The sequence below is a fragment of the Paraglaciecola arctica genome (assembly GCF_018861065.1).
Classification (GTDB): Bacteria; Pseudomonadota; Gammaproteobacteria; order Enterobacterales; family Alteromonadaceae; genus Paraglaciecola; species Paraglaciecola arctica_B.
Window position 1 is genome coordinate 9,614 of record NZ_JAHKQO010000034.1, and the last position, 57,671, is coordinate 67,284.

42 protein-coding genes (1 of these 42 cut by a window edge) are annotated in these 57,671 nt (G+C 39.9%); 19 read left to right on the forward strand and 23 right to left on the reverse strand.

The genetic code is table 11. The features are described from left to right. The first annotated feature begins 80 nt into the window (after positions 1 to 80). Positions 81 to 1,682 carry an AMP-binding protein gene (locus KO534_RS12885; RefSeq protein ID WP_215930075.1) on the forward strand — a complete coding sequence of 534 codons (1,602 nt, stop codon included), beginning with the start codon at positions 81 to 83 and terminating at the stop codon, positions 1,680 to 1,682. Positions 1,683 to 1,914: 232 nt separating this feature from the next. Here KO534_RS12885 and KO534_RS12890 read toward each other — a convergent pair whose 3' ends face one another. Further along, on the reverse strand, positions 1,915 to 2,436 hold the full coding sequence (locus KO534_RS12890; RefSeq protein ID WP_252732134.1) for a gamma carbonic anhydrase family protein: 522 nt from the start codon (positions 2,434 to 2,436) through the stop codon (positions 1,915 to 1,917). A gap of 109 nt (positions 2,437 to 2,545) precedes the next feature. Between KO534_RS12890 and KO534_RS12895 the strand changes: the two genes are divergently transcribed. Further along, complete coding sequence (locus KO534_RS12895) at positions 2,546 to 3,181, forward strand: TetR/AcrR family transcriptional regulator (protein ID WP_215930077.1); 636 nt, start codon at positions 2,546 to 2,548, stop codon at positions 3,179 to 3,181. A gap of 187 nt (positions 3,182 to 3,368) precedes the next feature. On the opposite strand, the gene KO534_RS12900 is transcribed toward KO534_RS12895, so the two are convergent. Next, entirely contained in the window at positions 3,369 to 3,950 is a 582-nt protein-coding gene (locus KO534_RS12900) for a TetR/AcrR family transcriptional regulator (protein WP_215930078.1), read from the reverse strand. Positions 3,951 to 4,562: 612 nt separating this feature from the next. On the opposite strand from KO534_RS12900, the gene KO534_RS12905 reads away from it, so the two are divergent. Further along, entirely contained in the window at positions 4,563 to 6,824 is a 2,262-nt protein-coding gene (locus tag KO534_RS12905) for a TonB-dependent receptor (RefSeq protein WP_215930079.1), read from the forward strand. Between the two features lie 573 nt (positions 6,825 to 7,397). Here the strand turns inward: KO534_RS12905 and KO534_RS12910 are convergent. The 8 genes from KO534_RS12910 to KO534_RS12945 form a co-directional block, all read right to left on the reverse strand. Next, a complete protein-coding gene (locus tag KO534_RS12910) occupies positions 7,398 to 9,134 on the reverse strand; it encodes a sodium:solute symporter family protein (RefSeq protein ID WP_215930080.1) in 1,737 nt (578 codons plus the stop codon). Next, on the reverse strand, positions 9,134 to 9,388 hold the full coding sequence (locus KO534_RS12915) for a DUF4212 domain-containing protein (RefSeq protein ID WP_215930081.1): 255 nt from the start codon (positions 9,386 to 9,388) through the stop codon (positions 9,134 to 9,136). The genes KO534_RS12910 and KO534_RS12915 overlap by 1 nt, the downstream gene beginning before the upstream one ends. A 323-nt stretch (positions 9,389 to 9,711) precedes the next feature. Further along, on the reverse strand, positions 9,712 to 11,397 hold the full coding sequence (locus tag KO534_RS12920; RefSeq protein ID WP_215930082.1) for a GMC oxidoreductase: 1,686 nt from the start codon (positions 11,395 to 11,397) through the stop codon (positions 9,712 to 9,714). A 48-nt stretch (positions 11,398 to 11,445) separates the two neighbouring features. Next, entirely contained in the window at positions 11,446 to 12,036 is a 591-nt protein-coding gene (locus tag KO534_RS12925; RefSeq protein ID WP_215930083.1) for a gluconate 2-dehydrogenase subunit 3 family protein, read from the reverse strand. A gap of 26 nt (positions 12,037 to 12,062) precedes the next feature. Then, positions 12,063 to 12,971, reverse strand: coding sequence for a sugar phosphate isomerase/epimerase family protein (locus KO534_RS12930; protein ID WP_215930084.1), 909 nt, complete (start codon positions 12,969 to 12,971; stop codon positions 12,063 to 12,065). A gap of 190 nt (positions 12,972 to 13,161) precedes the next feature. Beyond that, complete coding sequence (locus KO534_RS12935) at positions 13,162 to 15,618, reverse strand: CehA/McbA family metallohydrolase (RefSeq protein ID WP_215930085.1); 2,457 nt, start codon at positions 15,616 to 15,618, stop codon at positions 13,162 to 13,164. Between the two features lie 25 nt (positions 15,619 to 15,643). Next, positions 15,644 to 17,284: a CehA/McbA family metallohydrolase gene (locus KO534_RS12940; protein ID WP_215930086.1), complete on the reverse strand. Its 1,641-nt coding sequence runs from the start codon at positions 17,282 to 17,284 to the stop codon at positions 15,644 to 15,646. A 27-nt stretch (positions 17,285 to 17,311) separates the two neighbouring features. Continuing rightward, positions 17,312 to 19,336, reverse strand: coding sequence for an NADPH-dependent 2,4-dienoyl-CoA reductase (locus KO534_RS12945; protein ID WP_215930087.1), 2,025 nt, complete (start codon positions 19,334 to 19,336; stop codon positions 17,312 to 17,314). A gap of 226 nt (positions 19,337 to 19,562) precedes the next feature. On the opposite strand from KO534_RS12945, the gene KO534_RS12950 reads away from it, so the two are divergent. The 15 genes from KO534_RS12950 to KO534_RS13020 all read left to right on the forward strand — a co-directional run bounded on the left by KO534_RS12950 (position 19,563) and on the right by KO534_RS13020 (position 38,965). Further along, entirely contained in the window at positions 19,563 to 20,807 is a 1,245-nt protein-coding gene (locus KO534_RS12950; protein WP_215930088.1) for an alpha/beta hydrolase family protein, read from the forward strand. Positions 20,808 to 21,163: 356 nt separating this feature from the next. Further along, entirely contained in the window at positions 21,164 to 22,528 is a 1,365-nt protein-coding gene (locus KO534_RS12955) for an SLC13 family permease (protein ID WP_215930089.1), read from the forward strand. A gap of 76 nt (positions 22,529 to 22,604) precedes the next feature. Next, entirely contained in the window at positions 22,605 to 23,384 is a 780-nt protein-coding gene (locus KO534_RS12960; RefSeq protein WP_215930090.1) for an SDR family NAD(P)-dependent oxidoreductase, read from the forward strand. A 14-nt stretch (positions 23,385 to 23,398) separates the two neighbouring features. Next, a complete protein-coding gene (locus tag KO534_RS12965; protein WP_215930091.1) occupies positions 23,399 to 24,295 on the forward strand; it encodes a 3-keto-5-aminohexanoate cleavage protein in 897 nt (298 codons plus the stop codon). Positions 24,296 to 24,357: 62 nt separating this feature from the next. Beyond that, positions 24,358 to 26,430 (forward strand): hydantoinase/oxoprolinase family protein, encoded by a 2,073-nt coding sequence (locus tag KO534_RS12970; protein WP_215930092.1) that lies wholly within the window; start codon positions 24,358 to 24,360, stop codon positions 26,428 to 26,430. A 10-nt stretch (positions 26,431 to 26,440) separates the two neighbouring features. Next, positions 26,441 to 28,231 carry a hydantoinase B/oxoprolinase family protein gene (locus tag KO534_RS12975; RefSeq protein WP_215930093.1) on the forward strand — a complete coding sequence of 597 codons (1,791 nt, stop codon included), beginning with the start codon at positions 26,441 to 26,443 and terminating at the stop codon, positions 28,229 to 28,231. Between the two features lie 35 nt (positions 28,232 to 28,266). Continuing rightward, a complete protein-coding gene (locus KO534_RS12980) occupies positions 28,267 to 29,043 on the forward strand; it encodes an SDR family oxidoreductase (RefSeq protein ID WP_215930094.1) in 777 nt (258 codons plus the stop codon). 85 nt (positions 29,044 to 29,128) lie between these two features. Further along, a complete protein-coding gene (locus KO534_RS12985) occupies positions 29,129 to 30,919 on the forward strand; it encodes an acyl-CoA dehydrogenase C-terminal domain-containing protein (protein ID WP_215930095.1) in 1,791 nt (596 codons plus the stop codon). Between the two features lie 249 nt (positions 30,920 to 31,168). Next, a complete protein-coding gene (locus tag KO534_RS12990) occupies positions 31,169 to 32,158 on the forward strand; it encodes a hypothetical protein (protein WP_215930096.1) in 990 nt (329 codons plus the stop codon). A gap of 229 nt (positions 32,159 to 32,387) precedes the next feature. Continuing rightward, a complete protein-coding gene (locus tag KO534_RS12995; protein ID WP_215930097.1) occupies positions 32,388 to 32,975 on the forward strand; it encodes a Tll0287-like domain-containing protein in 588 nt (195 codons plus the stop codon). A 574-nt stretch (positions 32,976 to 33,549) separates the two neighbouring features. After that, complete coding sequence (locus tag KO534_RS13000; protein WP_215930098.1) at positions 33,550 to 34,194, forward strand: peptidoglycan-binding protein; 645 nt, start codon at positions 33,550 to 33,552, stop codon at positions 34,192 to 34,194. After that, positions 34,191 to 34,772, forward strand: a complete 582-nt coding sequence (locus KO534_RS13005) for a peptidoglycan-binding domain-containing protein (protein WP_215930099.1) — start codon at positions 34,191 to 34,193, stop codon at positions 34,770 to 34,772. Before KO534_RS13000 ends, KO534_RS13005 begins: the two co-directional genes overlap by 4 nt. A 2-nt stretch (positions 34,773 to 34,774) precedes the next feature. Continuing rightward, positions 34,775 to 35,956 (forward strand): hypothetical protein, encoded by a 1,182-nt coding sequence (locus tag KO534_RS13010; protein ID WP_215930100.1) that lies wholly within the window; start codon positions 34,775 to 34,777, stop codon positions 35,954 to 35,956. A 30-nt stretch (positions 35,957 to 35,986) separates the two neighbouring features. Beyond that, on the forward strand, positions 35,987 to 36,853 hold the full coding sequence (locus KO534_RS13015) for a HEAT repeat domain-containing protein (protein ID WP_215930101.1): 867 nt from the start codon (positions 35,987 to 35,989) through the stop codon (positions 36,851 to 36,853). Positions 36,854 to 38,140: 1,287 nt separating this feature from the next. After that, complete coding sequence (locus tag KO534_RS13020) at positions 38,141 to 38,965, forward strand: hypothetical protein (RefSeq protein ID WP_215930102.1); 825 nt, start codon at positions 38,141 to 38,143, stop codon at positions 38,963 to 38,965. 5 nt (positions 38,966 to 38,970) lie between these two features. Here KO534_RS13020 and KO534_RS23730 read toward each other — a convergent pair whose 3' ends face one another. The 3 genes from KO534_RS23730 to KO534_RS13035 form a co-directional block, all read right to left on the reverse strand. After that, on the reverse strand, positions 38,971 to 39,483 hold the full coding sequence (locus tag KO534_RS23730) for an IS30 family transposase (RefSeq protein ID WP_215930149.1): 513 nt from the start codon (positions 39,481 to 39,483) through the stop codon (positions 38,971 to 38,973). A 10-nt stretch (positions 39,484 to 39,493) separates the two neighbouring features. Beyond that, a complete protein-coding gene (locus tag KO534_RS23735) occupies positions 39,494 to 39,949 on the reverse strand; it encodes a helix-turn-helix domain-containing protein (protein ID WP_215930103.1) in 456 nt (151 codons plus the stop codon). A gap of 162 nt (positions 39,950 to 40,111) precedes the next feature. Next, on the reverse strand, positions 40,112 to 40,720 hold the full coding sequence (locus KO534_RS13035; protein ID WP_215930104.1) for a hypothetical protein: 609 nt from the start codon (positions 40,718 to 40,720) through the stop codon (positions 40,112 to 40,114). A gap of 581 nt (positions 40,721 to 41,301) precedes the next feature. Between KO534_RS13035 and KO534_RS13040 the strand changes: the two genes are divergently transcribed. Next, complete coding sequence (locus KO534_RS13040) at positions 41,302 to 42,654, forward strand: tyrosine-type recombinase/integrase (protein WP_215930105.1); 1,353 nt, start codon at positions 41,302 to 41,304, stop codon at positions 42,652 to 42,654. A 33-nt stretch (positions 42,655 to 42,687) separates the two neighbouring features. Here KO534_RS13040 and KO534_RS13045 read toward each other — a convergent pair whose 3' ends face one another. The 10 genes from KO534_RS13045 to mobF form a co-directional block, all read right to left on the reverse strand. Then, positions 42,688 to 43,284, reverse strand: coding sequence for a methyltransferase domain-containing protein (locus KO534_RS13045; RefSeq protein ID WP_215930106.1), 597 nt, complete (start codon positions 43,282 to 43,284; stop codon positions 42,688 to 42,690). Beyond that, positions 43,277 to 44,134, reverse strand: coding sequence for a hypothetical protein (locus KO534_RS13050; RefSeq protein ID WP_215930107.1), 858 nt, complete (start codon positions 44,132 to 44,134; stop codon positions 43,277 to 43,279). The genes KO534_RS13045 and KO534_RS13050 overlap by 8 nt, the downstream gene beginning before the upstream one ends. Beyond that, a complete protein-coding gene (locus KO534_RS13055; protein ID WP_215930108.1) occupies positions 44,135 to 44,989 on the reverse strand; it encodes a hypothetical protein in 855 nt (284 codons plus the stop codon). It lies immediately after the preceding gene. Beyond that, on the reverse strand, positions 44,982 to 46,169 hold the full coding sequence (locus KO534_RS13060; RefSeq protein WP_215930109.1) for a phosphomethylpyrimidine synthase ThiC: 1,188 nt from the start codon (positions 46,167 to 46,169) through the stop codon (positions 44,982 to 44,984). The genes KO534_RS13055 and KO534_RS13060 overlap by 8 nt, the downstream gene beginning before the upstream one ends. A gap of 30 nt (positions 46,170 to 46,199) precedes the next feature. Further along, positions 46,200 to 49,916, reverse strand: a complete 3,717-nt coding sequence (locus tag KO534_RS13065) for a DEAD/DEAH box helicase family protein (RefSeq protein ID WP_215930110.1) — start codon at positions 49,914 to 49,916, stop codon at positions 46,200 to 46,202. 11 nt (positions 49,917 to 49,927) lie between these two features. Further along, positions 49,928 to 52,975: a DNA methyltransferase gene (locus KO534_RS13070; protein WP_215930111.1), complete on the reverse strand. Its 3,048-nt coding sequence runs from the start codon at positions 52,973 to 52,975 to the stop codon at positions 49,928 to 49,930. Between the two features lie 33 nt (positions 52,976 to 53,008). Beyond that, entirely contained in the window at positions 53,009 to 55,864 is a 2,856-nt protein-coding gene (locus KO534_RS13075) for an SNF2-related protein (protein ID WP_215930112.1), read from the reverse strand. Further along, on the reverse strand, positions 55,861 to 56,043 hold the full coding sequence (locus KO534_RS13080; protein ID WP_215930113.1) for a helix-turn-helix domain-containing protein: 183 nt from the start codon (positions 56,041 to 56,043) through the stop codon (positions 55,861 to 55,863). The genes KO534_RS13075 and KO534_RS13080 overlap by 4 nt, the downstream gene beginning before the upstream one ends. Positions 56,044 to 56,142: 99 nt before the next feature. After that, on the reverse strand, positions 56,143 to 56,652 hold the full coding sequence (locus KO534_RS13085; RefSeq protein ID WP_215930114.1) for an antirestriction protein ArdA: 510 nt from the start codon (positions 56,650 to 56,652) through the stop codon (positions 56,143 to 56,145). A 196-nt stretch (positions 56,653 to 56,848) separates the two neighbouring features. Continuing rightward, positions 56,849 to 57,671, reverse strand: the 3' portion of a protein-coding gene (gene mobF / locus KO534_RS13090; protein WP_215930115.1) for a MobF family relaxase. 1,751 nt of this gene lie beyond the right edge of the window; only the last 823 of its 2,574 coding nucleotides appear in the window; its start codon lies beyond the right edge, outside the window; its stop codon occupies positions 56,849 to 56,851.

Genomic DNA, 57,671 nt, shown 5'->3' on the forward strand with positions numbered 1-57,671 from the left:
CAACTTGGCTATTTATACTGATTTACTATGAGTTTAATAGAAAGTTTAAATGCGGTTAGTTTTAATAAAAGTGAGGATTTATGCAACAAACTGATTCGATTGGAGCAATAGGGATAACTGACAAATACAAATCTATCTTAGAAATTTTGGATGTTGCCAGTAAGAAATATTGTAACAAGGTAGCGTTAGTGTGTGACCAGCAAGAATTAAGCTATGCAGAACTCTCACAATTATCAATTCAGTTTGCTCATTATCTTAAACTCAAAGGATTGGAAAAAGGTGATGTAATAGCGTTAGTTATGCCTAATGTTCTAGCTTATCCGATCGCTCTTTTCGCTGCATATCGTCTCGGTTTAACCGTTGTAAATATGAATCCTATGTATACGTTTTCTGAAATTTACAAAGTAGTAAGTGATTGTGAAATAAAGGCAGTGGTTGTATTTGCTCCCATGTTAGAAAACATTGCTAAATTACCCAGTTTCAACAATTTTAAATCTGTAGTTAGCGTTACACCGGGGCCGCTGAGATTGGATCAAGTTAAACAAGAATCCAGCACCCTTATCAGTTTTATTGATGCATTAAATCTTGGCAAAACAGAGTCAGAACGTAATGGTGAACTTGAGGCACTAGTTAAGACAGAGGATGTTGCCTTCTTGCAGTATACAGGCGGGACAACTGGCCAGCCAAAAGCCGCTATGTTAACCCATAGCAATATTGTTTCCTGTATCAATCAATTTGAATTAATGACACCGTATATTCAGCCTAGTACTGAAGTCGTGTTAGCGCCTTTGCCCCTTTACCATATATTTGGGTTGGTGATTGGGTTACTAAGCAGTTTATCTCAAGGGAGTACAATTTTACTTATCTCAGATCCTAGAGATCTCCCAAAAATGGCGAATTTATTTCGGGAATGGTCTATTACTATGATGTATGGAGTAAATGCGCTCTATTCTGGCTTGTATCACGCCGGTAATCTGAGTAAGAAGGATTTTGCTTCACTCAAACTCTGTGGTTCAGGTGCAACTGCTTTGTCAAAAAGTACCGCGCAAAAATGGCATGAACTGACAGGTTGCTCAATTATTGAAGGTTACGGGATGACAGAAACTTCGGGTTTGATTAGTTTCATGTCTGAAAATACAAGCACGGAATTTGGAACCGTTGGGTTAACACTACCTAATTGTGAAACAACCATTAGGGATGAGCACGAAAATATACTACTAGCCAATGTGGTGGGGGAACTGTGTGTTACGGGTCCAAATATCATGTCTGGATATTATAATGCCTCGGACGAAACAGATAATATATTTTGCGCAGACGGCGCTCTGAAGACTGGAGACCTAGCACGCATTGATGAGCATGGCTACATATGGTTGGTTGACCGTGTAAAAGATATGATCAATGTTTCTGGTTTTAATGTTTACCCTAACGAAATTGAACAAGTCATTAATTTATTCGATGGTGTATTAGAAAGCGCATGTGTCAGTGCTAAAAACGACAAGTCAGGTGAAATAGTAAAAGCATACATAGTCAGTGAGAACGGCGAAAAAATAGATACAGAAGCGCTTTTGGAACATTGTAGAGAACGTTTGGCAGCGTATAAAATTCCTAAACTAGTTGAATTAATTGCAGCTTTGCCAAAAAGTCCAGTGGGTAAAATATTAAGAAAAGATCTAAAAGAATAGCGAGTTTGCCGCGTTTTTTAGCATAATTGAGTAAATATGGCGTTGGCTACTGTCGTTAATATTTATCGGCCAATGGAATTGAAGTGTTAAGTCCTTGATAATCCTTTAGGAATAACCAAAGGGGCAATCACTGAATTATAGATTTTTTAATCTAGAGCAAAGTGGTGTGATTCTATAAAAATTTGGTTATTAGGCGCAAACAAGTAATGCTAAGTAGCCTAAGTTAGAACTTCTAGTCAAGATAAGTGTTTTTCAATTCCACATAATTTAAAGCGGATTGTTTCAGGAAAGTGACTTCATTTTCACGCAATTTTCTTGCTTGTTGCGCAGGGTTTCCTTTATATAAATATCCGCTAGCAAGCGTTTTGTTTGGAGGGATGACGCTACCAGCGGCGATTAGTACATCGCTTTCAACGGTGACACCATCCATAATGATAGCTCCCATGCCAATTAAGACACGATCACCTAGAGTGCAACCATGCAGAATGCAGTTATGACCGACTGTTACATCGTCTCCAATAATTAAAGGATTTCCGTCAGGATTATTTGGACTTTTTCGTGTCACATGCAAAATACTGCCATCTTGAATATTGGTTCTAGCTCCAATCACTATGCTATTCACATCGCCACGAATAGAAACCAAAGGCCATACACTCACGTCAACGGCAAGATTAACATCACCAATGATGACAGAAGATTGATCAATATATGTAAACTCGCCACATACAGGGGAAATGCCCAAATAAGTTCTCATGTTTTTTACCAATGTTGACGCTGTCATTTGTGTGTGGGTTTGGAAAATACATGGCAAATTTGACAATGTCAAGATTGATTGTTGGTGCATATATTGGTAATTTATTTACATGAAAAATAAGCCTTTAAAATCTTCTTATCACCACGGTGACTTACGCACAACCCTAATCAACTCTGCTATTGAAATCCTTAACGAGGATGGATTAAAAGAAGTGTCTTTGCGTAAACTAGCGGCAAAAGTGGGAGTGTCTAGAGCCGCGCCTTACAAACATTTCAAAGATAAAAATGAATTACTTTGTGCATTAGCCGAGAAAGGATTTAGGCGACTTCATGAGATCAATAAATTGGGGTTTGAAACTGTTAGTACAACTGAGCCAGGAAAGGAACGAGGGAAAATCCGTGATTTTATTCATGGATATATACAGTTTGCTGAGGAGAACCCTGAGCTTTATGATTTAATGTTTGGCCGTACAATTTGGAAAAATGAAACAAGTACAGAGGAACTTAGAGAGTCGGCCTATCCATGTTTTCAGTTTCAGGTATCTATGACAGAAGATTGGCAAAAACAGGGTCTATTACATATGACCGACAACGCTTTACGAACGTCACAGATTCTTTGGGGAACCGTTCATGGTATCGCAAAGTTATTCATTGATGGGATCTATAGCGATATAAATCAAAGAGAAGAACTTTGTGATTTTGCCGTTGAAATGTATTTGAAGAAAAAAAATGAGGAAACATGTTGAATGTTGCTTCACGTTTAAAGGGTTTGAATAGGTAGATTTTTTATACCTTTTTTGCGCATTTTCTCACACCTTTTCTCAACTCTTTTTTCACCCCTAGATTGTCACTTAGTTGCGCTAAATTTAGCAGTCGAAAAACAAGACTAAAAGTTGTAATGAACACCTTTATAGATAATGAATGAGTCATATTTTAGTTATGAAGTGCGATTACTGAATCTATATGCTTAGTTAGCGCGTTCATCGTTATAATTTGCCAATCTTCTTCTTTCATATTACGCGAAGTCACATGGTGTTTAAGGCTAACGAATCCATGCATAAATGCCCAAAATTCTATGGCAATTTTCTTTTTATCTTCCATTGTAGAATGTTCTGGAAGTAGAATTGACGCAACGTTTATCAAACGACCAAACACTTTTTCGGAAACTGCTTTGGCTGTATCAGAAGGGGAATAACCGATACTACTTTCGCCAAAGATCAGACGATAGTGCGCCTCATTCTTATCCGCGATACTCAAGTAGTTACTGACTCCTTGTAAAATGACTGTTTTAGGAGAGCACGTATTTTCATCGATATTCATTGCTGAATAAACTAACTCAAACCCTTGCATATAAAGCTCATCTAATATGCCTTGCTTACCTTTGAAGTGACTATAAATGCCAATAGTAGAAATACCGGCACGTTTTGAAATGGCTCTAACACTGAGTCCTTGTATACCTACTTCTAGAAACAATTGTGACGCCGCTTTAAGAATTTTCTGTTTTGGATTACACATTGACGAGCCTGAACGTAGCTAAATCTAGTCCCCTTGTATTGTCTCGCTGATTGGGAAGGCGATTATCATTGTGACAATACGGACCATCGCGAAACGTCAGTTGTTTCCATCTATTCATCACTTATTTATGCTCCACACCGTATACATTTTTGAGACCTTATTCGTATCAATGTGACCAGATAACGTCGATTTAATCAAGGGGAGACAGTGAGTTACTATTGAGTTACTTGGATCATTTGATCTAAAATTAGGTATGCAAGCCTTGATTAATTAATCGAATTTTTTAAATGCTAATATTTTTGACTGTGCGCGATTTTTAAGAGCTTAAATTCTATTTTCTATTATCAACAACAAAATGTCGCTCAATGAAGTTGTCCACATTTAATGCAATGTATTATTGAAGGGATTTGATAGCTAGGCATGAATTTTTGATTATTTGTGTCACAGGGTTGACGAGATAGACGTGCCCCTAAAATTCAGCTTAAAAGTACCGTTTTAATTTTAAAATAAAATCGCCCCTTCCTTTTGTTAGGCTACTATTGCCAATATCCGAACTAAGTTGGTGTTGCGTAGTGTGATTTATGCACTATTTAATTAGTAATAGGATATCTCATGAAGACACATACAAATAAAAAAACAAAAATTATAATATCAATAGTCGCTGCAATTTCAGCAAATACTTTTGCTGAAGAATTAGAAAATGAAGAAAAACCACTAATTGAAACTATTACTGTTACCGCTGATAGGCATTCGAAAAGTGCTCAAGATGTCGCTGCATCCATTTCAGCTATCAATGGTGATAATATAGAAACCTTAGGTATTCAAGATGTTGATGGATTACAGAACTTTGTGCCAGGCCTTAGCATCAAAAGTCAAGGTATTGGTACTACCTCATTTAATATCAGGGGAGTAGGCCAAGCTCAAGATGATATTACAGTAGAGTCTGGTGTGGGAGTGTTTATTGATGACATATACATCCCCAGAATGGGAGCGGCAGGCGGTACTTTGTATGATCTGGAAAGGGTAGAAGTATTACGAGGCCCACAAGGTACCTTATATGGCCGAAATACAGCCGGTGGCTCCATTAATTTTATTACAAAAAAACCAGAAGATTACTTCAATGCTAAAGTTTCCGCGACTTTAGGCAATCGAAATATACAAGAAATAAAAGCGTATATGACAGGCCCTTTGATAGACGAGAAACTTATGGCCCAAGCTTCTTTTGTGTCGAAAACTGCAGATGGTTATATGGAGAACCTGAATACAGGTAACAAAGGAAATGGTACTGATACTCAAGCTGGCCGTATAGCGCTGCAATATATTGCATCAGATGATGTTAGCCTTTTCTTTACCATTGATGCTGAAGATTCGAATCCCGATCCTACTATGATGAATATTGGCCCAGAAGATGGTTATCAATCTTTTGTTCATCAACTCTTTAATGATTTAGCCGGTTTCACTATCTTACCAGGAGAGGCGGCAACTAACTTTTATGAAACAAACATTGATAATGATGGTGAAGAAGAATTAAAAACATGGGGGCTAATGACACGTCTTGAAGTGGCTCACGATGATTTTGACGCAGCTTACATATTTGGCTATCGAGAGTCAGAGTTGGTTATGGATGCAGATAGAGACATGTCTACATTGAGTTTATTACATGAAAGACATGATGAAGACTCAGAGTGGGGAAGTTTTGAAGCGAGGTTTTCTTCTAATCCCAATGGACACTTATCATTAAACCAAAACTTAGAATGGGTCGTTGGCTATTATTACTTCTTCGAAGATTCGAGTAAAGAGGTTAACTTATATAATGAAGATGCGGCTGCCTTCGCCACTCAAGGAGCGTTTGATGGCTATACGGCATTGCAGTTTTTCCAAAAACAAGATACTGAAGCTCATGCGATTTTTGGTCAAGCCACTTATAAATTAACTGACTTTACTAGACTAACGGGTGGCGCACGTTGGACAACGGAAGAGAAAACCGCCGGTATTGCTACCAATGTCATTGATCCTGCTGGCGGCTATATTTTTGGTCCACCTAATAATGGAGGAATCATTGCCGAAATTTATGACACTGAGACAACAGAAAGTTGGGATGATTTCACAATAAAGCTGGCTGTTGAACATGATTTGAGTGACGACACTTTATTATATGGTTCATACAGTGAAGGCTTTAAAAGTGGCGGGTTTAACGGAACGTCTGCAACTAAGGCGCTCGCTGAGACGGCATTTAGCCCAGAAAACGTTACGAACTACGAGTTTGGTTTAAAAAGCGACGTAACAGAGTGGTTGCGAGCCAATGTTTCATTGTTCAATATGGATTATAAGGATCTACAAACAGCCATTATCAGTGAAGGTGGCACACCATTTATTCTGAATACAGAAGCTGATATTCAAGGTGCTGAGTTGGACATTATACTCGTACCATTTGCGGATTTATCTGTTTCAGCTAATGCCAGTTTTATCGATTCAGAATATGTGAAGTCCGAAGGTGCGCCAGAATTAATAGGTACGCAAGTAAACGGTGTACCTGAGTTTAGTTATAGTGTGGCGGCGGACTATTTTATCCCGTTATCGTCAGGTGAAATTAACTTTCATATTGATTACAGTTGGGAGGATGAAACCACTACTACGTCAACCCTTGGTACTGTTCCGAAACTGGTTAGTTGGGATGTGATTAACTTAACCTTAGGCTATACACCGTCAGACGAATCTTGGAAAGTGGCTGCTTGGGTGAAGAATGCCGCGGATTCTGAGTACTGGCTTTCAATCGGTAGCGCCACGGCATCGACATCTCCTGCCGACTCAATTGCTAGATTGCCTGCCCCTCCCATTACGTATGGAGTGAGTTTTAGTTATTTTTGGGAATAGTCGCAAAGTTAAGTTTGAAGGTGACTAACCTTCATATCACTTACACCAAATGAGTGTCTTTTTTAAGCCTTTAATTACCTTGGTGGTTAAAGGCTTTTTTGTACCTGCAACAACATTTAGTTTTGTTTTTTATCGCGGATATCTAGCTTACCTTAATGGTGCACATGCGTTTTATATTAAACTAAAGTCGGGAACATCCACTCCCCTTTACAAGGCTTTGAGCTTGTGTTGTATGTTTTCGCCTAATCTCAAAGTACCCCAAAATCTAGCCTTGTAGTCCATATAAATCTCGTCACTGAGTTAAAATTACCCTCAGTAGAGCGCGTAATGACGCAAGTGATTGAAATAACATTGACACTAAAATCGACTCCAAGCATCTTATCCAGAATTCACAAGGTTATTCTGGGTGAAAAAGGGGGACGTTATGACGTTTTTACAAATTGAGTTTTAACGCTATCGTATAAAAACGACTTAGTTGCATAGCCAATAAGGAATGTGAGTTTACCTACGTGTAATGGGGGCTTTCAACAAAGGCCAAAGAGGGGACACTTTGGCCTTAAATAGTTACAGCTATTAGTGATTACTAATGGCGCCACTTCCTCCCGGTGTGCGCATGTTTTCAACCATGTCTTGTACGTACTTGGGAGCAGGGTCAGAAAATTTAAGCACAGTAAAAGCCACTACAAAATTCACCAAGGCGCCAACCGCTCCAAACCCATTGGGAGAGATCCCAAAGAACCAATTGGGTTGCAAACCACCTAAGAATGATGTGCCAGGAATAAACATGATTCCCTTGTGTTGAAATACATAAAGTATGGTTACCCCAACACCAGAACACATGCCCGCTATGGCTGCTTTACCACTCATTTTTGTAGAAAATATACCCATCATTAATGCGGGGAATATCGATGAGGCTGCTAACCCGAAAGCCAGTGCAACAGTTCCTGCGGCAAATCCTGGTGGATTCAACCCTAAGTATCCCGAGATCAAAATCGCCAAAGTCATGACTATGCGTCCCGCCAGTAATTCGTTTTTCTCTGACAAATTGGGGGTTAATACCCCTTTCATTAAATCGTGGGATATGGAAGATGAAATAGCTAGTAGTAACCCAGCGGCCGTTGAAAGTGCAGCGGCTAATCCACCGGCAGCAACGAGTGCAATCACCCAGTTAGGTAAGTTTGCTATGGCTGGGTTGGCTAGTACGATAATGTCACGATCTACTTTTACTAGTTCGTTTGTGTCTTCATGTGCAGAATACTGTACTTTGCCGTCACCATTTTTATCTGAAAACTGTAATAGGCCCGTTTTTTCCCAATCTTTAACCCATTGTGGGCGCTCAGAATATTCCATATTTTGCCCCGCGGCGGGTTCAATGGTATTCATTAAGTTAAGACGTGCCATGGCTGCTACGGCGGGAGCGACCGTGTATAATAATGCGATGAAAATTAAGGCGTAGCCAGCAGACGATCGCGCTGCTTTGGCTGATGGAACAGTGAAAAACCTCATAATGACATGTGGTAATCCAGCCGTTCCTATCATAAGTGACAATGCAAATGCGAACATATCCAAAGAGCCATTCATATTACTGGTTGTATACTCGTTAAAGCCCAACTCAGTGACAACTTGGTCTAACTTATCTAGCAAATACACCCCACTACCGTCAGCTAAAGTAGACCCTAAACCAAGTTGTGGGATAGGGTTACCTGTAAGCTGAATTGAAATAAAAATGGCGGGAATCGTATAGGCAAAGATTAATACACAGTATTGAGCTATTTGCGTGTAGGTAATCCCTTTCATGCCACCCAATACAGCATAAAACCATACCACTGTCATACCAAAGCCTAAGCCTACTGCGTAATCAACTTCTAAGAAGCGAGAGAAAGCAACACCCACACCTTTCATTTGACCAATGATATAGGTGAGCGATGCGAGAATTAAGCAGATAACTGCCACAACTCGAGCTGTTTTTGAATAGTACCTGTCGGAGATAAACTCTGGGACGGTAAATTTACCATGTTTGCGCATATAGGGAGCCAGCAACATGGCAAGCAAAACATATCCTCCCGTCCAGCCCATAAGGTAAACAGAGCCCTCGTATCCCAAAAAGGCTATGATACCGGCCATGGATATAAATGAGGCGGCACTCATCCAATCAGCACCAATCGCCATACCATTTTGTAAGGGGGTTACGCCGCCGCCAGCCACATAAAATTCACTAGTCGAAGCTGCTCTAGCCCACCAAGCAATAGCAAAGTACAGGGCAAACGAGCCAAATACCGCGATATAGGTATATAACTTTAATTCATCCATTATGATTGCTCCGATGCGCCGTATTTACTATCGAGCTTGGTAATTTGATAGCCGTACCAAAAAACTAACCCGACAAATACATAAATTGAACCTTGTTGAGCAAACCAGAAACCCAGTTTATATCCTCCAATACGAAACTCATTGAGAGGTTCAACTAAAATCAAACCAAACCCAAATGACACTACAAACCAAATGATGAGGCATATCATGATTAAGCGCAGGTTTTCCCGCCAATACGTTGTCTTTTTTTTCACAAGAATACTCCTAGCTGTGTAAGTGATGTATTTGTAATAACTCTATTTTTGAAACAATAAGGAGTAGATATTTATCGAATGTGGACCCGATAATTTGCTAGATAGAAAATCTATTTTCAACTTAGCTAATGTGAGATTAGTGAGTCGAAATCTATATCTTACTTTGTAATTTTAATGTTGACGTTTAAGGCGTTTATTTGTAAACATTCTATTTAATTAAGGGGGAATATATAAGTGTATTGCTATATCCCTTACTCCCTAAACCAATAGCACTAGCCCGTTATAAAAATTAATTTAGTTATCAATTCATAGGTATTTTCCTCTTAGATATTTCCACGCCTTAACTCATTAACAGCATAGTTAACAGCTCTAGCCGTCAACGCCATATAGGTTAGCGAGGGGTTTTGATTGCTAGACGAAGCCATGCTTGCCCCATCTGTAATAAACAGATTAGGCACGTCATGACATTGGTTGTATGCATTTAATACCGATTTCTTGGGATCGCTCCCCATTCGGGCGCCACCCATTTCATGGATATATTGTCCCGGTGCGACAGGGGTGTCATAAGTTTCTATGTCAGTAAAGCCAGCAGCGTCTAACATTTCTTCAGCTGAGCTAATCATGTCTTTACGCATAGCTGTTTCATTGCTACTCCAATCAGCGCTAAAATGGAGCACTGGAATGCCCCATGCGTCAGTGACATCAGGATTAATGCGTACATGGTTTTCATAGCGAGGTAAACATTCGCCAGCACCACTTAAGCGCATTTGCCATACACCTGGATCTCGCAACTGCTGTTTTAACTCACTACCTATGCCTACCTGCTGGCTACCTCGAGACCAACCTAATTGTCTGCCTTGACCGCCTAGTTGGTAACCTCGAACAAAGTCAGGGTGTTTGCTTTTAACGTTTCTGAAGCGTGGAATGACGATACCGCAAGGTCGGTGACCATTGAAGTATCGGCTATCGATACCTTCTACATGTCCTCGGGCTCCTGCACCAAAGTTATGGTCCATAATGTAATGCCCTAGAACGCCGCTGGAGTTGCCTAAACCGTCAGAAAATCGAGGGGTTTTAGAATTGAAAAGTAAACGCACCGACTCAAATGCTGAGGCACATAAAAATACGATTTTACTGAAGTATTCGGTAACCTCTCTGGTTTCGCTATCAATAACGCGGACACCTGTTGCCTTATCTGTGGACTCATCAAAGATAATACTGTGAACAATGCTATTGGTAGCTAATGTTAGGTTACCTGTTCGCTTGGCTGCGGGTAGCGTAGAGCTTTGGGTGCTAAAGTATGAGCCTGCTGAACAACCTCGTGCACAAGTGCCACAATAATGGCAAGGTGGCCTTCCATTGTGTGGTGCGGTAAGTACCGCTTGTCTGGCAACGGTTAATTTTCGTTCTGGAAAATGTTGATTGATCCCTGCTCGTAATTTCTTTTCTGCGGCATTGAGCTCCATGGGAGGTAATAATTGTCCATGGGGAAGTTCATCACTTACATTGGCCTCACCGCTGATACCTACAAATTTCTCTACATAGTCATACCATGGTTCAATTTCTTTATAGTTAATAGGCCAAGGCTCTGCCAATCCGTCTTCGGCATTGGCGTTAAAGTCTCTTTCTGTCCATCTATAGGTTTGGCGAGTCCACATTAAAGAGCGTCCGCCTAGTTGATGTCCTCTAATCCAAACAAAAGGTTTATCTTTATCGTTGGTATAGGGGTTGTCTCTGTCGTTAATAAAAAAGTGGTGTGTACTTTCGTTATGTTGACCTGTAATACTCTGAATGGGTTGATCGTGTTGAAAGCGTTTACGATCTCCTTTGCCACGAAAATGGAAGTCTGGTTCGCGTTTATGTTCGGTGACATAGTCTTTACCAGGTTCAACATTACGCCCTCGTTCTAACATTAAGGTTTTAAGCCCTTTTTCTGTTAACTCTTTTGCTGCCCAGCCGCCAGTGATACCTGAACCAACTACAATTGCATCAAAATGATTGTCTTTCATGTGTTTCATTCCATCTTTTAATATGTCTGGATTACGCAAAATTTTCTGTTAATAACGAGTGAATGAGCCTGGGGGGCCTGATTTGCCAAAGTTGAATTCAGCAATGGGACCACTGTAGTTAAGTTCGTTTTCCATACCTTGCTCTGAGGTATAAAAACCAATTAAAGTCAGTTCTTTAATCCGTTTATAAAAGTATTGAATACTCGGTTCTTCTTCCTTGTTTTGCATGACTTGAGAGTCTAATAAAGTGATTTCTGCCTTGCTTTTTTCAGCTGATAGTAAAGACAAATTTCTATAGTGTTTTTGGGTGAGTCTTCGGTCATAACGTCTTAATCCCTCAATAAAATACCAACTGTCTTTATCGTCGTACCAATCGGCTAACATTAAATCAATAAACTCAGTTACACCCACATCGTTAGCGCCTGGCGTATCGGTTCTCGGAATAATTATTTCACTAATTTTTGAGACTAAATGGGCTTCGTTTTTTGATAAAAATTTAAATGTTCTAGTCTTATCATCGCTATCTTTTTGAGCCATATGATGCTTATGGGCATTCATAGTCATTTGCGCTAATAAAGAGGGGGACATTGCTAAGCTTGATGTGGCTAACAATGATTTAATCAGTTGACGGCGATCCATAAAATTACTCCTCTTATAGGCCATTTTTACTTAGATAAAGCGATTTCATCTCGTGTTTTTTCTAGTAGGGCTTTGGTAAGTAAAACGCCTTCTAGAGGCGTTTTTTTGCAACCCTCCCATTCAATACCTACATAGCCTCTGAATCCCGAGTCATAGACTATTTTCATCATGCGAGCATAATCGATGTACTTTTCTTTACCTTTAGGATCAAAATCTAGACTTTTTGCGCTGACTGCTTTGGCATAAGGCATGATGACTTCCACACTTTTATAGGGGTCGTCATAGCGAAAATTATTTAAATCTGGCAAGGTGCCGCAATTTTCCATATTGACCGTGTCCATCACCTCTTTTATAAAGTCGGCCTTATAGGAAAAGTCACTTCCCCATAGGTTTTCAACAATAATGTTGATACCCAAAGGTTTGGCGAATTGACTTATTTTACTTAGGCTATCGCTTACTAAATCCAGTTGTTGTTGACGGGTACCACCAGAACGGGCGTTGACTCTGATTGATTGGCAACCTAGATGGTGGGCTGCTTCAACCCATCGAAAATGCGCGTCTATGACACTTTGGCGTTTAAGTGGATCAACGTTACCAATGCGTCCTTCTTTGTGACACATGATCATTTCATTTTTTACGCCAAGCTCGTCGCTTACCCTTTTGATTTGTTTTAAGGCTTGCGGATTTTTATAAATGTCCAGCATAAAATCACTTAGGTAATCTATGCCATAGATGCCTAGTTTCTCAGCAGCAAATATTGGGAATTCAGCGGTTTTCATTTCGCCACTATAAAACTGACGTTGAAATGACCATTGGGCGATAGATATTTCAAACCAGCTTTTGGGTCTTGAGTCAATTGAAAATGATGTTGGCAACACAGCCAGCGCCGACAATGACGCAGCAAATTTCAAAAATTCACGCTTTGAATTTTCCATTATCACCCCGATGAAATAATATTCATGATTGAATTTTAATAAAGGTATAACGTTATAATGCTAGGTCGGTAGAGACACCCCTCTTTATAAGGGGGTGATTGACGTAGATTGCTTTTTTTTGTTGTGTTGTTACTTAAAATTAAAATTAAAATTAATATTTATATTTATCATATAGATATAGTTTTTTAGATTATTCGATTTCTGTTTCGACTAGTATTGCTTGATAGGCTTTTTTAGCCTTTTTATAATCTTGAAAAGCCGCGGCCTTTTCAGACTCTTTAATATCTCCTGACTTGATTTTCCATAGTCGGTCAACCAATGACAACAACCATTTTGTACTGCGTTTTGATGCTCTAATCGGCTTATCTTTGACTAAAACAAAATGTGGGTTGGTATGTGAACTGGGGAAAATTCTTAAGGCTACCCAACTTGAATATTCTATGTGATAGTTAAATTTCACGTCATTCCAATCACCGTTGGCTTCGATGATTTGTGTATCAACTGGTACGCCGTTAACAATAAGTTCGACATACACTTCTCGTGTTTGGGCCAGACGAGCACGCTCTATATCCCAAGCAGGTTGCCGTTGTGGGCTACTGTTTGCGATAAAAAGTCCTAATTCGTTCTGTTGTTTGGGTAAATAAGCCGAAACTTTGGCCTGAATTGTAATGTTTTTATTCTTAGTCAAATGTACTTCACTGTTATCAATGCCTAGCTCTTTACCTTCAACATAAACATCAATTATATGAGAACGTCCATCGCTGACATAACTACGGCCATTTTCCATTTGTTGAATGTAGTTATCAAAATTTAAGTTCTTGTCTAATTTAGCATAACCACGAGATACCCCTATTTTTTCATGGGAGATACAAGGAAAGTCGCTTTCTCCTACTAAACGGGTACGAAAACCAGAATTTAATGCATGATACCAAGTATTGAGTTCTTGACTCGGAACGGTATCTCCCACGCCATAAAGATCGACTGTTTGTTGGGGGAGGGTAACGATATATTCATTTGCGCCTATACCACTCATTTGTGGTATTGCGTAGTTAGGCAAAGCATAAGTTTGATGATCGGGCAACATACCCCAGCCAGTATGTACATAGCCTGTAGATGCGCCTTGTGATTTTGCCCATTTTAGAATCGGGGCTGTCCAGCTTGGCCATTCTTCAAGCGTTTGAGTGTTAGGGTAGTCATCTTCTGTTAAATTCCATAAACCTAAATGCCCGAGGTGCGCGGATGGCATTTCAGATACCTCAACGTCATAACGCAAAAGGTTGTTATGAGTGGCAAAAGGATGAGTTTTTTGTTGTTCAAAATATTTTTTTTGGTCGTACCAACCAACGCCCCAATTAAGCACTGACGTTACGTTTAAATCTTCGCCTAACGCTTGACGCCAAATATATTCAGGAGGCACGCCGTTTGTAGGAGTTTCATAGTGTTTGCAGCCAGAAGCATGAACATGAAGATCTGAGCTATACCAGCCCAATTCGCTTAAATTTGTCCAACGTTTTAATTGAAAGTTTTCTTGTTGGACCTTGGTACCTTCTGCAACTGAAATAAATTTTTTTTGCGCTAAATACTCAGGTCCGCGAGTAAACTCAATTTCATAGTTGCCAGCGGGTAAGTAAACATATTCACCATGCTTTCTGTATATTTGGGCTTGAAAATAAAAATCAGGAAATCGATCTTTAATGGGAAGCCGCATTGAGGGGAGGGGGTATATTCCAGTTAAGCGTTGCCCTGCTTTAACACTATTTCTATACCTACGGTCATGCCAAATCCTTTCCCAAGGACGTCTTAAGGCAAATCGTCTGCGGTAATCTTTAGGCAAAGGGTTGGTATCGCCATTTCGTCTAAACCTTGATACTCCGTCAGAAATAGTAAATGCCGCAACTGGAGAACCATTGCTTTGATCTTGTATATTAAAAATAACTTTAGTCGCGGCTTTTATTGGAAGCTCTAAAATTACAGGTTGTTTAGATATTACTTCTTTTTCAGGTGTTTTTTCGCTTATAAATTCACTGTAAAAAGTTGCGGTTTTTGTGCCCTTTTCACGAGTGTAAATTTGTAAAATACGGTATTCGACAGGAAAGGTAGATAAGGTGCTTGATAAAGGCGTATCGCGATAGATTGCAAGTTCTAAAAAGCTAGTATCAATGGTTTTATCATCAATAAAATGTTCTTGAAGTGCGTATTGTTCACCTACAGACTTGTGGTAAATAGGCAGTGCATTGGGGCTTGAAATGATGACATCACCTTTAAGCCTATGTGGATTAATGACTTTAATTAAATAATTAGCCCAGCCAGCTTGAGTTACTAATGGGGTAGCGTTACCTTTTACGATGTTAACTTGGCTCGTTGCAGATAGTGTCACTTCAAACACGGTCAAGCTATCTAAGGTATCGACTAACTTTTGCCGGTTTGCTTTCAACAATTCCTGGTTATTGTTAGCGGTTAATATAGCGGTTAATTTAGGCGTGTCAGTGTTTAATTGCTTAAACGCCTGCGCAAGATTTTGGGCGTGTAGTTGTATATATGAGTCATAGGGAGTCGCCGCTACATTGACTTTTTGCATCGTTTGAGCCGCAAGGCTAAATGCGAACAGTATATTCAAAATGACAGCGATTTTCAGGATGGTATTCATTTGAAGAACTCGTCGAATGAGATGATTATTGATTTTCTAGTGCTTGTATTTTTTGTTGATAAATTGCCATCATTTTATTTAACCATTTTACAAAACTAGGGCGTTGTTGTTGTGGCACAAACTCAGCAGAAGTGAGTTGTTCTATGCGCGAAAGGTTTTGTTGATAAAGGGTCAATAATTCGTCCGGTGCGGCCAAAATATCAGCATTGTTAACGGTAATATAAATGGGCGAACTGTGAGCGATGGCGCCGTTGTGCGCGCGAGCTTCTGCAATAAACCAGCGACTATGATCAGCCTTTAACTCTAGGTTAAATTCAAGCGAGTCACCTTTTGTATTTTCTGCATCAAGTTTATGTATGACGTCTCCCATCGAAATCAACGAGAGTGCTTTAGGTATACCAATGTTCTTATTACCTTGAGCACGCACCGATATTTTTTGTGCATCTGCCACTTTGAGATGCAAGTCGCTGCCTATTGTTTCACCATTAATGGTAAAGCTAAGTATTGGACCTTGAGTAATAAAGGTTTTTCCTGCTTTAACGGCTTGGTACCACTTACTCGGAGTTAGCTTATTGTTTTCACCGATAAACGCATAGGTTCTATTATCGCCAATATGACCGCCCCAAGGAAAGTCCGACCCCGCAGTTAAACTTAAACGGGCACCTATATTAAGGGCATCGTAATAATGCTGTGGGTTGAATATTCCGTCATTGTCTAATAGTTCAACAAAATCCACTAAACCTTCGGCGAGTAACAGAGCGCCTGCATTTTTGGCGTAAAATTTATCACCAAAAAAATGTGCTATGCCAGTTAACGCTCCATCTTTTCGAGCTTGTTTAAAGATAGTGTCGTAGCGGTAATAGTCTCCAGTATTTCGGTATAATTTTTGAGTGTTTAATAAAATTGTATGGCCAAGCTCTGAGGTTCTTGGTTCTTCTTGTCCTGGGACTAACCAATAATTGTTTTCTTGCACTATTCCTGTGTCCCCTAAAGCATATTGGGGGAAGTGCATTTGCTTGGCGTCACCCATCACTAATACACTGGAAACATGGATGTCCTCTGCTTGCGCGGCCCATAATAATTCACGATCGTCTTTTGCACTATTGCGAGCAGCATGTACATGGGTATCTCCTGACCACCAACCCTGTTGTGGCATGTTTACAAAGCGTTTTAGTGAGATATCAAGAGAGGTTAATTTATCTTTATTAATTTCAAAGGTTAGGGTCTGTGGGGTATATTCAATGCCTTTACCGACTAATATTTGATACTTACCAACAGGCAATACCAGTTTAGCGTGTCCTAGAGTATGAATGGGAAATTTGGTTTTCCATTGTGGTCGGTTAGATCTTTGTAATGATAATCTAGGGTTAGGTAAAAACTGTTGTTCTAAAACAATATATTGCCAAGAATCAGCGTATTTAATACTGATGAATGCTGGTGTGGGATGATTGTGTTCGTCCTTTATCATAACATCAAGACTTCCTTGTTCAGCTGAAGGTGAGATTAATCTTTGATAGTCATTTGGGGTAAAAGTTATCTCTCCATGGTCATGTTTCACCCCTTTATGTGCTAAAGCTGAGGCACAATTAAACACTAAGACACACATACACAATGAAACACAAAGGTTAACGTGCAGCTTAAATTTTGTGTGGTTGAATAACGTCATGTGCCTTGTCCTGTCACAATGAAATTGTTATAGGCTAACGGCTAATCGAGTACCTTGATCAATCGCTCGTTTTGCATCAAGTTCCGAAGCTAAATCTGCACCACCAATTAAACGGAATGGGATAATTAAATCATTCGTTAATTCGTTTTGAGATAGCTGGCCTGCACAAACAATAACGTTATCTACTGGCAATAATTGCGCTTGTCCATTCACTACAATATGCAAGCCAGCATCATCAACTTTTTTGTATTGGCAACCAGATATCATTGTCACTTTTTTATTTTTTAATCCAGTGCGATGAACCCAACCTGATGTTTTACCTAACCCAGCCCCTACCTTAGTTTCCTTGCGCTGTAATAAATATACTTCGCGTTTAGGAGGCGTTATTTTGGGCGTAATACCTTCAATGCCACTGCGCGCTGTAAATGTCATGTCGACTCCCCATTCCTCCATGAACGCCGGGATACTTAAGCTGGTGGCTTCGCCGTCATGTACTAAATATTCAGATACGTCAAAGCCTATTCCGCCCGCTCCAATAACGGCTACTCTTTTACCAACAGTTTTTTTATCTCTAATGGCATCAAGGTAGCTGAGTACTTTAGGATGATTGGCACCTTCAATGTTCAATTCTCTTGGCTTAATCCCAGTAGCTACAATTACTTCGTCAAAATTGCTACTATTTAATTCACTTGCCGTTACTCGGTGGTTAAGCTTCAATTTGACAGTGCTTAATTCAAGTTGCTTTTTGAAGTAGCGAATTGTTTCGCTAAATTCTTCTTTACCAGGTATCTGTTTCGCAATATTGAATTGACCACCTATTGCATTGTCCGCATCGTATAAAGTCACTTCGTGACCACAGGCCGCAGCGGTTAAAGAAAATGCTAATCCAGCTGGTCCAGCTCCTACTACTGCCAATTTCTTTACATGGATTGTTGGTTCTATATTGAGCTCAGTCTCATGGCAGGCTCTTGGATTGACTAAACAACTGGTCATTTTTCGACTGAATACGTGGTCCAAACATGCCTGGTTACAACCGATACAGGTATTAATTTCATCAGACTTATTTGCCGCGGCCTTATTGACAAAATCAGCATCTGCAAGGAAAGGACGAGCCATGGATATCATGTCGGCATCGCCTCTTTGTAAGACTGTCTCTGCGACTTCTGGCGTATTAATACGATTTGAGGTGACCAGAGGAATGGACAGTTCTTTTTTAAATTTTGCTGTGACCCAGGTAAACGCCGCCCGAGGCACTTTAGTGACAATTGTTGGAATTCTGGCCTCATGCCAACCAATGCCGGTATTGATTATGCTAGCTCCGGCTTTCTCAATGGCTTTACCTAAAGTAATGATTTCATCATGGCTGCTACCTCCTTCAACCAAATCAAGCATGGATAAACGATACACAATGATAAAGTTTTCGCCTACTGCTTCTCTGACGCGCCTCACAATTTCCACTGGCAATCGCATTCTGTTAGCGTAACTCCCGCCCCAGTCATCATCCCGTTGATTAGTGCGTTTGGCTAGAAATTGGTTGATGAAATAGCCTTCAGAGCCCATTATTTCAACGCCGTCATAATTCGCTTTTTGTGCTCGCACTGACATGCTTACAAAGTCTTGTATCTGTTGTTCAATCTCTTGTTCCGTTGCCGCAGAAGGTCTTACTGGATTAATAGGCGCCTGAATAGCAGAAGGGGCAATAGGATTATTATTAAATGCATAGCGACCTGTATGCAGAATTTGCATACATATTTTGCCACCTTCGTCGTGTACAGCTTTAGTGATTTGTTTGTGGGATTCAATATCTTCGTTTGTACTAAACCCTGTGGTATGTTCTGACGTACCACCTCGGATGTTGGGACCAAAACCTCCGGTTATGATTAAGGCTACTCCACCCCTTGCACGTTCTGCAAAAAAAGCAGCCATTCTAGCGTATCCGTCTTTGGCTTCTTCAAGGCCTGTATGCATAGAGCCCATAATGACTCGGTTGCGAAGGGTTGTGAATCCCAAATCTAACTCAGATAATAAATGTGGGTAGTTACTTGTCGACATGAATTTAGCTCCATAAAAATCAAATAATTTCAATTGTTTAAATTGATTTATGCATTTCTAATCATAAAAATTGCAATGTAATGGGTTAGTGTGAGAAAGGCCCCTCTCATTTGGTGGGGGAAAAATATTTTTTGCGAACCTCCCAAAAGGGGGGGCGAAAAAAGCGGGTGTATATGTATTGTTTAAACCTTACTCATGACCATGAAAACGATTAAGGAAGTTTCCTATGAAAAAAAGTAGTCTGCGTTATTGCGCATATGTGTTTGGTGCTATGTTTAGTCTATTGGTATTACCTCAAGTATCGGCAATCGAAGGTGCACCACCACCTGGTTCTGTTTTATCTAAAAGTCGTTTAGACGGCTTGGTTGCTAAATTGGGTGATCGAGAAATCGCTGAAAATACTGTGGCTAAAGTAAAAGGCATTGTGGGGGATGGCCCTGGTGTTTGGTCTTATGAGTGGCGTTTGTTAGGGGAACAGTACGAAGCAAAAGCTGCAGCTGAACTTAAAAAAGGCGATAAAGACGCAGCGTTAGAGAATTATCATAAAGCCTTAGCTGTATTTCGAATTGGGTACTTACCAGGTAATTTCACTCCTGCTGAACGTAGATCTTATGATGGTTTTAGAAGAATGGCTGCAAAAATAAACGAGCATTTAGAGTTTCCATTTGAAGAGCTAAGGATCCCCTTTGAAGGTAAGGAGATTGTTGTGCATTTATACAAGCCTAAAGGTGTTAAGAAACCACCTTTTGTCTTGTACACAGGCGGCACCGACGGTTCGAAGGAAGAAAGTTACATGACCACGCAGATTTTAGGTTCGAAAGGTGTAGCTGTAGTCGCATTTGACCTCGCTGGAACTGGGGAGAGTATGGCATGGAATGCTAGGCCTGATTCTCATAAGCTACATAAACACATACTCGATTATTTCGAAAAAACCGATGAGTACGATTTTTCTCGTGTTGGTTTAATAGGTGGAAGTTTTGGTGGGTACTATGCACTTAAGATGGCAGCTGAAGATGACAGGTTATCAGCGGTGATAAATCACTGCGGATTAGTACATTCTGCTTTTGATATTCCTACTCAAGCGTTGCCATCAGTATTAAGAACGTCGCCTGGCACTATGGTTTATTCAGCCATAAGACGTATGGGATTTGATCCTGAATATATCGCAATACCCGGCAATGCAAATACCGAAAAAGGCAAGAAATTCAGCGAGGTTGCCAATTCATTTTCACTTGTTAATCAAGGGATCGTAGGTACAGGTAAAGAAACAATTTCTGTGCCGTTATTAATTGTGAATGGCAGTCGAGACCCAGTTGTGTCTATGGACGACATAAAATTAGTTGAAGATGCGGCTACTAATAGTGAAACATGGATTTTGGGACGCGCCTCTCATTGCGCACCTAATTATATGGCAATTGCTAAACCTGATATGATGGATTGGTTATTGGATAAACTTAACCAAAATAAATAACAGTTAATTATTACCCTCTCAATTTATGTATCTAAAAGCGGCTTGATTTAATGCCGCTTTTTCTTTTTAAGATCCAGTTGTTATTCGTAATCAAGTATTATCTAGCCGCTCATTTAAGGGGGTTCCCCTTGGTACTCGGCATTATTTCTAACTTATTTATCAATCCCCCTCCTTTGGTAGGTTCTTTTATTTCGCGTCCCTTTATCCTAGTTCAAGGTTGCAGTTTATCTGTTTTAGTCTTCATCGAAGGCAGGTTTTAAAAAGAATATTTAATCAATATGCTAGAGATAAAATCAGTTCCAACTCATAAGAAAATAGGTCTTATTTTAGGGCCTTCATTGTTTCTATGCGTCTTAATGTTTCATTGGGGTGGGGCAACAACCAATGCTGCACTTGCTGCTGGAGTGACCATGTGGGTAGCCGTTTGGTGGGCAACTGAAGCGGTTCCTATTCCTATTACTTCATTATTGCCTTTAGTACTTTTCCCACTTTTAGAAATAGAAAATATTCAGCAAGTCACTAAGTCATATACAAGCCCAGCAATTTACCTGCTGATAGGTGGGTTTATTCTTGCGTTAGGACTACAAAGGTGGGGATTACATCGACGGATCGCTTTGTTTATTTTACAAAGCTTGGGGAGCACTCCCACTAGAATAGTATTGGTTTTTATGTTGGTAACTGCATTCTTGAGTATGTGGATTAGCAACACCGCTACGACTCTGATGATGCTACCCATAGCGACGTCAGTGGCGTTAATTATTTCCAACGAAAAAAATAAACGAAAGAATGACTTTACCGTTGTATTGCTTTTGTCAGTAGCTTATTCCGCCAGCATTGGTGGTTTTGGCACCCTTGTTGGCACCCCCCCGAACATTTTAATGGCCGGTTTTATGAAAGACCATTACGGTATAACCATTGATTTTGTTGATTGGATGCTTTTTGGTATTCCTCTGGTTTTAATCTTGTTACCAACGGCATGGTTTGTACTAAGTTTTATCGTTTTCCCTATCCATAAAATTGATATAGATAATAATTTACTTAAGAAAACCATCAGTGAGCAATATGAAGGTTTAGGAGATATCAGTTTAGCTGAGAAAAGGATGTCTTTGGTTTTTGTCGCAGTAGTTATACTTTGGATATCCAAAAAGTGGCTTATCGCGGTGACTGGTCTTGAGGGGATCTCGGATACAGGAATAGCCATTACCGGTGCCATTTTACTGTTTGTCATACCCGCTTCTAAAGGTAAACCCCTAATGGACTGGGATTATGCCAAGCAATTACCTTGGGATGTGGTTTTATTATATGGCGGTGGCATGGCTCTGGCTTCCGTTATCACATCAAGTGGCTTAGCCAGTTCAATTGGTAATCACATGTTTGGTATGGGGGATTGGCACCTTTTAGCCCTAGTGTTTGCAATTACTCTGATTGTTTTACTGCTGACAGAGCTGACCAATAATTCCGCTACTGTTGCGACTTTTATGCCTATTTTAGGTGGCTTGTCTGTCGCTACAAATTACCCACCACTGCAATTAGCTGTACCCGCTGTATTAGCCGCAAACTGTGCCTTTATGTTGCCGGTAGCCACGCCTCCTAATGCGGTTGTTTATGGTAGCGGCAAAGTAACCATAGCTGAAATGGCAAAAGGAGGGGTACTCATCAATACCTTGTGTTTATTGCTTATTCCTCTGGCTTGTTACTTTTTATTGCCACTAATATTTTAGTTTTCAAAACATTCGCATCTGCAAGTTATTGAATAATTGAGATTATTTTCATTTTTATTAAAAGGTTTTAAACATCATGTCTCATGAAAAAAAATTAGAAAACAAAGTGGCTTTCGTCACTGGAAGTTCATCAGGAATTGGTAAAGCTGTGGCATTAAAGTTTGCGCAACAAGGTGCAAAAGTGGCAGTCATTGCTAGCTCTGATATAGAAAAATCGCAACGTGTTGTGGCTGAAATAACCGCTGCTGGCGGAACTGCTCATGCGTTTGTATGCGATGTCGCTAGTCCTATTTCTCTCAGTAAGACAGTGCAAGAAGTCTTAGGGGTATACGGAACCGTTGACATTCTTGTCAATGCCGCTGGGGTTTACTTCCCGACTAAAATCCATGAAACCAGTGAGAGTCAATTCGACCAAATGGTAAATACCAACTTCAAAAGTGTGTTTTTTGCTATTGATGCGATTGCGCCTATTTTAAAAGCCAAGGAATCTGGAAAAATTATTAACTTTTCATCAGTTGCCGCGGTTGTGGGCTCCAAAGACTACGGCCTATATTGTGCCGTGAAGGCTGGTGTTTCTGCGCTCACCAAAACCTTCGCATTACAACTCGCACCATTTAACATCAATGTTAATGCCATCGCGCCTGGTAATACAGCCACACCTATCAATGAGCATATTCGACATAACCCAGAATTTGCTGAACGCCGCGCCATGATCGATGCCTCAACACCGAGTCGACGCAAGTTTTCAACCCCAGAAGATATGGCTAATGCCGTTTTGTTTTTAGCGAGTGAAGATAGCCGAGCGATGCATGGCACGACTGTTTTATTAGATGAAGGCCGCGCTGCGGGCATGTAACTTAAGGATTTATAATGAATTTTTCAGAAAAAGTAATTTTAACCTGTGCCGTAACTGGTGGCAGCAGCTACAACAAAAAGCATCCTAATTTTCCGGTCACTCCTAAAGAAATCGCGGGATCAGCTATTGAAGCAGCTAAAGCTGGAGCCTCAGTAGTGCATCTGCATGTTAGAGATCCAATTACCGGAGAAGGCTGTCAAGATCCTGCTCTTTACCGTGAAGTAGTTCAGCGTATTAGAGATGATGCCACTGACGTGGTTATCAATTTAACCTGTGGTGGCAACGCAAGATTCTACCCTGATCCTCTAGACGAGAGTAAAGCCGGTCCAGGTACAAACGTCAAAATGGTTGAAGAGCGTATTTTGCATATTGCAGAAAACTTACCCGAAATATGTTCTCTAGATGTCACTACGGCAAATCAAACTGATGGCGAGCAAGAATTCGTTTATCTAAATACCACTCGTACATTGAAAAATATGGCGATGCGTTTCAAGGAACTGCAAGTAAAACCAGAAATGGAGGTATTCCAAGCTGGGGATATTCTTTTCGCAAATCAGATGGTTGCGGATGGAATTATTGAGGGTATTCCCATGTATCAATTTGTTCTAGGGGTGAAGTGGGGGGCTCCGGCTACTCCAGAAACCATGATGTACATGCGCAATCTTGTGCCTAAGGAAGCCTGTTGGGCGGGGTTTGGATTGGCGCGTTTACAAATGCCAATGGTTGCACAAGCCTTGTTACTTGACGGCAATATTCGTGTTGGCCTTGAGGATAATCTCTATTTAAAGCGTGGGGTTTTTGCCACCAATGGACAGCTTGTTAATCGCGCTGTTGGTTTAGTTGAGGCCGTAGGTAAAGAAGTGGCTACACCGACAGAGGTGCGCGCTAAATTTGGCTTGAAAAAGCAATAAAGTTGGCTTGCGGGTTTATTCAAAAATAATCACGATTTTTTTAACAAAATGAGAACGTAAATATGAGATTTGCAACAGATACCGGTGGCACATTCACAGATTTGGTTATTGAAGATGACCAAGGGAATCTGCACATGTACAAATCCCCCACCACACCAAATGATCCAGTTGCAGGTGTTCTAAACGCGTTGCAAGTAGCAGCTGATGATATGGGACTTTCGTTAGATGCGCTAATGTCTAAAGGAGATACCTTTATTCACGGTACTACTCATGCGTTAAACGCCATTATTGAAGGTCAAACAGCTAAAACCGCATTCATTACCACTAAAGGCCATAAGGATATCTTATTGATGCGAGAAGGTGGCCGCCTTGAGCCATTTAACCATGCTCAGCAATATCCTGCTCCTTATATACCTCGCTCATTAAGTTATGCGGTTTCTGAGCGAATTCATGCTGATGGAAACATTCAAGAATCGTTAAAGGAATCAGATGTTCTAGAGGCAATTGAAGCGATCAAAAGCAACAAGGTCGAAGCGGTTTCTGTTTGTTTATTGTGGTCTGTTGTTAATCCCACTCATGAACTGGAAATTGCCAAATTATTGGAACAACACTTACCAGGTATTCCTTATTCGCTATCTCACCAACTGAACCCTGTTATGCGAGAATATAGGCGAGCTTCAGCAACCAGTATTGACGCCTCATTGAAACCTCTTATGTCGTCTTACCTGGGTGGGTTAACAGAAAGGTTACGTAATGCAAACTATAAAGGACGTATTTTAGTATTAACCTCCCAAGGTGGAATGTTAGATGCGGAATTACTGGCTCAAACACCTATCCAAGTGCTTAACTCTGGCCCAGCCATGGCGCCAGTTGCTGGTGGGTATTACGGTAGTGTCGATGACATTGAAGGAAAAAATCGAGATATTATCGTCGCCGATACTGGGGGAACTACATACGATGTAAGTTTGGTAAGAAATGGGGTGATACCGCTGACTCGAGAGATGTGGATAGGTAAGCCTTATCTAGGCCATATTACTGGATTCCCGTCAGTTGATATTACCAGTGTTGGCGCGGGTGGCGGAAGTATTGCTTGGGTCGACGCTGGTGGCATCCTGCATGTTGGGCCACAAAGCCAAGGGGCTAAGCCAGGCCCAGCCTGTTATAATTTAGGTGGAGACAAAGCAACAGTAACCGATGCTGCAGTGGCTTTAGGCTATATTGACCCTGATTTTTTCTTAGGTGGAAAAATGCAGCTAGACGGAGAGGCTTCTAAACGAGTCATTCAGCAAAATGTAGCAAATAAATTAGGTATTTCTTTATTGCAGGCATCTGCAGCCATTATTAAGTTAGCCACCGAAAATATGGCTCAGGCCATTATTGATATCACTGTAAATCAAGGTGTCGATCCCACTCAATCAGTGTTAATTGGGGGCGGGGGAGCTGCTGGCTTAAATTCAATATTCATTGCTCGAAGACTTGACTGTCCTGAACTTATCGTACCTGAAGTTGGCGCTACAATGAGTGCCGCTGGAGCCACCATTGCTGACTTAAGCGCAGATTACCACAGAGCATTATTCGTACGTAGTAATGACTTCGATTTTGAGAGCGCGAATATTTTATTATCCGAATTATATTCACAATGTCAGGCTTTTATTGATGCCTCTGGGCAAGATTCCTTTGAACAAAGCATCGAATTCTCGGTTGAAGCCCGTTATGAAAACCAAGTGTGGGAAATTGATATTCCACTTTCCAATATTCTCATCATCGGTGTCGATGAGCTAAATCAAATAGTAGAAGAATTTCATCGTTCTCACGAACGCTTGTTTTCTTTTTCAGACCCCAACTCAGCCATAGAGATCGTTAATTGGAGTGCAAAAGTACGTTGCCGATTGCGAAGTGAACATGCAGGTAGGTTGGTTGAAGAACAAAGCGACAATTTGTTAATGACCAAGCGTAAAACGTATTTTGATGGCTATGGCTCTGTGGAAACGCCCATATACCGTTTTTCCGCGATGCCTATTGATAAGATTTTTAAGGGACCCGCCATAGTGGAGTCGCCCTTTACTTCAATTGTGGTTGATCCAGTAGCGACCTTTACTCGCAGTTTAACTGGCAATTTAATTATAAAACCTTGAGGGAACAAATATGAGTTCTAATACTAAATCCTTGGCACCAAAAGTCACCCTCGATGGCTCGCAACTTTCTATTCTAAACACGCGTTTTGAAGGTGTTTCAAAGAAAATGAGCAATACCTTGTTACGAACAGGTCGTTCAGGGGTGCTTAATCGAGCTAGAGACTTCTCATGCTGCGTTGTCACCCACAATAACGAATTACTAAACGCGGTAGAAAGCTTACCCATACATGTTTTGAGTGGTCCAGATTTGATGGCAAAAACGATGATTGCATATCATCCAACATTGAAAAAGGGTGATGCGTTTTTGCATAACTCGCCGTACCACGGGTGTTCACATGCGGCTGATCACAGCATCTTAATGCCGGTAATAGATGATAAGGGGCTGCATCATTTCACTGTGGTTGCGAAAGCACATCAAGCAGATATTGGCAATTCCATTCCTACGACTTACTTTGGCGACGCGAAAGATGTGTATCAAGAAGGAGCGTTAATTTTTCCTGCGACCAAAGTGTTGGAAAACTATCACCCCATAGAGGACATAGTGCGCATGTGCAAAATGCGTATCCGTGTACCAGACCAATGGCATGGTGATTTTATGGCAATGATAGGCGCGGCGCGAATTGGTGAACAAGAAATTTTAAAACTCGCCGAAGAGTTCGGTTGGGATACATTACACGCCTTTGAGGAGCAATGGTTTAATTACAGTGAAACATTAATGGATGCTGCACTTAAGCAGCTTCCAGAAGGTTATTTTACCGCTACTAGCACTCATGACGCGATGGAAGGCACATTAGGAAATGAAGTGAAAATTCAGGCAGAAGTGAGTATTGACCCTTCTGAAGGGACTGTGAGCGTGGATTTAAGCGATAATCCCGATTGTTTACCATGTGGCCTAAATGTTAGTGAAGCCTGCGTGCGAACGTCAGCGATGATTGGCATTTTTAATAGTATAGATCACCAAGTTCCAAAAAATGCAGGCAGTTTCAGAAGAATACAATTGACCCTTAGGGAAAACTGCATAGTTGGGATCCCTAACCATCCTACAAGTTGCTCTGCTGCAACGACAAACGTCTCAGACAGAATTGCCAATGCGGTGCAGATTGCAATATCAGAAATTGCCGAAGGTTATGGTATGGCAGAAATTGGATCTAACTTGCCTCCGTCTAGAGGGGTGTTTTCCGGCATAGACCCTCGTACTTTTGGCGCCTTTATCAATCAGGTTTTTTTAGGTAGTTCAGGAGGTGGGGCGTCTCCTAATGCTGATGGTTGGTTCCACTATTCTCATGCCGGCAATGGTGGTATGGGGTTTATTGATAGTGTTGAACTCGCTGAGTTATACCAACCTATTATTGTCAATCATCGAGAAATCGTCAGAGATTCTGAAGGGGCTGGGCGTTACCGGGGCGCACCGAGTAAACGCATTGAATTTACTGCCATAAAGGGCGCACAAGTGGATGTGGCGTTTGTCACTGATGGCATTGACAACCCGCCGCAGGGGGCTGCCTATGGTGAGTCTTCCCAAGGCGCATCGCAATACTTAGTGGACAAACAAGGAGTTATTTCGACCCTAGGCAACAGCGAAGTGACGAATTTAACTTCAGAGTACACTTTAGTGTCTGTCACTTGTGGTGGTGGTGGCTACGGTAAAGCCACTAGTCGCGAGCCTAAGCGTGTCTTACTAGATGTTATTGAAGGTGTTGTTTCGTTGCAAAAAGCTAAAGATACCTATGCAGTTCACATTAGTGAGCAATTAAAACTGGATGAAATAGCTACCGAGCAATTAAGACGCAGCTATAGATAACAGACTGATAAAAAGTTAAGCAGAGAGAAAATAAAATGAATAACAAGACTTATTCCCCACAACGGGTGGTAGTCACAGCTGCGGGGGCTGGTATTGGACGAGCCATCGCGGAGGCATTTTACTATGAAGGGGCACGCGTACATATTTGTGATATTTCTAAGCAGTCTATTCAAAGTACGTTGGCTGACAACCCTAATATGAGTGGCGCTGTAGCTGATATTAGTAAATCAGCAGAAGTGGATAGAATGTTCAATAAAGTAATAGAGTCATTCGGTGGAATTGATGTGCTAGTCAACAATGCTGGAATTGGCGGTCCTAAAATTGCGATTGATGAATTGAGTGATAGTGATTGGGAACAAACTATTCAAGTTAATTTAAATGGTGCGTTTTATTGCATAAAGAGGGCCGCGAAATATATGAAGCAGCAAAACAGTGGCTGCATTATCAATATTTCTAGCGCCTCAACGCGAACGGGATTACCTCTCCGTTCTCCTTATGTGGCATCTAAAGTCGGATTAGAAGGGTTAACTAGAAACATTGCTAGAGAGCTAGGGCAATATAACATCAGTTGTAATGCCATTCTCCCTGGGGCGATTGATAATGAAAGGGGACACGCTTTAGTCGCCAAGTTAGCAAAAGAACGCAATTCAACCATTGAAGAAGCTGAAGCTAGACGTTTGTCATATATTTCAATGCGTAGACGCATTAACCCAACAGAAATCGGTAAGACCGCGGTATTTTTAGCAAACGAAGGTCGACATATATCAGGTCAAGAAATTGGTGTATGTGGTAATTCAGAGTGGGAAGAGTAGCACTGACCGAAGTGCCGTAATTTTAATTTACTACCCTAGAGCGTAGTTATTAGTTCTCTAGGAATTGGATCTTGAGTGAGGATTTATGACCATTGAATACAAAGCACCTATAGAAGACATGCAATTTATTTATAAGGATGTATTGAATATTGCAGGAGATAGTTCAATTGACAGTGATTCAGGTTTATCAAATGACTTAGTCGATATGATTTTATCTGAAATGGCCAAATTCAGCGAGCAGGTTGTCGCCCCCTTAAATGCTTCTGGAGACAGTGAAGGTTGTCAATTAAAGGATAAGCAAGTTACTACTCCTACAGGGTTTAAGCAAGCTTACCAAGATTTTGCCGACGGTGGTTGGGTCGGTATGACAGCAAGTGAGGAATATGGCGGTCAAGACTTGCCTCATTCATTATATGCCGCAGTAAATGAAATGGTAACTGCGGCTAATCCCGGATTTTCAATGTATACGGGAATGAATAAAGGTGCCATTTCTGCTCTTAAAATCTCTGGGAGCGAAGCACTGAAAGCTGCCTATATGCCAAAACTTGTCAGCGGACAATGGAATGCCACCATGAATTTAACCGAGGCTCATGCAGGAACTGATCTCGGGTTGCTGCGAACGAAAGCTAAGTTGCAACAAGATGGAAGTTACAAAATCGAAGGCTCCAAAATTTTCATTTCAGGGGGAGAACATGATCTTACCGATAACATCGTTCACTTGGTATTGGCTAGAACACCTGATTCACCCAAAGGGTCAAAAGGGATCAGTATCTTTATTGTTCCTAAATTTTTATCAAATGAAGATGGTTCCTTAGGTGAGAGGAATGCTGTGTATTGCACGGGTATAGAGAAAAAAATGGGATTAAAAGGCTCGGCAACTTGTTCTATGCAATTTGATGAAGCCACAGGATATTTAATCGGTAACGAAAATGAAGGATTGAAAATAATGTTCGCTATGATGAACATTATGCGTATTGCTGTTGGAGGACAAGGCGTAGCTTTGTCAGATGCTGCTTATCAAAATGCGAGCCTTTATAGTAAAGAGCGTTTACAAGGTCGAACACCTGGCTCCACATTAAGTGCTGATAAAGCAGAGCCAATTATTAAAATTCCTGATGTACGTAGAATGCTGATGTCCGCAAAATCTTTTACTGAGGCAGCTAGGACGTTCACGTTTTGGTTAGGTCATCAAATGGATATAGCCGAAAAATCTAAAAATAAAGAAGACGCCAAGGTTGCAGAACAACTTCTTGGTCTGCTTACGCCGGTATTGAAAGGTTTTCTTACCGAAACCGCAGAAAATGTCATTAGCATGTCTTTACAGTGTTTTGGAGGGCACGGTTATATTACAGAGACAGGAATTGAGCAGTATTATCGCGATGCGCGCATTTCTAAGATATATGAAGGCGCAACTGGGGTGCAGGCTTTAGATCTTATTGGGCGTAAAGTGCTTATGGATAAAGGTGCGGCACTTAAGGTCTTTATGCAAAAAGTTAAATCGCAATGTGAATATTGTAAAGAACATGAAGAATTACAATTTTTGGCTGATATTCTTAATGCCTCTCTCGTTGACTTAGAAGATGCGAGTAAATGGATCATGTCATCATATCCTAAGAATGGTCATATACTTGGAGCCGCTTCACATCATTATTTAATGTTGATGGGATTAACTACTACAGGTTACATGTGGGCGTTAATGGCATTAAAGGCAAAGCAAATGCTTGATAATAACCAAGGGAACAAAGACTTTTTACAGAGTAAAGTTGTTACCGCTAATTTTTATATGATGCACTATTTAGTTGATACATCTTCGTTGGTTAAAAAAATTAAATTAGGCAGTGAGATTGTTATGACTTTGGATGACACACAGATATAGTTTCGCTACCAATCTGTTATCATCGTTCCCCGATCAGGATTCAACGACACCTTTTGAAAAAGGTGTCGTTGAATAAGACCAAAACATCAAACAAAGCATAGAAGCAATCCAAGACACGCAACAAAATCACAAACAAGCTCTTTAAGAAAGTCTCCTAAATCAGTCTCGGGTAAGTCTCAAATTCTGCTGAAAAAGTTTTATTAAAGTATCTAAAACTTTGGCAGATAACTTTTGACGAGGGGTATTGTTATGATGCAAATTTCAAGTCAAGAGGCTCATGTTAATCATGAGTTCGAGCGTTCTCATGAACGTGAAATTATTGCGGTCAAAAATGTCAGTCAAACAGATGGTTCTACCGCGCAAAGCGAACAAACACAGTCGAGAACCACGGAAGATGGGGCTTATAGCCTTAGCTTATCGCCAGAACAAGAGGTTCAGAAAAGATCCATCGAAAATCTAAGTGGTAGAAAAATCACCATTTACAGCGAAAACCAACGTCTTAGTCAAACTTCTAGTAGTGAATTCAACACTTTCTCTTTTCGGCAGCAATTTAGCGGCCAAGAGACAAGGTTGCAGGGGCATTTTGTTAACGAAAACAGTGTGTTATCTGTTAGTGAAAGACTCTATGAATATGAGCGAATGGATTACAATACCACTTTGCAACTAGAGGATTCTCAAGGTGCAGTCACCTCGATGAGTCTTTCAATAAGCTACAGCAGAGAACTAAATATCGAACAGCAGTTAACTATGACCTCTGCCGAATTTACCGACCCGTTGGTGTTAAACATTGGCAATAAGCCGCAGTTATATGCCGAAGACAAACAGGCATTTGATCTGGACTCTGATGGACAAAAAGAGTTGATCCCAGAATTGGCATCGGGGGTTTGGTACTTAGCCTATGATCGAAATCAAAATGGTGTGATTGACAATGGAACAGAGCTTTTCGGCGCACAAACAGGTCAAGGTTTTAATGAATTAGCCGAGCTTGACGACAATAACAATGGATTGGTCGAAGCAGACGACGATTTATATAAAGAGCTTAGTCTATGGGACGGAAAAAACTCGCTGATGTCATTAGCCGATGGACGGATCCAAGCCATTTCACTTAATGCTGCCAACACTCCTTTCACCTTTACTGATGATTTTGGCAATGCTATCGCACAAATACGCCAAACCAGTGTATTTATAACCGACAACAATAGCCTAGGCGCAATACATCAGGTCGATATTGCTGTTTGAGGATTGATCAAATCACAGTTTGTATATTTAGATGCCTAGAAAAGACCTCGAAATCCAATCAAATGTCATAATTGACTTACCCTTGTCAAAACTGTCATTAACTTTACGGTGTGAAATATTAACCTCATAATTATCAGTTGTTTAGCTCTTTATTAATTAGGGCCCGACTTTTGCTTTGTATCAATTTTAATGATTTCTACTTCCCATTGCCTTAAAGAGTGATAATAAAATGCGAAAACTACTACTATTAACTTTGACATTCACGTCAATTAATCTCGGCTATGCACAACAAAAAGCTTCACAGCAAATAACTCCCCAACAGACAGAATCACAACTAACACTAGAAAAGGCTGCATTGATCAAAGTAAAGCAGTACTCAACAGAGCTAAAAGCCGCTCTGGTAGGAGCGATTCAACAAGGAGGACTGAAAAATGCAGTTGAGGTTTGCCAATTGCAAGCACCACAAATAGCTAAAGAATTATCGACCGATGGCTGGCAAATTAGCAGAACCAGTCTGAAGACTAGAAACGAAAACAATCAGCCCGATGCATGGGAAGCTGAAATGTTAGTGCAGCTTGATACAAAATATAAAGAGGTAGGCAAAAACCAACCGTTAACCGTTAGTAAAATAGACGAAAAGACATTTCGCTACATGCAAGCCATTCCCACAGGAGCTTTATGTTTGGGCTGTCACGGTCAATCGGTTGCCCCCGAGTTGCTCGAAAAAATTCAAAAACACTATCCAACCGACTTAGCGGTAGGTTTTACATTAGAAGATATTAGAGGCGCATTTACGTTGAGTAAAAATATGCAGTAATAAGGCATAAGAAATCTCTAAATCTAGCCATCAATTTATAACAATTTAATGCTGCGTTGTACCTTCTCCAATCAGGTTGGCAATCTAGTTTGAGTATTAAATGTACTAGGATTGAAGAATAAACTACTGGGTAGTGAGTGTTTAATTGTCCAGTGTTTGGTTTTGTCATGGTCGGTAGCGTTTAGGATAATGAATAGCAATAGTGCTTACTCATATATAATAGCGATAGGGGCGCAAGAAGTGTGGAGGTGGAATGATCTTGCATATGAGGTAGGCCAACGGTTCGGTAAGGTATTCAGAATAACTAGTGATAACATCTAACTGATTAGCCAGTCGTTATCTTGGAAGTCCTCTAATTTTACTATTAATTTTTTTGTAGAAGTTTTAGCTAATTTGTATTAGATCAAGGACATAGCGCTCTAAACATCAATCTTTATTAAACATTCAGCCTTTTTCAGGCTGTGTTGTCAGGCAATTATTAGTGTTTTCTGGTTATTGTTTTGTCACACAGTTGGTGAAATAATGAGCTATAATCGGTTGTTAGTTTAAGTTTGTAAAGGAGTGCCTACCGCTAATGCCCAATCACACTATCGCTACAGGTGAATGTTTGACAACAGTCGCCAAAAAGTATGGATTGCCTTGGACAAAAATTTGGGATCATGGCAGTAATGCTGCCCTTCGCAGCAAGCGCGAAGATCCAAATATATTACATCCTGGCGATAAACTATTTGTCCCAGATAAAGAACTAGATCCTCAAAGTTGTGCTACAGGTAGCAGACATTCGTTTAAGTTATTAGCTGGAGCTAGTAAATTACGTGTACGTTTGCGCGTTCGAGATGCAAAAGGTGAGATGCAAAACGTTAGCAGTAAGGACTTTGTTGTTGAGTTTGATAAAGGGGAGCCTGTAGCCGGGCAAACAGACGGTAATGGCTTGGTCAATGTGCCAATCCCTATTGGTGCGACATCAGGCAAAATTATCGTAGAAGAGTTGGCGTTGGAAATTCCTGTCGACTTAGGCTGCATAAACCCCTTAGAAGAAGTATCAGGTGCACAAGGTCGACTGAGAGCACTTGGCTATCCAGTTGGTCCCGTGGATGGCATTGTGGGTGACCTCACACGCAATGCCACTCGCGCATTTCAAGCTGATCACAAACTGTCAGTAGATGGCATTATAGGCCCTCAAACTCGGGCAGCATTAAAGGATTCTTACGGCTCATGAGTGAAGATAACACCACACCCGAACAAGAACTTGGTGTAGAAGAGGGTAGTCCCGACCCATCAGCTGCCGCTACCGCAGCCACCATACCTGTGCCGCGAGCAGCTTCAGGAACTGAAACCAGTAGCGCAGTTGTATTAATACAGCTAGAAATTTTCTTTCAGGTTTATCCAGGCACTTCAACCCAAGACGGCACTAATATAGGTATCGCTGACCAGCCCTATCAAATTACTTTTAGCAACGGTAATTCAAGCAATGGCCAAACCGATGCGGACGGTAAGATATTAATCACAGCACCACCTGGAGTGACTGCTCAATTGCGTATTTTTAATACTGATTATGATGTGACGGCTAGAGGCTCGTTGGAGCCTATTACCCAGTTGGCTGGCGTACAGCGTAGGTTGCAAATGGTTGGTTACGAATTAGGAGAACATGGTGTTGATGGCGCAATTGGCCAAAATACCGAACGAGCAGTGCTGGACCTGCAATATGACGCCGCCCTCAACATCGACGCACGCGGCTCGGTTGTTAACCAACAAACTCGAGATATGTTATCTGGCGCAGACTGGGCAAAGGAGTAAAAATGGCTTTTACCGAAGAAGTATATAAATCTCGTCGAATTGTACTTGTGCGTTTTGTTCGTGCTCGAACTGGACAGCCCAGTTATACCTATCCAGACCTCGACGACCGAGGTTGGTTGCATGATCCAGTTGGCACTAGGGGCGAAACTCCTGCATTAGTGCACGGACCTGTATTTGGTATGTCACAAGATAGAGAGGTAGTGATTAAGCTTGAGCGTTTACGTCTAGATGAGTCAGCAAGCGGCGGCCCCGATTTATTTGTTAAAAGCGAAGATGACACTATTGCCAGTATAATTGAGCCTGCTAATGGAGAACTTCCTGCTGATGGCACTTTTCGAATCAAAGGGGGGACTGGATCCTGGCGAGATAAGTTTTGTAAGATCACTGTTCACGTAGGTACAGTAGATGGCCCATTAATAGGTGAATGTGGTGTGCGTGTGTTTCAGCGCCGCACAGTTAGAGTTCATCCTTGGTTGCTTAACCTCAGAGGGAGTACTACTCCTGGTGGAGCAATGACTGCTGGTGTTTGCGCAACAACTCAAGCAAGGATTACAACCTTGTTTAGAACGGTAAATCGTATTTGGCGTCCTTGTGGTATCTATTTTCTTGTCGATGCTGCGGATACCTCTGGATCAGTCAACATGTTTGGTAACCCCGGTGAAATTACTGAAAATTCAGGAGCTGCAGCGAGAAACCATCCCAATGGCACGGTTTTTTCAGCAGGAGCTGATGATTCAAATCCTGTACACCGAAACAATAGACAAGCTAATCGATGCAATATTTGGTGGGTTAGACGGATCAGAGATCTGACTCCCGGTGCCGGTACAACCATGGCGTGGGCGATGGATAACACTGCAGACACTGGTGGTGTAAGTCAAAGCGGCATAGTGATGACCGATGCCGCTGATGCCAATGATTTGGCCCATGAATTGGGCCATTATCTCAGCTTAGATCACTCTGATGAGCCTGCGGCAGGGGCGGGCGGAAGATCTCGTAGCGATATTCAAGTATTGCGACGCTTGATGTATCGGTTTAACCCTCATGGACGTACCGGTTACCGTAGTAATGTAGGTTATGGTTCTGGGATGCGAGGTGCACTAATCACTATGCGTGATAAACCCAAACACTTTCGCGATGACGAATGGTTTGAAGCACGACGCCGCGCTATACAGGGGCCATATTAATGAGCCCTTTAACTCGGAGTAGAGCAGATTATGTCTGAATTTGAACCCAAAGACGATTTGATTGAAGACGAAGATGACGAAGTTATCTCTGAAGCGCCTACACATTTTAATGACCAACAGAAAATGCTGTGGTCATTAATGCTCTCAGATACAGCAGAAGCCGCGAGGATGGTAAAAATTATGGAAGCAGATGGGATCGAGGTAATTAGAGAGGCAAGCAACACCAACTCACCTTTACAGGTTGCTGCGGCGGTTGATACCGCATCGACTATTGCCGAGCCTATGCGTACCAGTTTGCTGGTGGAATTGTTAAACCATAGAACCCTTGATGTTCGCTTAGACTCTATTTCTCAGCTAGAAACGAGTACAGGCCCTAACGGAATCGACTTATTGCGCCAATTTTTAGCAAGTGGAGAAGACGCCAGTTTACGGGGGCGTGTTGCATTGTTACTAGGTCGCAGTAACAACGCAGGGTTAATCGAGGATATTAAGGCAGCCTACGAAAAAACAACGTCACCAGAAGTACATGAAAATTATGATCTGGCTATGGCGCGTTTAGGTAATCAAGATGCTTTACAACGTGTCAATGCACGACTTAACACTGATGTACCTTTAGAGAAACTTATTGCCATTCGAAATTTCATCTATGTGGCGTCTCCACTAGCATTGAGAGCGTTGACGCCTGTGCTTGAGGATAAATCCCTGATACTTAATTTGCGACCCGCACATTCAAACTTTGAAAACTGGTTACGCGCATGCGATATTGTTGTCGAGGTAATAGCAATCGTGTCTCCAGGTGCGCTAACGTTTAATCCGATAGCTGATCCTAGAGGTCAGCTAACCGATGAGCAGATCCAAGAAGCAAGGGAGTATTTAATTCACGTAGGTGTGCGATAGAAGATTATGCATGATTTAGTTTCTGTCGCTTTCACGCTAAATGTAGCAACTTAGATATATAATTGTTTATTTCTAGAGGAGAGTCCACACACCCTTAAAATATGAGTTGGCAGTTATAAACCTATTTTTTCTAAAAAGCTTAATCACCAATATTATTCAGCAAGTAATGTTCTATACCTTAGGTTGTATTGAAATAATCAAGTGTAGCTAAAAATGATCTCGTATCCATAACCAATTAAGGAGAAGAATCATTGCGATTACCTGACTTGATCGCGACAACTTTTTATCAAGACAGCCATGATTAAAATGGAAATATAAGTTGCTCAGGTTCCAATTGGAAGTGCACCACCTAGCTTTGAAAGACAAAACAATGAATTTTTATCTAAAGCAATATAACTAACTTATCCTGCACACTTAATAATATTAAAAAATGGACAACTAGATTGGCGAGTCTTTATTCTTAAAAAATGCTGAATTCCGATCCGTGAGATAGATAAATTTGTAATGTTGTAAGGGAGTAGCTATGAAGGTTATTAAAAATGGTGGCCCTTCCCTGACTCGAACAGTGGACCTGACGATGATAAGGCAAGGAGAGAGTCTAAAATTTACCGTCTAAGTTCAATAAAAATATAATTTTTTTCCGGTGTTGAATACCGTGCAGTGCATAACCGAACCTACACCGAACTTTTTCCGAATTGAATTTTTATTGGTAAGTGTTTTGGTGGGGAAGGGGGCAGCGAAAAGCTGGAAACCTGCAAATCTGGAATGCTGTAAACTTCGAAAAGGAAGCTAATCGTTCAGCCGTAAGTTTCTAAGCTATGTGGGTTAGCTGCATATAATTTGAGGTTAGTCACTGGCAGGAATCGTCACCAAAGCTCGTTTGGTAGTGACAGTTGTTGGGCTAATTTGTGCCCTCTGCAGAATCTTACAAAGACTAGGGTGACTGGCTCCTATGAGCCTAAAAGCAGCCAGTCAGAAGGGACAGAATCAAATAAAGTATCGATGCTATCTGGAATCTCAATGCAAGTGGAAGATTAAACTTAAAGTGGACCTGCGTTAACAACCAGTTTGTCGACCAGAAATTCAGCAAAATCAATGCATGTTGAATAGATAGGTGTTCTTCTTATTCACACTATAGATACTCTCAAGGTTGTTAGTTAGCAATATACAAGGTGTTACAGTTTTAGTAAGTCTGTGTGTATATTTCTGTTTTTTTTGATGCAACACTTACTTTTTCAAACTTGCTTGTGTGCATATCACTAGCAACTGAAATAACTAAGTGTACAAATGTCATATCATAAAAAAGTTATCTTTACTCTTGCAGTAATCCTGAGCCTTTATATAGGTCAAATTGACCATGCTTTTGCAGAGACGCTTAAAGTAGCCAAACACAATAATGTTTTACTCCATTGGGGGGCAGTATTACTGTTGTATGCCCACATTGGTGGAGGCATTATAGGTGTGCTTTCGGGTACAACTGCGAGTATCGTGCCCAAAGGTAAGACACTTCATCGCAAGGCGGGTAAAGTGTTCTATTTGGCTATGTTTATTTGTTACTTGATTGGGGCAATTGTTGCGCCATTTTTAGAGTCGGGGCAAAGGACAAATTTCGTAGCTGGTGTTTTGGCATTATACCTCTTAACCAGCGGTGTCTCGGCAGCTCAACGTCGTGATTTTTACGCTGGCATTGGCGAAAAAATAGGTTTAGTCGTTGCACTAACTATTACTGTGATCGGTTTATATTTCATGTACTTAGCAAGCATTAGTCCTACTGGCACTATTGATGATTCACCACCGCAAGCGTTTGTACTATTTGTCGTTGCGGGCTCTCTGGCTCTTATTGGCGAGGTGAGAGTGCTCATCGGTAAAACGCTCTCTAGCGCCCAACGTACAATCCGACATCTTTGGCGTATGTGTTTTTCATTTTTCATCGCCAGTGGTTCTCTTTTCTTCGGGCAGCCGGGGGTTTTTCCTGATTGGTTCAATGCGTCATTTCTGCCTTTGCTATTGGGCTTTTTCCCATTTTTAGTATTATTGATTTTTTTGGGTAAAGAGATAATAAAAAGCCGTGAAGAATTACCTAGACACCCAACGAATCGATGGAATCAGTGAAAGACTCAGATTCTAATTGGAAGTGTACCACTTAGTTCATTATAGACTTCATTTGGAGTTTTGAAGCCTACGCATTTTCTTGGTCGATCATTGAGTGATTTTTCTACTTTTTCAAGTTGGTATTGAGTCACATTGTGGAAGTTTGTTCTTTTAGGATAATACCTTCTGATTAGGCTATTTACTTGCTCTAAAGCGCCTTTTTCCCAACTGTGGTAAGGCTCACAGAAATAAGATTTATTATTCAATTTTGCTTCTACTTTTTTAAATCCTGTATTCCCAGTGCCATTGTCGTAAGTAATAGATAAACAAAAATTAGTAGGGTAAATGGATAACTGTTTGCAGATTGCATTGGATGTAATTATGGCCTTTTTAGATGTTAGCTTTGTGATGTGAGTTAATCTAGATACTCGTTCAAGCAAAACATTTAAAGCGCACTTTTTATCGCTTGATTCAATTGAGTCACTTTCCCAATGTCCATAACTTGACCTGTAGTTAATGTCACTTGGTTGTTCTAAAATACTGGTACGTCTACCCCAAACCGTTTGCGTTTCTTATGTTGTCTTGGCAAATAGACGATAAGGGATGGATTTTCTTTGTATATGTATTGGTAAATCGCTTCATGAGACAAGTTGGGTAGCGCGTCTCATTGAGCTTTATCCGGCCAGCGATAATCTCAGGCGTCCAACCTAATTCGAGCTTGTCAGTAACATACTGCTGAGTCTCAATGGACTTGAGCTTGATACGCTTAGCCCGTTCTTTCATTCGTTGCCCATAATAAAACTGAGCAGGATGAGGATAATAAGTTGGAACATAATAATAATATCTATTACGCCTTATCTCTCGGCTAATGGTCGCATGTGATCGGTTGAGTAATCGAGCTACCTCGCGTATCGGCTTCTTCTGGTATTGATACCACTCAAATAAACGACAGCGTTCAAATTTAGATAGATTAGAATAATGGATACAGATGGTGCACCTCCGCAACTAATAGGTTAGTAAAGGTGGTGCACTTCTACTTTGAAGCTGGGGCAACAATTTGGGACTTTATTGTTTTGGTGTCTAGGTAGTGTTCGTGCTATTTTTTTAAATAGATGTCTACTTTAGATTCCCCCAGTCTCGAAGCTTTCAGACTTTAATTCTAGTAAATCACAAGTTTTTTAGTCTTCTTGAAGCGCCAAGTGCAGTTAAACCGAATGCAAGTAAACTCAAGGTAAAAGGCGCTGGTATATCATTTATTTGATCTAAGACAATATTATCTATACTGAATCCACCAACATTGTAGCTTGCAGAATTTAATGAAGAAAAAGTTACGGACACAAGGTTAGTGAAGCCAATAATTGAGTAGAAGTCAAAAGACTGATCAATATCAACTGTTGTAAAGATAGTGCCGCCCCCATCGAGCATGCCATTTATTGTTAACCCGTTAATTTCATTTATGTTAGCAGTGGCTGCGTCTAGACCAAAAATACTGAACACTCCGCCTCCTACTTGAGTCATTGTAACGCTAGCGGTTCCAGTATTGCTATCTCCAGCAGCAACCAAATTGCTTGTTCCATTTGATGTTCCATCAGGATGGAAAGCTAAATCGGCTGGCCCAATCCACCAACCCGATGCGGAAAAGTTCCAATCAAAACCATCAGCTACAATCATTCCATTAAAATTATCAGATGTTACTGATTCAAAGTCGATTATTGTTGCATTTGCTGATCCGCTCATTATTAAAAGTGCGGCTAAAGTTGATATCACCTTATTCATATTCGTTTCCCTTTCCCTTTCCTTTCATAATATTTACATTGCAAAGTGTGTTCACAATTCAAAAAAGGCAATTTTACCTTCTACGTTCACCCAAGCAGATTATGTGCCATGTGCTAAGTGCATGATTTTATTATTTATTAAAAATGGTACAAACGGAATTGTAAAATAAGTTGACATATTTAGGAAAAATAAAGATTTATGGATAAAGGAGCTATTTTTACATAATTGTTGTTAGAGATTCACTCTTCAGCGTCTATCTCTCGCATAGCCATCTAAATCGACATATGTAGCAAAACATAGTATCCAGCCCAAAAATCTATAAGTCGGTGGGTGTGGATGTAACTCGATGATTTGTATGAGGAAAATGGTGGCCCTTCCCTGACTCGAACAGGGGACCTGACGATTATGAGTTGATCGCTCCTGTAGTTGGTGAAAATTTATGTCAATTGATTGAATTGTATTAACCCTCATTTATAAAGGCATTAAAGCTGTATTTTGGTTGCTTGGTATATTTTGTTATTTCCAAAAGTTGATGGTGTTTGATATATTGTGTAGCACAATTGTAGCACGGATATGTGTCAATGCCTGATAACAGTGGTAATAAATTTTCATTCACAAAAACAAAGATCAAGGCGTTGAAGCCTGAGAAAAAGCGTAAAACATATCGGCATGAAGATCTTAAGGGTTTTATTTTAGAAGTCTCACCTACTGGCACTAAGACGTTTAGGGTTTACAAGAGAGTCAAAGGGCAAAGCTCTCCTGTAAAAGTTACCTTAGGAACGTTTCCTGATTTATCGGTTGAAAAAGCTAAAGAGAAGGCTTTAGAAGCGTTAGGACAGATCGCGCAGGGTATCAATCCGAATGTTCAGCGAACAGTTGAAGCCATAAGTAAAACAACATTAATGGAAGCATACGTCAGCTATAAAAACTCAAAAACCCTTGAAGATGTAACTACCCGAGGCTATGACCAGTGCATTAATACATATATACCTGACTGGCATGACAAGTCACTTTCGCAAATATCCGAAGAAGATATAAAAACGCGACATATCTCAGTTTCTGAACGATCTGAGGCGCAAGCCGATTATTGTATGAGAGTCGTCCGAGCTGTTTATAATTATGCCATGCACGAATTTAAAGCGTCTGACAGTAGTTATCTGATTAAAGAAAATCCTGTTGATATACTTAAACATCAAAGACGTTGGAACAATGTTTCAAGAAAACAATCAAGACTGACCAAGTCAGAAATATTGAAGCTTTACAAAGCCCTCTCAAAACTTCGAGCTGATAATGCAACCGATGAATTTATGCTTGCTGTTTGCGATTTTGTTGAGTTTGGACTGTTTACAGGATTGCGGAAGACGAATTTGCTTCAATTAGAGTGGAGTCGAGTCAATTTAGAGGATAATTTTTTTTACATAAGTAAAACAAAAAATGGTGACCCTTTGGAATTGCCGATTAGTGATCACTTGATGCTTATTTTACAAAGGAGGCGCAAGGCAACAGACAACAATTATGTTTTTCAAGCTGATAATGAGCATGGGTATGTTCGAGAGCCGAGAAAGTGTATAGATAAAATTTGTGAATTAGCGGGGCTAGATTTTAATATGCATGATCTTCGAAGAACGTTCACAAGTATTGCTGAATTGCAGAAAGTTGGGCCATACGCGTTAAAGAGACTGTTGAATCATAGAACTGCACGAAGTGATGTGACAGGGGGATACACTGTTTTTACTGCCGAAGAATTACGTGTTCCTTCTGAAGAAGTTCAAAATGCAATTCTTCATTCAATGGGACTTCCTCTTTATGGTCAAAGTATTGAAGTGCGTTTGCAAAACTTGGTCAGTACTTTAAGCAAAACTGAAAAAAAGAAGGCACTAAATATATTAGAAGATGAGTTTGGTAAAGAGTATTATACTGAAACTGCAAAGTAGTTGTTGGACCTCCAAAACTTATTTAACGTTAGTTTATACTTTAACACCGGCGACATACCAGCACTTATATCCCTCTTTTCCGCTTTCAAATAAATATTGTATTTTCAAATTTTTGAAAGATTGAATAATTTCATTTTTTCCCCAAAAACAGTGAATCTGCCCTGATTCATTTCCGGATTCACATAAGTAGCTATCCTTTGATATTTTCAGTCCTTGCCTAAATTTACTATCTTTTTTACTGTGTAAGTTAAAAATAATGGTTGTTCCATCTTGGACAGAATCGATCATCCTTACAATTAGATCATTAGCAGTTTTCTTTTCAAAATGGTGGAAAAGTCCATTGCTAAAAACCAAATCGTAAGTCGAAAGTTCTGGAAACGAGTGCCTAATATCGCCTTTATAAAAGTGGTTCACAGATGTATCGTAATCAACCAAATCATAGCCGTCTATTATTTTTGAATACTTCGAAAGCAAACTTAAGTGTCTCCCTTTCCCACAGCCTATATCAATACTATGATTGTAAAACTTATCTAACGTTGATAATAAGCTTTCGTATTCTTTTTGATGGGTTTGATAATCAGAATTTAACTGATAGAAACTCTGCCAATCATATTCAAGCGGGTTAGACACTTTCGGACACCCAAAAATTCAAATTGAATCCTTTGCCAGATATTTTTTCTCTTGAGCCTTCTATATCTTTATGGACCAATAAAAAGACCTCAGTTAACTCAACTCCAAAATTAGACAAATAGCTTCTAGCCTCATCAAGGTGAGGTCCGAGCATTAAAAAATCTGCAATGAAAATCGCTTTAGATAGTTTTTTATCGCTAAAGGTAAAGCTTTTTCTATCTTCTGAAACTTCTTGACCATGTAATATAATGTCCGAATGTTTATCGTGAGTTATTGACTTAACATAAATTAATGGAAGGTTCATTCTAGATGAAACCTCATACCCTAAAAATGGGGCTGCATTTTCGTGTACTACAATACAATCAAACTCAACAGGACTATCTGAAGAAATACAACTAATCAATCGTTTACTGATTAGTTTTTCAATAAAATTTGCTAGCTGCTTATTTATTTCTGGATTAAATGTCAGTCCCTGTAAATCAGTATATTGTTTAAGGTGGTAACTGTTGGTATCCGTAACCCAAGCCATATTCGATTTGAATGTTCTTTCCTTAACTAGCTTTTTTATAGTCTTAATTATTTCCTTATCTTCGAGACTAGACTCTTTCTTAGATAGATAGGCTAATGTCAAAGATCTCATATTGGAAATGTAAAAGGCAGGGGTGATATTGAGCTTGAAGAATAACTCCTTGATGTCGTTAGCTTCATTTTTCTCAAGTTTGTCTTTAATTTTTTTTGGCAGCAACCCTACTGATTTCAAAACAAGAATTACAGTTCCAAGTGTGAGTGTTATCCAAATTATTGACTCTAAAAACGATACTATAATTTGCGTTACGTTGTTAGTCTCCATTCATTTTTTCCTTGCAAATCCGTAGTTGAATAGGTTTTGAAAATAGTTGATTTGCGGATTGCTTTCTTGATAGTAATACTTTAAGAATTTATCCATAGTTTCAACAGATATAATATTTGATTTCCCACAATTTATTAAACGCAGTCTTTGCTCTTTAGTGAAGAACAATGTTTGATTTGTCTTTTTGATAGCCTGTTTAATAATTTTAACTGAAGTGTCTAGTTCCATGCTATTTGAAGTATTGGCGTTCAAATTCCTTTTTGCTTCTAATAATTGATTATTAATATTAGGCTCATCTAATTTTATTTTTAATCCTTTCATTAAAATTAGCGCAAGCTTGATTGCCAAATAAGTGGAGACATCTAAATTATTGTAATTCGAGTTAAAAATAGCGTATTGAATTAAACCTTTATCAAGAATCTCCCCCGCGGGAAATTTACAGTGTTTAGCGGAAGAAGTAAGCAGTCGAATATCGAATTTTCCATAAAGAAGTTTTGCACTTTCGAAAGGGACTAGATTCTTTCTAGCAAGTAAATCATTTGGAGTTGTTTCGCGTATGTCGACATGAAATAGAGGACTGAATGGGAAGAATTTCTTACCTATTTCAGTACTAATCTGCTCTAATTTAGATTGACCGATATGTATATCTGAGACTACAACAACCTCAATATCGCTTAATGTTAGGAAGCGTGATTTTGGATTTAATGAAAAGTCGCCGGTAACAGCTGATCCAAATGCTATTACTGCAAAATCCTTTCCATACTTGACGGATAACGCAACTATAATATCTTCATAGATTACTCTCAATTCATCTATTCGCGGGCTTAAGAACTCAAGATTAATTTCTTCAGACATGATTTTTTATTTTCTGTGTCAAAATTAAAGGGCATTGAGCACCGCAACGAGAGCATCCTTTACCTACTCTTTCGCGCTGAACTTCATCGAACAGTCCTGAATCGACAACACAACTTTGCTTTTCAGCTCGCTGATCGTAGATGTTTTTCTCGAAAATGGATTTATAGATGGGAAATTTAGCAATATTGACTGAGTGAGCAACAATTTTAGCTGTTTTCAACCCCTCAACAATAGAATCGATATTTGGAACTTTACCAGTATGTTCTTCTCTTGTAACAGAGTTGATTACGTGACAACCACCTTTGTGGGCCAAGTAAGAAGCCCCGATAGCATTGGTTATATGATCAAAACCAGCTGCCATATCGGTTGTAATAGGCCCAAGTGCCATCATAGGGACTCCAACATCTTTAATAATTTGAGAATAAGTGTCCAATTGGTTAAGGTCTGCATGACCTAGACACTCAAAGAAGACAGTGCCGCCAAGACTCTTAATTTTTTGTATATATTGCGTCTGAAGAGCTATTTCTTTTAAATGGACATCATCCAGAGCATCATTATTAGAAGAGGGCCTAAATGAACTACCAACGCTAATTGCTACGCCGTAAGACTTACACATTTCCACAAATTCAGGAAGTATACGCTCAAATGGGTTACTACAATTATGTAGTAATGTGTGCTTCAATAATATTCCGCCGCCTCTGCTAGTAATAGGGGTTTTCCTTGTACTTGAAGCGATTCTTGCTAAATCTAAATTAGCAGTGGGATGAATAGTAAAGAAAGAAACCCCTTTTGAAGCTAGTAGCTCACTATGTTTAAGCAATGCCCTATCATACTCCTTTGGAGTAAATTTTGATGGAACTCTATAATGCGGTAAAGTTCCAATTGGACCGTTGAAACTCTCTAGTAAACAATCCACAACGGAATAATCATCAGTAATTGTCAAATCCATGATTATGTCCGGAGACTCTCGTTTTAAGCTAGTTAAGGTTGATACTTTTTCTAATTCAATATCAATTTTTTTATTGTCAGAAACACCAATACTCACGTTCACTTTAACTAAGCAAGAATCGCCAATTAACGTGGGTGATTTGTTTCGTGAGTTAAGTCTGACAGCTTGCCCATTAGAAATAAGCCGTTCGGCTTCCTCTTTTTCCAATAACTGTAAGTCAATTTCGTTCATACATTCCTCACATCGTAAACATACTTGTTTCTAATTTGTTATGATACCCAACAAATCTGCCGGCTTAGACATAAGTGCCGGTGTATTCTCTACCAAAAGCAACTGTTCAGTCGTTAATACTGTAGTGGATACTTTCGCAACTCCATCTTTAGTTGTTTTTACTAAAAGTAGGCTGCCGAACTGCGCGGCTACATCAGAAATATCTTTTGTCGAATTTAAAAACGCCGCAGCAGCTTCAGCATTGTTCTTGTTCACTTCGGACTGTAGCTTCTCAATCGTCGCCAGTTCTATCGCTTTTTTACCTTTTTCAAAAAGCTCTTGTGCTTCGCTAGAGTTTTTGGCTCTAGTCAAAAGCTCAATACCCTTGCGCCACCATGATCCTTTTACGAATTCACCATTATTTACAACACTAAACCCAATTGATTTAGCAAACTGAGTGTATGCCTCAACAACGGCAAATCCTTCACTGAAAGTTCCGGTGCTGAGGTAAATTGAACCAGATAGTTCGGCACTCTTGAGTAATTCAGACGTCTCATCTTCCGATATAATCGGTTTAATTAAACGAGAAAGTATTTTCTCTATATATCTGGCTTTGTCTTCCTTTTGAAACAATACATGATGATTTTCAAAGTTTAGGTCTGAGGAGCTGCCAGATGCCCACCAGTTGATCTCGCGTTGGTAAGTATTAGACACAATAAAAGACTCTAACCGAACATCAGCATCACCCAATCTAGCTTCTATATCTTTGACAGTTTTATGGAAGCGTATTTTAGGATCATCAAATCCATGAATACGTGATAAGCCTTTGGGATCAATGAATGCAACGTATTGTTTGCCTCCAATGATTAACCAAACTATAAAGTCAGGATAAAAATTACCTGCTTCGAAAAAACCAACTCCTTTTCCTTTGCTTTGATTTCTCAAAACATAAAGTTCTTTGTCATCAAAGAACGATTGGTTCTTTTCAAAGTAGTGCTTCAAGTCCGTAATAAAATCTCGCTCTCCATCATTTAACGGAACAGGTGAGATCTTGACCACTTCGTTATTCTTGAAGTGAATCAATGGCTCATATTGGTGCCTGCTGAAGTCAAAAGCAGTTAAGTTACCAAATGACCAATTGTCGGTAAATGAGCCATTAGTGAGCTTTTGCTTAAGCTCTTGAATCTTGTCTATCCAGACTTGCTCACTCCTGTCGATGGTAGCCTTATACTCATCGAAGAAGTTTTGATCAGCCTCGGTGACTTCATAGTATTCAAGATTTGGCGATTCGTATTGCTGCTTACGGAAGTTATAGTAACGTTCTGCGTATTTTTTCAGTAAGGATGTTGCAATTTCTTGCCACATCTTCATTCGCTCAAAATTGGTTATTTTTAACAAATCTTCAGGTATTAAAAGTCTATACCAACTGGGATCTTGGAATAGGGTTTTGATTTGATGTCTGTCTAACTGAAGGTTGTACCAAGCTTTTTCATTCTTGTACTGAGCTAGTTCAAAGTACATTTCGTCAAAATTCAAAAATGCTAAGTGTTGCGCTTGTAAAATGCCTTCGTGTAGCTGAACATCTAATGCAATTGCAGCTTGGCCTGTTGAGCGTTTAGCTTGAATACGTGGATACCAGTTTAATGTTACACGACCAAACATCTCTTCTGGTTGTTTTTCCAACCATGGTTTTTGTGCTTTTTTAAATGGTGGGATGTCGTTCTTTAGGCGGATTAATTTTAAGTCATTTCGCGATAAGCGTTTTATAACAGGCAACGTAATTACTTCGGTGGTAGTTTCGCCCACACCTTCCTCTTCAAGGTAATCTTCAAATTCTTTCATGTAGTCAGAACGAATACCAAACACATTAAGTGTTTCTAAAAGAGGAATGTGTGGTGGGTGCTTAATACCGTGAATAGCACTACTGCGCTTCAAGCTAAATTCATAGCCTTTTAGTCGCACACCACGGCCAAACAACTGGATGATTTCTGAGCCTTCTGCACGGCCCACGTTCATTAAACCCATAGTGCTTACACGCCATGAACTCCAGCCTTCAGTGAACTTCTTTGCCCCAAGCAATAGATTGACTGGAGAGCCTTTTTTATTAATTCCCTGAAACAGTGACGTAGCAAAATTTTGTTCTGTAACAATAGTATTTGTAAGGTTAGCTTCTTCGCATAAGGTAACGAGTTTAGATGCATCACCTACATTAACTACACCAAACCAATTATTCTCACCAACTCTCAGACCAATTTCACCGACACCGCTTTTTAAATGTACAATGTGCAGCATCCCTTTGGCATCGGCATTGAATACTTGTTTTAGTACATCACTAAATACCAAGTTAGCATCTTCGCCATGCCATAACGTATGTAAGTATGAAAATGCCCCTGAGAAGATAGAGCGCCCAGAGCCATCTCGTAAGTCATCTTGCTGCTTAAGAAACAACTCTATAAAGTGAGTTGATTCGTTTTCTCTATTTTGCAAAAAGCGAGCGACGAATTGAATGATGGCTTGTATATCCGATACAGTTTCAGCATTAGCCTCGTTTTTAGCTGTTACTTTACCACCAACAAAGATCCATAATGGATCAGCTAACAAATACTCTGCAATAGATGTTTGTTTATCTGCGTATAGTTTCTTTTGCTGGTAAAAATTCAGAATGCAGCCTGTTAAATAAAGTTGTTTCTGCTCTTCAGTCCAAACGTCACTCAGGTTGAGAATAAAGTGGTCTTTACCATAACCATCTCCATGAAAGAATCGGTATGAATAATCAAACAAAATGCATTTTGCATATTGCTGGATAAGGCGATATTTATTCGACGATGGTCTACTACCTGTAGGGGAAGTGTCGGCTCCGTTGGCAGCTCTAATCGCTTGACCAAAGGTTGCCGAATATTCAAACGAAAAGCCCTGCTCACAGAGCATATTTCGCTTATTCATCCAGTCCTCACCTCCTGTGCCCCGGTGACCTTCATCCACAAGAACTAAATTATTTGACTCGAAAGACTCTACTGCAACAGTTTTTCCATCGCCTTTCTTGCCAACATTTTCCTGTAATTGCAGTTTGTGGATATCAATGATCTGGGTGGAAGACTGGGTTAAAAGGTTACCGCCACCTTTAACAAATAAATCTGAATCAATGTCAGACAAATCCATCTCATCTTTGTGCTGCAACGACAAGCCTTCATTGGGTGTCAGTAAAATAGAGCGATTGAATTCATTGCGTTTACCTGACTTATTTAAATAATGATGAAACTGTAGAATATTGCAGTGCATTATGAGTGTTTTACCACCACCGGTCGCAATCCAAATAGCAAGCTTATTCAACTCGCTTTCTTTGAAAGGCTCAACCCGATGTTTTTCTGGCAAAGGCCTATTAAATTCAACTAAGTAATGGTTCAATTCAACACATAGCTCAGCTTTATCAGTGAAATATCGGTTTAGGTAGTGCTCAGTGAATAGTAGAGAGAGGTACTGGAAGTATAATGGATACAGCGTATTTCCAGAATGATTGCGCCTGCTTGTAATACGTTTCCAATAACTAACAATATGGTCGTCATACTGACGAAGCAAATCATTCGGAACTTTGCGGGCTTCTTCTGGTATCCATGTAATTAACTCATTTAAATATTTGGTAGTGTTGTCTTCCTCAAAACCGATTAGGTTGTCAGATGACAGGCTTTTACCCATCATCTCGATGCTTTCCTGACCAAATTGCGCCAGCATCCAACTGCCAAGTACTAACTTATTTTCGAAACGTGCCATGTTAATGCCCCTTATACATCCTGAACATCAAACATAAGACGCTTAAATTCAGCTTCAATCAGTTTTACTTTGGAGTGTGGATCATCAAGTGTGTGGTCACCGTTAATATAGATGTGCTCAAACTCAGTATCTTTTGGATTAATTCCCTGCTTCTCTAGAAAACTGGTAATTTTATCGTTACTAATTTTTGTCTGATTACGCCACACTATTAAAGTCAATTCGTTTTTGGGATTTAATCCAGTAATAGTTATGACGTCATTAAAATCATCAAAACTTTTCAAATGTAAACCCAGTAAATAATTAAATGTACTAATTAAGTCCACTTCAGTTTGCTGCGATGCTCCCACACTTCCTGCACTAATGAGCATTTTGAATCCAAATGGTTGTTCAAATGAATTAATATTTAAAAGTGAGTCACTTTGTCGATAATCTAAATCCAACCAATAATTTAAATAATAATCTTCCTTGAGATTATCATTTTCATGGATCAACTGAAGTTCTGTTTCATTATTTTTGCTCCTGAGGTTTTGTAAGGAATCCTCATATGATTCTAAAGTGATATAGTTAATTAGAAACTTAGGAAGAGCACTTTCACCAGCATCTAGACATTGTCCATTCTTCCAACTTGTACTGTATGCAGCTTTAATTAATCTAGCTTTTAAAGCACTGTCAAAATGCTCCCCCATCTCTACCAAAATAAATTTCCGATGACCGTCATCAAGTCTATTCAACTCCATTACAGCTTGACCTGTTGTGCCCGAACCAGCAAAGAAATCTAAACAAATATCTTCTTTTTTCAAGTCAAGAACTCTTAAACAATCAGAAGTCGCATGAATGCTCTTTGGATAGGAAAAACTATCCGTACTACCTAAATAATTTTGTAAAACTTTGGTTCCGCTTTCACTAGCAGAATATTTAGCATCATCCCACCAAGTACCCGGCAATGAACCAGACTGATTTGGTCTATACTTTCTCTGAATTTGGGTATCTTTATCAGTTATTCTAACCTCAAGATCATCTGATTCTTCAATTGCTCTATCTCTACTAATAGTCCAAACCCTTTCCTTACCCAACTCATCTATTGGATAAAACACTTCTTCAGCGGGTAATGGCTTCTCTAAAATAATCCAATTTCTTTCTGCTTCATCCCATTCCATTTGTGGGATTCTGAGATTTTTACCGTCTAAATAAACTGGGTAATATGACTTAGGTCTGTCAGATCTGTATGAATCGCCTCCAGACTTTCTAAAATTGGACCAAGCGAAAATACCTTTTGCGTCCTTCTCTGGGTAACGATTCGCTTTTGAGCCAACTCTAGGCAACCGTCCTACAGTAGAGGAATCACCTAAGCCGTAGAAAATAGCATACTCGTGATTTACTGAAAATCCTGAAGAAGATGGTCTCCCTTGAGGTTTACTTCTAATTACAGCTGTAGAGTGATGATTCTCTTCCCCAAAAATATTGTGACCAATCGATGTTAGAAAAGGTAACTCGTAATCGTCAATTGTCATGCAAATATTAGAGCTTTTACTTGCTAGTTTTTTCGCAACTTTCAATCTATCAGAAATAAGAGATAGCCAAGAGGAGTGCTTGTATGAGTTTTTATATATTATTTCTGACAGACTTGTGTTGTAAGGAGGATCTATATATATACTTTTTATTTTATCTTTAAATTTATTTTCTATAAAATTTAGAGCCTGAAAATTTTCTGATTTTATCAAAACACCATCGCAAACATCATCAAAATCATCGAAGGAAGATAAAAGTTTATGTTTGAATTCAATTGAGAAAAATGCTGTATCTACTATCAGATTTTGCTTGCTAGACAATAACTCCAAAGTTATATCATCACTAACAATTAAACCTAATTTTTTCCATTCCGAGATTTGAGATTCAGAAGATATAATATCGGATAAAAGTGCGTCTGGGACCAAATTTATCGAGACCAAATAATTACTTTCGGTAATGAATTTCTTTTTCAACCAAAGTTTTTTCTGAAAATCTTCAATTTGAGATAACATCTGAATCATTTTTAATGCAATACTTTTAATGATCTTTGCTTTATTCAAATGTAATTGAGTTAACTCAAAAGCTGTGTCATCCAAATCATCAAGGTGGATGACCTCATTCTTAATAAAAAAGTCGAGTTCACGGTTAAGGAAGCCACCCAAATCTTTATGAATGAAGTAATCAAAGGTATTGCGTGCAGTGTAATCGTTCAGGTGTTTCTCTAGTAGCGTTCGGTTTTTATTTTTCTCTGTTGGTGCAGGCGTTTCTAAAAGTGTTAACCATTCACTAAACTGTGAGTCATTCACGGCAAAAATAGTTTTTACGGCTTCGTCATTCAGTTTATCCTGCTTCTTTTTACCAGCAGGAATAAACTGAAAGTTGATTAACAGCTCGCCATCTTTAATTGATAGTGGATTGTCACTATCGATAACAAAGCGGCGTTCTTCACCTGATTTAGCTTTTACATTGTCCTTTTCTGTATCGGCTTCTATTAAATGTATACGGAATGGTATTTCCTGATTATTCGGATCTTTAGCAATAAAAGCATAATCTTTTAAATGCTCGGATGATTTGATGTAGTACTGATCATGGTTTGCCCAATAAAGTTTTACTTCTTCACCCTGATACGGGATGGCATAAGTATCAGCTTTGTAGCGGCGTTGGCTAATAAAGTCGCCTTTGTCGTAATAGCGACTGAAAAATGTCTGAAGTCTTGAAAATACCTCATTTTCAAGGGCCGTTCCATCTACTGTATTTTCAAGTTTCTTTTTGATTTCAAGCACTGCTGGAGAATTTTCAGGGTCGGGCGCACCATATTTACGCGCCTGCTCAATTTCAGCTGTAAGTTGTCTTTGAAGATCGGCTTTACTATCATTTCCTACGTTTGAAAAAGCGTTTTTTACTTGAGGTAGCAAGTCATTTTCTAAAAAACGATTTATCTCGTCTCGTTTCTGATTCATGATGCGATAGATGCCAAAATCCAAATCGGCCTTGTCCATCTCAAACATGCTTTGTAATGTTTTAATTAATTTTTTATATGACTCACTCATTTTTCATTCCATTTTAATTCTTTTGAAGCTGGTTTATTTTACTGTCCAGCGGATTGTAAATAGGGTTTCTTCTGACGTTGTTTGCCGCATACGGTTCTCTAGTTGGGCTATGAGTTCATCACGTTTTTCCATGATCTCATCTTCAACATCGAAAATTTGTTGGCGCTGACGCCGTTGATGACGCTCTAATTCTTTTAGCTGGTGTTGTACTTTTTGTTGTTCTTCAATACTTATTGCTTGTCGTGACTCACGTTTAAGCGCTCGAATTTTTGTTTTGGTATCTTGTAATGCTTGTTCTGCCGCTAAAACTTTATCGTCTGCCCATTTCTCCAACTTATCCCGCTCATCTTGGAAGAATTTATTGTTTGTATCCATCGCTGTTGCTAGCGTTGCTTCAACCTGTCGCTGAGTTTGTGCTGGTAATGTAGTAGGTGGCATTGCATTTAGCAGACTTGATTCGTTACCGGGTAAGCTAAACAATTTTTGACATACTTCGTGGTCAAGCAAAGACCCATCTTCTTTTAAGCCAGTAAAAATCAAGTATTGTTCAGACTGGAGCGAGTCGATTGTGAGAAGTGTTAGTGTTATCCATCCACTCTGACCGACAAGTTGCTGGGCAACGGCAATTTTTGCATCATGTGCATTGTAATCAAACACAACCTGTCCTACGTTACATAGCTTTCTTCTGGCTTGCTCAATAATATGCTCACCTAGTGGATGATTGAGCCGATAGGCATGGCTATGGTGGCTGATTTCGCGCTTTTGTCCATTAGCCCGTATCAATTCGAAACGGCCACCCTCAATTCCGCCAATTGCTTTTAAAGGAACGACAAAGCTGTAATCACATTCATCGAATTTGGCTATTCTGTTGAGTTCGTGTTTGGTTAACGACCAGAACCATTTGCTGATTTTATCTAGCCGTTGTTCTGCTTCATCTAGTTTAATTTTCAGCAAATCGTGAATATCTTCGTCGAAGTTTTCTAGTAAGAGTTGCTGAGTTTCTTTCAGACGGGAATTAATTTCTGTCTCAAGTTGCTTTTGTAACTCATCAAACGCTTGTTCAATGGCCTGCGGTGTTCGGCAGGTATCGTAAATTTGTTGAATGCGTTTTTCGAAATCGACGCCGGATTCGATACTACCTAATACATCATCGGAAGCGCCAAAAACACCATCAAAGAGACTGAATTTCTCTGTAAGTAGTTCAAGCACACGTTGATCAGCATAATTTCGCTGGTTTAAGAAATTGATCACCACTACATCAAATTTTTGCCCGTAGCGATGACAACGACCAATACGTTGCTCAACACGTTGTGGATTCCACGGTAAGTCATAATTGATTAGCAAAGAGCAAAACTGAAGGTTTACACCTTCGGCGGCTGCCTCAGTTGCGATCATGATTTGCCCATGCGTTTTAAAGTGCTCGATTAAGGCTGTTCTTCTATCTACTTGTGGCGAACCTGTAATGCTGTCTGAGCCTTCATTTTCTGTCAGCCATTGTTTATAGATTTGAGTCGCTTCAGGGGAGTTATTCGTGCCGCTGAAGCTAACGATTTTACCTTCATATCCATTGCTATTAAGAAAACGAGCAATATACTCTTGTGTCCGTTTGGACTCAGTAAATATGATGGCTTTATTCTGTGCACCCATAAATTGCATATGATCAAAGCCAGAATCAAGAGCTTTCAATAAGGCCTTAAGTTTGCTATCAGAAGTTATTAACTTGGCTTTTTCAATGAAGATGTCTAGTTCATTAATTTCTTCATTTAATAACGCAGTATTGATTTCCCCATTGTTATGGTCTGCCTCATTTTCAGCCTCTAGTTCGTCGAGAATATCATCGTCAAGCTCATCTTCTTCAATCAAACTGGCTAATATGTCTTGATCGATGTTTTCATCTCGCAACTTTTCTAATCGCCGCTTGATAGTTTGAAGAGTGTTAAGCACTGCATAGGAACTAGACGCAAGCAATTTGCGTAAGATAAGACCTGTTAGATGCCTTTGTCTGCGTGGCAATGCATAACTCTCTTCACGCTCAAGAAATGCAGATACACGGTCGTACAGCTCTTGCTCAATGTCACTAGGCGTAAAAGGTACGGTTACAGTTTTTCTTTCGGTATAGCGGATGTATTCGAGTACGTCTTTACGAAGAGTTCGCTTAACGAATGAGGATAATCTGCTTTTCAGTTCAGGGATATCGCTATCACTACTCATAAATTGTTTACGGAATGCTTTATCGTCTCCAAATATATGCTCATCGATAATGGTTGATAGCCCATATAGTTCAAGCAAGGAGTTTTGTAATGGCGTAGCTGTTAGAAGAAGCTTTTTACGGCCATTGAAAGTACGTCTTAATGTTTGCCCCATCTTATTTCTTTCGCGGTGCGCGTTTCTTAGCTTGTGTGCTTCATCGAAAACAACAACATTCCATGACTCTGCAACTAGCTTATCTTCTAAGCGGCAGGCATAGTGATAAGACAAAATCACTATTTTTTTGTGGTTAAGGGGGTTGTACACGCCTTCTTTTTGCAAGAAGCGCCATGTCTTTGCATCCAAGACTATGGATGGCAGATTGAATTTATCTTGTAATTCTTGTGCCCATTGTCTTCGAAGCGCTGCGGGGCAGATAATAATTAATTTACGTTTTTGTTCTGCCCAAAGTTGCGATAAAACAAGGCCTGCTTCGATAGTTTTCCCAAGGCCAACCTCATCAGCTAAAACGACGCCTTGATTTAAAGGATTATTGAGAGCAAAAAGCGCAGCGTCAATCTGGTGTGGATTAAGATCAACGCTTGCATCAAAAAGAGATTGAGAAAGCCTATCTACACCATTATTCGCGTGTTGGATACTTAGTTCATGAGCGTAATACTTGGCGTGATAATCCGTAATCATTTCTTATTATTCCTTTTGCGTGATTCTATCCAGTCTTCGATATCAATACTTTTAAAACGCCAGCTACCGCCAACTTTAAAACCCGGAAGCTTACCTTCTGCGGCCAGCCTGTAAGCTGTTTTTTCGGTTAACTTGAGATATTCAGCAACTTCTTTCAGAGTCAATATGTCATCTAACATAGTTAAGTTCTTTAATTGGTAGAGTGAGATAATAAGGGAATATTAGGGAATGCCAAGCAAAGATTTGGCATTCCTTGTTAATTCTTAACGTCTTAAAATTTAAGGTGAAAAAATTAGAACTGCATTTTCATATTCAATCGTTTGAATATCCCCGCCCATCTCAAGATCCCGAGCATATCGCTCCCAGTCAAAATAGTAAGTTAGGTTGTCGGGTAATTGCAGTGAGTCCGCTAGCATCTCTTGTGCATAATCTTCAACTGAATCGTATTGACCCTGAAAACAGTCGGTGAGCATTCGCTTAGCTTCTTCAATGTCTTCATTGCAATAACTCAAAATCAAATGACCGTATTCATCATTTTCAAATAAAAATAGCGCTATATTGTGAACCTGCTCAATACTAAAAAATTCACCAATATCAGTATTTCCGAATCCTGCATAATCATGAATGGCGTATTCTTCAGCTCTCTTGATTGGGCTTTTAGATAACATGGTTGCGATCTGCTCTTCTACTTCAGTTAGATCAAGTAGATTATCAATCCAAATACCATGCAATGTACCTGAATTGTATGCTGCTAAGTCTGCTACATATATTTTTGCTTGTGAAAACATAAGTTGTTCCTAAATTGCTGTTGAAGGTTTAACGCGGTTTATTCCGCGCTTGAGCCTTCTGGCGACACATGGCTTAGAGCAGGGATGAACTTGTCAACAAAAATCACGGAGTGTCTGTGCGAAGCAGAGAAACCGTTAATTTTGTTGACAAGGAAGGGGCGCAGCGCCCTTTTTGCTGGTTATTAACAGTGATTAATCACATTGTTAGTTCTTCAAACTGCTGTGGTTGAAGTTCCTCATTAAAATCTTTTTCTGTTTTAAGAAGATCATGCTCGATCGACAACTTTGCTTTTCTCTCTGTACTGAATTGATGAGATATTTTCTTGATAATAAAATTTTCTGTTGATTTGGCACTTGATGAAAACTCTTCGTCTTCAATGACATGATCTGTTGCTATGTACAGATGGCAGTCATCTTTGTGTCGAGACATAGCAACGTAAGCGTTGGCCCGGTCAATCATAGGATCATGCAAAACAAATACGTCTCCATCGATAGTTTTCCCCTGTGAACTATAGATAGTTTGCGCATAAGCAGGCGCAAGATAAATGTGACCTTTGTCGTCAGAATATTTGTTTTGTAAAACAGTGACGAATTCACCACTGTCTTTTTGAATTAAAATCCGAAGTTTCGAATCGTTATCTCTGGAGATGTTCTTTACAGTTCCGGTGTCACCATTTGTAAAGTTAAGTGAGGCTTCGTTTCTGGTAAATCGCACTCTATCGTTTTTTGATAGCATGAATTCAATTTTTCTTGAGCCAACGACACCTTGAATTTTCATGTCCTGCTTACTCACTTTTCCAGCTGCTTGAAGTTTCTGTCGAATCAACTTGTTTAGTTCTAGCACGTCATCCCAAGTGCGTGCTAGAACCATGGTTCCTTTTTCTCTATTGATGTTATGGTATTGTTCCCAATCGTCAACAAGCTGTTCGTATGCTGTGTCAGTTTCAGTGCAAAAATTTAATCTTCCGTGCGCATGGTATTTTTTAATTGCTTCAAGTGCGTTTCCATCTCTTAAATTA

Excerpts from the sequence above, each read along its gene's own strand:
- KO534_RS12895 (WP_215930077.1), top strand. The coding sequence starts at position 2,546 with ATGAAAAATAAGCCTTTAAAATCTTCTTATCACCACGGTGACTTACGC.
- KO534_RS12995 (WP_215930097.1), top strand. The coding sequence starts at position 32,388 with ATGCGAAAACTACTACTATTAACTTTGACATTCACGTCAATTAATCTC.
- KO534_RS12925 (WP_215930083.1), bottom strand. The coding sequence starts at position 12,036 with ATGGATCGCCGTCAACTGATTAAATCATTGTTAGCCACATCAAGCTTA.
- KO534_RS13040 (WP_215930105.1), top strand. The coding sequence starts at position 41,302 with ATGCCTGATAACAGTGGTAATAAATTTTCATTCACAAAAACAAAGATC.
- KO534_RS12980 (WP_215930094.1), top strand. The coding sequence starts at position 28,267 with ATGAATAACAAGACTTATTCCCCACAACGGGTGGTAGTCACAGCTGCG.
- KO534_RS13060 (WP_215930109.1), bottom strand. The coding sequence starts at position 46,169 with ATGAACGAAATTGACTTACAGTTATTGGAAAAAGAGGAAGCCGAACGG.
- KO534_RS13020 (WP_215930102.1), top strand. The coding sequence starts at position 38,141 with ATGTCATATCATAAAAAAGTTATCTTTACTCTTGCAGTAATCCTGAGC.
- KO534_RS13075 (WP_215930112.1), bottom strand. The coding sequence starts at position 55,864 with ATGATTACGGATTATCACGCCAAGTATTACGCTCATGAACTAAGTATC.
- KO534_RS13015 (WP_215930101.1), top strand. The coding sequence starts at position 35,987 with ATGTCTGAATTTGAACCCAAAGACGATTTGATTGAAGACGAAGATGAC.
- KO534_RS12905 (WP_215930079.1), top strand. The coding sequence starts at position 4,563 with ATGAAGACACATACAAATAAAAAAACAAAAATTATAATATCAATAGTC.
- KO534_RS12885 (WP_215930075.1), top strand. The coding sequence starts at position 81 with ATGCAACAAACTGATTCGATTGGAGCAATAGGGATAACTGACAAATAC.
- KO534_RS12960 (WP_215930090.1), top strand. The coding sequence starts at position 22,605 with ATGTCTCATGAAAAAAAATTAGAAAACAAAGTGGCTTTCGTCACTGGA.
- KO534_RS13035 (WP_215930104.1), bottom strand. The coding sequence starts at position 40,720 with ATGAATAAGGTGATATCAACTTTAGCCGCACTTTTAATAATGAGCGGA.
- KO534_RS13065 (WP_215930110.1), bottom strand. The coding sequence starts at position 49,916 with ATGGCACGTTTCGAAAATAAGTTAGTACTTGGCAGTTGGATGCTGGCG.
- KO534_RS13010 (WP_215930100.1), top strand. The coding sequence starts at position 34,775 with ATGGCTTTTACCGAAGAAGTATATAAATCTCGTCGAATTGTACTTGTG.
- KO534_RS13050 (WP_215930107.1), bottom strand. The coding sequence starts at position 44,134 with ATGGAGACTAACAACGTAACGCAAATTATAGTATCGTTTTTAGAGTCA.
- KO534_RS12890 (WP_252732134.1), bottom strand. The coding sequence starts at position 2,436 with ATGAGAACTTATTTGGGCATTTCCCCTGTATGTGGCGAGTTTACATAT.
- KO534_RS13085 (WP_215930114.1), bottom strand. The coding sequence starts at position 56,652 with ATGTTTTCACAAGCAAAAATATATGTAGCAGACTTAGCAGCATACAAT.
- KO534_RS12990 (WP_215930096.1), top strand. The coding sequence starts at position 31,169 with ATGATGCAAATTTCAAGTCAAGAGGCTCATGTTAATCATGAGTTCGAG.
- KO534_RS12975 (WP_215930093.1), top strand. The coding sequence starts at position 26,441 with ATGAGTTCTAATACTAAATCCTTGGCACCAAAAGTCACCCTCGATGGC.
- KO534_RS13055 (WP_215930108.1), bottom strand. The coding sequence starts at position 44,989 with ATGTCTGAAGAAATTAATCTTGAGTTCTTAAGCCCGCGAATAGATGAA.
- KO534_RS12940 (WP_215930086.1), bottom strand. The coding sequence starts at position 17,284 with ATGACGTTATTCAACCACACAAAATTTAAGCTGCACGTTAACCTTTGT.
- KO534_RS12920 (WP_215930082.1), bottom strand. The coding sequence starts at position 11,397 with ATGAAAGACAATCATTTTGATGCAATTGTAGTTGGTTCAGGTATCACT.
- KO534_RS12950 (WP_215930088.1), top strand. The coding sequence starts at position 19,563 with ATGAAAAAAAGTAGTCTGCGTTATTGCGCATATGTGTTTGGTGCTATG.
- KO534_RS12965 (WP_215930091.1), top strand. The coding sequence starts at position 23,399 with ATGAATTTTTCAGAAAAAGTAATTTTAACCTGTGCCGTAACTGGTGGC.
- KO534_RS12970 (WP_215930092.1), top strand. The coding sequence starts at position 24,358 with ATGAGATTTGCAACAGATACCGGTGGCACATTCACAGATTTGGTTATT.
- KO534_RS13070 (WP_215930111.1), bottom strand. The coding sequence starts at position 52,975 with ATGAGTGAGTCATATAAAAAATTAATTAAAACATTACAAAGCATGTTT.
- KO534_RS12930 (WP_215930084.1), bottom strand. The coding sequence starts at position 12,971 with ATGGAAAATTCAAAGCGTGAATTTTTGAAATTTGCTGCGTCATTGTCG.
- KO534_RS12935 (WP_215930085.1), bottom strand. The coding sequence starts at position 15,618 with ATGAATACCATCCTGAAAATCGCTGTCATTTTGAATATACTGTTCGCA.
- KO534_RS12900 (WP_215930078.1), bottom strand. The coding sequence starts at position 3,950 with ATGTGTAATCCAAAACAGAAAATTCTTAAAGCGGCGTCACAATTGTTT.
- KO534_RS12985 (WP_215930095.1), top strand. The coding sequence starts at position 29,129 with ATGACCATTGAATACAAAGCACCTATAGAAGACATGCAATTTATTTAT.
- KO534_RS13005 (WP_215930099.1), top strand. The coding sequence starts at position 34,191 with ATGAGTGAAGATAACACCACACCCGAACAAGAACTTGGTGTAGAAGAG.
- KO534_RS12945 (WP_215930087.1), bottom strand. The coding sequence starts at position 19,336 with ATGTCGACAAGTAACTACCCACATTTATTATCTGAGTTAGATTTGGGA.
- KO534_RS12955 (WP_215930089.1), top strand. The coding sequence starts at position 21,164 with ATGTTTCATTGGGGTGGGGCAACAACCAATGCTGCACTTGCTGCTGGA.
- KO534_RS13080 (WP_215930113.1), bottom strand. The coding sequence starts at position 56,043 with ATGTTAGATGACATATTGACTCTGAAAGAAGTTGCTGAATATCTCAAG.
- KO534_RS12910 (WP_215930080.1), bottom strand. The coding sequence starts at position 9,134 with ATGGATGAATTAAAGTTATATACCTATATCGCGGTATTTGGCTCGTTT.
- KO534_RS13000 (WP_215930098.1), top strand. The coding sequence starts at position 33,550 with ATGCCCAATCACACTATCGCTACAGGTGAATGTTTGACAACAGTCGCC.